At 64.5% G+C, this 55,089-nt stretch carries 58 protein-coding genes and 1 riboswitch (2 of these 59 only partly in view); of the genes, 28 read left to right on the forward strand and 30 right to left on the reverse strand.

Going from position 1 to position 55,089, the window contains the following annotated elements; all coding sequences use genetic code 11:
- A protein-coding gene (gene cobT / locus LB515_RS15675; protein ID WP_224708254.1) for a cobaltochelatase subunit CobT crosses the window boundary here: on the forward strand, positions 1-51 show its final stretch. 1,848 nt of this gene lie to the left of the window's left edge; 51 of the gene's 1,899 nt are visible here — the last part of the coding sequence; its start codon lies off the left edge, out of view; the stop codon is at positions 49-51.
- Positions 48-1,064 carry an esterase-like activity of phytase family protein gene (locus LB515_RS15680; protein WP_224708255.1) on the forward strand — a complete coding sequence of 339 codons (1,017 nt, stop codon included), beginning with the start codon at positions 48-50 and terminating at the stop codon, positions 1,062-1,064. The genes cobT and LB515_RS15680 overlap by 4 nt, the downstream gene beginning before the upstream one ends.
- Positions 1,065-1,115: 51 nt before the next feature.
- Here the strand turns inward: LB515_RS15680 and LB515_RS15685 are convergent, their stop codons facing one another.
- From LB515_RS15685 to rpmB, 5 genes are all read right to left on the reverse strand, one after another.
- On the reverse strand, positions 1,116-1,925 hold the full coding sequence (locus tag LB515_RS15685) for a hypothetical protein (RefSeq protein WP_224708256.1): 810 nt from the start codon (positions 1,923-1,925) through the stop codon (positions 1,116-1,118).
- A gap of 221 nt (positions 1,926-2,146) precedes the next feature.
- Positions 2,147-3,922: a GtrA family protein gene (locus tag LB515_RS15690; RefSeq protein WP_224708257.1), complete on the reverse strand. Its 1,776-nt coding sequence runs from the start codon at positions 3,920-3,922 to the stop codon at positions 2,147-2,149.
- 190 nt (positions 3,923-4,112) lie between these two features.
- Positions 4,113-4,787, reverse strand: coding sequence for a hypothetical protein (locus LB515_RS15695; protein WP_224708258.1), 675 nt, complete (start codon positions 4,785-4,787; stop codon positions 4,113-4,115).
- A gap of 22 nt (positions 4,788-4,809) precedes the next feature.
- Complete coding sequence (locus tag LB515_RS15700; protein WP_224527360.1) at positions 4,810-5,496, reverse strand: queuosine precursor transporter; 687 nt, start codon at positions 5,494-5,496, stop codon at positions 4,810-4,812.
- Between the two features lie 114 nt (positions 5,497-5,610).
- Complete coding sequence (gene rpmB / locus LB515_RS15705) at positions 5,611-5,907, reverse strand: 50S ribosomal protein L28 (RefSeq protein ID WP_095767449.1); 297 nt, start codon at positions 5,905-5,907, stop codon at positions 5,611-5,613.
- A 256-nt stretch (positions 5,908-6,163) separates the two neighbouring features.
- Here rpmB and LB515_RS15710 point away from each other — a divergent pair, with 256 nt between their 5' ends.
- Genes LB515_RS15710 through LB515_RS15720 form a run of 3 tightly spaced genes read left to right on the forward strand, consistent with a single transcriptional unit; the run spans position 6,164 to position 8,540 of the window.
- A complete protein-coding gene (locus tag LB515_RS15710; protein WP_095767450.1) occupies positions 6,164-6,955 on the forward strand; it encodes a DUF3108 domain-containing protein in 792 nt (263 codons plus the stop codon).
- Between the two features lie 32 nt (positions 6,956-6,987).
- Positions 6,988-7,875, forward strand: a complete 888-nt coding sequence (locus LB515_RS15715) for a DMT family transporter (protein ID WP_095767451.1) — start codon at positions 6,988-6,990, stop codon at positions 7,873-7,875.
- Positions 7,872-8,540 (forward strand): lysoplasmalogenase, encoded by a 669-nt coding sequence (locus tag LB515_RS15720; RefSeq protein WP_224708259.1) that lies wholly within the window; start codon positions 7,872-7,874, stop codon positions 8,538-8,540. Before LB515_RS15715 ends, LB515_RS15720 begins: the two co-directional genes overlap by 4 nt.
- A gap of 76 nt (positions 8,541-8,616) precedes the next feature.
- Here LB515_RS15720 and LB515_RS15725 read toward each other — a convergent pair whose 3' ends face one another.
- Together LB515_RS15725 and gloB are read right to left on the reverse strand one after the other, a co-directional pair.
- Positions 8,617-9,063: a cupin domain-containing protein gene (locus tag LB515_RS15725; RefSeq protein ID WP_224708315.1), complete on the reverse strand. Its 447-nt coding sequence runs from the start codon at positions 9,061-9,063 to the stop codon at positions 8,617-8,619.
- A 51-nt stretch (positions 9,064-9,114) separates the two neighbouring features.
- Positions 9,115-9,882 (reverse strand): hydroxyacylglutathione hydrolase, encoded by a 768-nt coding sequence (gene gloB, locus LB515_RS15730; RefSeq protein ID WP_224708260.1) that lies wholly within the window; start codon positions 9,880-9,882, stop codon positions 9,115-9,117.
- A 134-nt stretch (positions 9,883-10,016) separates the two neighbouring features.
- On the opposite strand from gloB, the gene LB515_RS15735 reads away from it, so the two are divergent.
- The 3 genes from LB515_RS15735 to LB515_RS15745 all read left to right on the forward strand — a co-directional run bounded on the left by LB515_RS15735 (position 10,017) and on the right by LB515_RS15745 (position 13,591).
- Positions 10,017-10,793, forward strand: coding sequence for a class I SAM-dependent methyltransferase (locus LB515_RS15735; RefSeq protein ID WP_095767455.1), 777 nt, complete (start codon positions 10,017-10,019; stop codon positions 10,791-10,793).
- A gap of 114 nt (positions 10,794-10,907) precedes the next feature.
- Complete coding sequence (locus LB515_RS15740; protein ID WP_224708261.1) at positions 10,908-12,737, forward strand: ABC transporter ATP-binding protein/permease; 1,830 nt, start codon at positions 10,908-10,910, stop codon at positions 12,735-12,737.
- Between the two features lie 53 nt (positions 12,738-12,790).
- Positions 12,791-13,591 (forward strand): DUF1194 domain-containing protein, encoded by an 801-nt coding sequence (locus LB515_RS15745; protein WP_224708262.1) that lies wholly within the window; start codon positions 12,791-12,793, stop codon positions 13,589-13,591.
- A gap of 14 nt (positions 13,592-13,605) precedes the next feature.
- Here LB515_RS15745 and LB515_RS15750 read toward each other — a convergent pair whose 3' ends face one another.
- Complete coding sequence (locus tag LB515_RS15750) at positions 13,606-14,535, reverse strand: glycosyltransferase family 2 protein (RefSeq protein WP_224527381.1); 930 nt, start codon at positions 14,533-14,535, stop codon at positions 13,606-13,608.
- 334 nt (positions 14,536-14,869) lie between these two features.
- Here LB515_RS15750 and LB515_RS15755 point away from each other — a divergent pair, with 334 nt between their 5' ends.
- A complete protein-coding gene (locus LB515_RS15755) occupies positions 14,870-15,190 on the forward strand; it encodes a DUF1330 domain-containing protein (protein ID WP_224607956.1) in 321 nt (106 codons plus the stop codon).
- Positions 15,191-15,206: 16 nt separating this feature from the next.
- Here LB515_RS15755 and LB515_RS15760 read toward each other — a convergent pair whose 3' ends face one another.
- The 3 genes from LB515_RS15760 to metX form a co-directional block, all read right to left on the reverse strand.
- Positions 15,207-16,199: a glycosyltransferase gene (locus LB515_RS15760; RefSeq protein ID WP_224708263.1), complete on the reverse strand. Its 993-nt coding sequence runs from the start codon at positions 16,197-16,199 to the stop codon at positions 15,207-15,209.
- Between the two features lie 355 nt (positions 16,200-16,554).
- The gene (gene metW, locus LB515_RS15765; protein WP_095767561.1) at positions 16,555-17,169 is read right to left on the reverse strand and encodes a methionine biosynthesis protein MetW; all 615 of its coding nucleotides are present in this window, start codon (positions 17,167-17,169) and stop codon (positions 16,555-16,557) included.
- A gap of 79 nt (positions 17,170-17,248) precedes the next feature.
- Positions 17,249-18,418 carry a homoserine O-acetyltransferase MetX gene (metX, locus tag LB515_RS15770; RefSeq protein ID WP_224527392.1) on the reverse strand — a complete coding sequence of 390 codons (1,170 nt, stop codon included), beginning with the start codon at positions 18,416-18,418 and terminating at the stop codon, positions 17,249-17,251.
- Between the two features lie 96 nt (positions 18,419-18,514).
- Positions 18,515-18,592: riboswitch (SAM riboswitch) on the reverse strand.
- A gap of 146 nt (positions 18,593-18,738) precedes the next feature.
- Between metX and hisC the strand changes: the two genes are divergently transcribed.
- Positions 18,739-19,842 carry a histidinol-phosphate transaminase gene (hisC, locus tag LB515_RS15775; RefSeq protein WP_224708264.1) on the forward strand — a complete coding sequence of 368 codons (1,104 nt, stop codon included), beginning with the start codon at positions 18,739-18,741 and terminating at the stop codon, positions 19,840-19,842.
- Positions 19,843-19,848: 6 nt separating this feature from the next.
- Complete coding sequence (locus tag LB515_RS15780; RefSeq protein ID WP_224708265.1) at positions 19,849-20,784, forward strand: prephenate/arogenate dehydrogenase family protein; 936 nt, start codon at positions 19,849-19,851, stop codon at positions 20,782-20,784.
- Positions 20,785-21,121: 337 nt separating this feature from the next.
- On the opposite strand, the gene LB515_RS15785 is transcribed toward LB515_RS15780, so the two are convergent.
- Entirely contained in the window at positions 21,122-22,054 is a 933-nt protein-coding gene (locus LB515_RS15785; RefSeq protein ID WP_224708266.1) for a sugar kinase, read from the reverse strand.
- A 7-nt stretch (positions 22,055-22,061) separates the two neighbouring features.
- Positions 22,062-23,060, reverse strand: a complete 999-nt coding sequence (locus LB515_RS15790; protein ID WP_224708267.1) for a DUF2125 domain-containing protein — start codon at positions 23,058-23,060, stop codon at positions 22,062-22,064.
- Positions 23,061-23,178: 118 nt separating this feature from the next.
- On the opposite strand from LB515_RS15790, the gene LB515_RS15795 reads away from it, so the two are divergent.
- The 3 genes from LB515_RS15795 (at position 23,179) to LB515_RS15805 (ending at position 25,567) form a co-directional block, all read left to right on the forward strand.
- The gene (locus tag LB515_RS15795; protein WP_095767462.1) at positions 23,179-23,700 is read left to right on the forward strand and encodes a gamma-glutamylcyclotransferase; all 522 of its coding nucleotides are present in this window, start codon (positions 23,179-23,181) and stop codon (positions 23,698-23,700) included.
- 212 nt (positions 23,701-23,912) lie between these two features.
- Positions 23,913-24,860, forward strand: a complete 948-nt coding sequence (locus LB515_RS15800) for an aldo/keto reductase (RefSeq protein ID WP_224708268.1) — start codon at positions 23,913-23,915, stop codon at positions 24,858-24,860.
- A gap of 86 nt (positions 24,861-24,946) precedes the next feature.
- Positions 24,947-25,567, forward strand: coding sequence for a LysE family translocator (locus tag LB515_RS15805; RefSeq protein ID WP_224708269.1), 621 nt, complete (start codon positions 24,947-24,949; stop codon positions 25,565-25,567).
- Positions 25,568-25,571: 4 nt separating this feature from the next.
- On the opposite strand, the gene LB515_RS15810 is transcribed toward LB515_RS15805, so the two are convergent.
- Both LB515_RS15810 and LB515_RS15815 read right to left on the reverse strand, forming a co-directional pair.
- Complete coding sequence (locus LB515_RS15810; RefSeq protein ID WP_224708270.1) at positions 25,572-26,366, reverse strand: lysophospholipid acyltransferase family protein; 795 nt, start codon at positions 26,364-26,366, stop codon at positions 25,572-25,574.
- An 81-nt stretch (positions 26,367-26,447) separates the two neighbouring features.
- Positions 26,448-27,350 carry a LysR family transcriptional regulator gene (locus LB515_RS15815; RefSeq protein WP_224708271.1) on the reverse strand — a complete coding sequence of 301 codons (903 nt, stop codon included), beginning with the start codon at positions 27,348-27,350 and terminating at the stop codon, positions 26,448-26,450.
- Positions 27,351-27,451: 101 nt separating this feature from the next.
- Here LB515_RS15815 and LB515_RS15820 point away from each other — a divergent pair, with 101 nt between their 5' ends.
- A complete protein-coding gene (locus LB515_RS15820) occupies positions 27,452-28,072 on the forward strand; it encodes a pyridoxamine 5'-phosphate oxidase family protein (protein WP_224708272.1) in 621 nt (206 codons plus the stop codon).
- On the opposite strand, the gene LB515_RS15825 is transcribed toward LB515_RS15820, so the two are convergent.
- The 3 genes from LB515_RS15825 to ftsE all read right to left on the reverse strand — a co-directional run bounded on the left by LB515_RS15825 (position 28,069) and on the right by ftsE (position 30,593).
- The gene (locus LB515_RS15825) at positions 28,069-28,797 is read right to left on the reverse strand and encodes a YdcF family protein (RefSeq protein WP_224708273.1); all 729 of its coding nucleotides are present in this window, start codon (positions 28,795-28,797) and stop codon (positions 28,069-28,071) included. The genes LB515_RS15820 and LB515_RS15825 overlap by 4 nt on opposite strands.
- A gap of 157 nt (positions 28,798-28,954) precedes the next feature.
- Complete coding sequence (locus tag LB515_RS15830; protein ID WP_224708274.1) at positions 28,955-29,941, reverse strand: cell division protein FtsX; 987 nt, start codon at positions 29,939-29,941, stop codon at positions 28,955-28,957.
- A complete protein-coding gene (ftsE, locus tag LB515_RS15835) occupies positions 29,934-30,593 on the reverse strand; it encodes a cell division ATP-binding protein FtsE (protein ID WP_224708275.1) in 660 nt (219 codons plus the stop codon). Before ftsE ends, LB515_RS15830 begins: the two co-directional genes overlap by 8 nt.
- A 181-nt stretch (positions 30,594-30,774) precedes the next feature.
- Here ftsE and LB515_RS15840 point away from each other — a divergent pair, with 181 nt between their 5' ends.
- The 3 genes from LB515_RS15840 (at position 30,775) to LB515_RS15850 (ending at position 32,647) form a co-directional block, all read left to right on the forward strand.
- Entirely contained in the window at positions 30,775-31,407 is a 633-nt protein-coding gene (locus LB515_RS15840) for a hypothetical protein (protein ID WP_224708276.1), read from the forward strand.
- 245 nt (positions 31,408-31,652) lie between these two features.
- Complete coding sequence (gene hpt, locus LB515_RS15845; protein WP_095767471.1) at positions 31,653-32,195, forward strand: hypoxanthine phosphoribosyltransferase; 543 nt, start codon at positions 31,653-31,655, stop codon at positions 32,193-32,195.
- An 80-nt stretch (positions 32,196-32,275) separates the two neighbouring features.
- Positions 32,276-32,647 (forward strand): response regulator, encoded by a 372-nt coding sequence (locus LB515_RS15850; RefSeq protein ID WP_224708277.1) that lies wholly within the window; start codon positions 32,276-32,278, stop codon positions 32,645-32,647.
- Here LB515_RS15850 and LB515_RS15855 read toward each other — a convergent pair.
- Complete coding sequence (locus LB515_RS15855; RefSeq protein WP_224708278.1) at positions 32,630-33,595, reverse strand: DMT family transporter; 966 nt, start codon at positions 33,593-33,595, stop codon at positions 32,630-32,632. The genes LB515_RS15850 and LB515_RS15855 overlap by 18 nt on opposite strands.
- A gap of 187 nt (positions 33,596-33,782) precedes the next feature.
- On the opposite strand from LB515_RS15855, the gene LB515_RS15860 reads away from it, so the two are divergent.
- Positions 33,783-34,667 carry a LysR family transcriptional regulator gene (locus LB515_RS15860; RefSeq protein ID WP_224609469.1) on the forward strand — a complete coding sequence of 295 codons (885 nt, stop codon included), beginning with the start codon at positions 33,783-33,785 and terminating at the stop codon, positions 34,665-34,667.
- On the opposite strand, the gene LB515_RS28155 is transcribed toward LB515_RS15860, so the two are convergent.
- The 7 genes from LB515_RS28155 to argH form a co-directional block, all read right to left on the reverse strand.
- Positions 34,664-34,918 carry a DsbA family protein gene (locus LB515_RS28155; protein ID WP_318012565.1) on the reverse strand — a complete coding sequence of 85 codons (255 nt, stop codon included), beginning with the start codon at positions 34,916-34,918 and terminating at the stop codon, positions 34,664-34,666. The two genes, LB515_RS15860 and LB515_RS28155, sit on opposite strands and share 4 nt — an antisense overlap.
- A complete protein-coding gene (locus LB515_RS15865; RefSeq protein ID WP_263490300.1) occupies positions 34,830-35,267 on the reverse strand; it encodes a DsbA family protein in 438 nt (145 codons plus the stop codon). Before LB515_RS15865 ends, LB515_RS28155 begins: the two co-directional genes overlap by 89 nt.
- A gap of 71 nt (positions 35,268-35,338) precedes the next feature.
- Complete coding sequence (locus LB515_RS15870) at positions 35,339-37,954, reverse strand: TIGR02302 family protein (RefSeq protein WP_224708279.1); 2,616 nt, start codon at positions 37,952-37,954, stop codon at positions 35,339-35,341.
- A gap of 115 nt (positions 37,955-38,069) precedes the next feature.
- A complete protein-coding gene (locus LB515_RS15875) occupies positions 38,070-39,011 on the reverse strand; it encodes a threonine/serine dehydratase (RefSeq protein WP_224708280.1) in 942 nt (313 codons plus the stop codon).
- A gap of 29 nt (positions 39,012-39,040) precedes the next feature.
- On the reverse strand, positions 39,041-40,309 hold the full coding sequence (gene lysA, locus LB515_RS15880; protein WP_224708281.1) for a diaminopimelate decarboxylase: 1,269 nt from the start codon (positions 40,307-40,309) through the stop codon (positions 39,041-39,043).
- A gap of 54 nt (positions 40,310-40,363) precedes the next feature.
- Complete coding sequence (locus LB515_RS15885) at positions 40,364-40,570, reverse strand: lipoprotein (protein ID WP_095767477.1); 207 nt, start codon at positions 40,568-40,570, stop codon at positions 40,364-40,366.
- 153 nt (positions 40,571-40,723) lie between these two features.
- A complete protein-coding gene (argH, locus tag LB515_RS15890; protein ID WP_224708282.1) occupies positions 40,724-42,124 on the reverse strand; it encodes an argininosuccinate lyase in 1,401 nt (466 codons plus the stop codon).
- 33 nt (positions 42,125-42,157) lie between these two features.
- Here argH and tlpA point away from each other — a divergent pair, with 33 nt between their 5' ends.
- On the forward strand, positions 42,158-42,841 hold the full coding sequence (tlpA, locus tag LB515_RS15895; protein ID WP_224708283.1) for a thiol:disulfide interchange protein TlpA: 684 nt from the start codon (positions 42,158-42,160) through the stop codon (positions 42,839-42,841).
- A gap of 9 nt (positions 42,842-42,850) precedes the next feature.
- Here the strand turns inward: tlpA and LB515_RS15900 are convergent, their stop codons facing one another.
- Positions 42,851-43,891: an endonuclease/exonuclease/phosphatase family protein gene (locus LB515_RS15900; protein ID WP_224545998.1), complete on the reverse strand. Its 1,041-nt coding sequence runs from the start codon at positions 43,889-43,891 to the stop codon at positions 42,851-42,853.
- A gap of 240 nt (positions 43,892-44,131) precedes the next feature.
- On the opposite strand from LB515_RS15900, the gene LB515_RS15905 reads away from it, so the two are divergent.
- The 5 genes from LB515_RS15905 to LB515_RS15925 all read left to right on the forward strand — a co-directional run bounded on the left by LB515_RS15905 (position 44,132) and on the right by LB515_RS15925 (position 49,418).
- Positions 44,132-45,484 (forward strand): extracellular solute-binding protein, encoded by a 1,353-nt coding sequence (locus tag LB515_RS15905; protein WP_224708284.1) that lies wholly within the window; start codon positions 44,132-44,134, stop codon positions 45,482-45,484.
- Between the two features lie 168 nt (positions 45,485-45,652).
- A complete protein-coding gene (locus LB515_RS15910; RefSeq protein ID WP_224708285.1) occupies positions 45,653-46,537 on the forward strand; it encodes an ABC transporter permease subunit in 885 nt (294 codons plus the stop codon).
- 8 nt (positions 46,538-46,545) lie between these two features.
- Positions 46,546-47,460 (forward strand): ABC transporter permease subunit, encoded by a 915-nt coding sequence (locus tag LB515_RS15915; protein WP_224708286.1) that lies wholly within the window; start codon positions 46,546-46,548, stop codon positions 47,458-47,460.
- An 11-nt stretch (positions 47,461-47,471) separates the two neighbouring features.
- Positions 47,472-48,572, forward strand: coding sequence for a sn-glycerol-3-phosphate ABC transporter ATP-binding protein UgpC (gene ugpC, locus LB515_RS15920; protein ID WP_224708287.1), 1,101 nt, complete (start codon positions 47,472-47,474; stop codon positions 48,570-48,572).
- A 48-nt stretch (positions 48,573-48,620) separates the two neighbouring features.
- Complete coding sequence (locus LB515_RS15925; RefSeq protein WP_224708288.1) at positions 48,621-49,418, forward strand: phosphodiesterase; 798 nt, start codon at positions 48,621-48,623, stop codon at positions 49,416-49,418.
- Between the two features lie 178 nt (positions 49,419-49,596).
- Here LB515_RS15925 and LB515_RS15930 read toward each other — a convergent pair whose 3' ends face one another.
- The 3 genes from LB515_RS15930 to LB515_RS15940 all read right to left on the reverse strand — a co-directional run bounded on the left by LB515_RS15930 (position 49,597) and on the right by LB515_RS15940 (position 53,429).
- Positions 49,597-50,679 carry an ABC transporter ATP-binding protein gene (locus tag LB515_RS15930; RefSeq protein WP_095767486.1) on the reverse strand — a complete coding sequence of 361 codons (1,083 nt, stop codon included), beginning with the start codon at positions 50,677-50,679 and terminating at the stop codon, positions 49,597-49,599.
- Positions 50,676-52,250: an ABC transporter permease gene (locus tag LB515_RS15935; protein WP_224708289.1), complete on the reverse strand. Its 1,575-nt coding sequence runs from the start codon at positions 52,248-52,250 to the stop codon at positions 50,676-50,678. Before LB515_RS15935 ends, LB515_RS15930 begins: the two co-directional genes overlap by 4 nt.
- 174 nt (positions 52,251-52,424) lie before the next feature.
- Positions 52,425-53,429, reverse strand: coding sequence for an iron ABC transporter substrate-binding protein (locus LB515_RS15940; RefSeq protein ID WP_224708290.1), 1,005 nt, complete (start codon positions 53,427-53,429; stop codon positions 52,425-52,427).
- Positions 53,430-53,632: 203 nt separating this feature from the next.
- On the opposite strand from LB515_RS15940, the gene LB515_RS15945 reads away from it, so the two are divergent.
- The 3 genes from LB515_RS15945 to LB515_RS15955 form a co-directional block, all read left to right on the forward strand.
- Entirely contained in the window at positions 53,633-54,175 is a 543-nt protein-coding gene (locus LB515_RS15945) for a sigma-70 family RNA polymerase sigma factor (protein ID WP_095767489.1), read from the forward strand.
- Positions 54,172-54,810, forward strand: a complete 639-nt coding sequence (locus LB515_RS15950; RefSeq protein WP_224708291.1) for an NrsF family protein — start codon at positions 54,172-54,174, stop codon at positions 54,808-54,810. The genes LB515_RS15945 and LB515_RS15950 overlap by 4 nt, the downstream gene beginning before the upstream one ends.
- 241 nt (positions 54,811-55,051) lie before the next feature.
- Positions 55,052-55,089: the beginning of a PAS domain S-box protein gene (locus LB515_RS15955; protein ID WP_224708292.1), read on the forward strand. Its footprint extends 1,861 nt past the window's final position; the window shows 38 of its 1,899 coding nt (coding positions 1-38); its start codon is at positions 55,052-55,054; the stop codon falls past the right edge of the window.

Raw genomic sequence — 55,089 nt, forward strand, 5'->3', positions numbered from 1 at the left:
GAGGAGAGCGCACGCGACACGCGGCGCGGCGGATTGCGACGCGCCGGATGATCCTTTCGGGGCGGCGTGCGCGGCGGACGCTTTTCGCCTGCGTGCTGGCCTGCGCCTCACCGGTAATTGCCGCTCCGGGAACTCCCGTCGAAACAGTCGAGATTTCGGCGCGGCCGATCAGCCAGTTCCATATCGGCCGCGACGAGACGCGGTTCGGGCCGCTTGAATTCGTCGGCGGGCTGGAGATGACCTCGCCGGCGCGCGATTTCGGCGCGCTGTCGGCTTTTCGCTTTCTGAAGCCGGGCAGCGACTTCATCAGCGTCGCCGACACCGGCTTCTGGTTCTTCGGCACGATCACGCATGACGCCGACCGACGTCCGTCGGGCGTTTCGAACTTCCGCCTGCAGCAGATGGTCGACGCTTCGGGCCGGCCGATCGACCGGAAATGGAAGGTCGACGCTGAGGGGCTCGCGGTCAGGGACGGTATCGCCACCGTCGGCTTTGAGCGCAACCAGCGCGTCGCCCAGTTCAGGATCGATCCCGACAATATGAAAGCGCCGATCCGGCAGCTCGATTACCAGATCCCCGCCCGGGAGCTGCGCCAGAACCGCGGCTTCGAGACCGTCACCCATGCCAATCCTTATGGGCAGCACGCGGGCGGCTTGATCGTGGTCTCGGAGAGGAGCCTCGATGAAGCCGGCAACGTCTACGCCGCCATTATCGAGGGGCCGCATAAGGGCGTCTTCACCGTGAAGCGCGATGGCGATTTCGACATAACCGACGGTGCCTTCCTGCCGGATGGCGACCTATTGCTGCTGGAGCGCAGTTTTTCGATCGCGCGCGGGGTGAAAATGCGGCTGCGGCGCATCTTTGGCGAAAGCGTCGAGAAGGGCGCGATCGCCGACGGGCCGGTGCTGATGGAGGCCGATATGGGCTACCAAATCGACAATATGGAAGGGCTCGACGTCTGGACCCGCGACGACGGCGCGCTGATGGTGTCGCTGATATCCGACGACAACCATTCGATCCTGCAGCGCAACCTCTACCTGGAATTCATCCTGCACCAGAATTGACGACGGCTGGCTGGCATGGATTCAGCCGTGCCGACGGTGGGCGCCGAGAGATTACCGGCCGACGTGGCGGACTTCGTTCATCACGAAATTGGCCGCGCGCTTGCTCCGGTTACGGATCTTGAGCGTCGCGGTGTTGTCCACGAAATAGGTGTGAAGGATGCTGTCGCGGGTGCGGACTTCCGGTCCGACGGTGTCGACCGCGTGCCAGGTGTCGGTGCCGACCGCAAAGGCGTAGCCGGTGTTCGGCGAAAACGACATCCGGTGCGAATTCTCGAAACGCCCGTCCGGCATGCGCTCGGCGAAGCGGGTGCCGATATGGTTGATCGAGTCGTCCTCCGGCAGGTAGAACTGGACCGTGATGCCCTTCCATTTCGTGTCGGTATGGAAGCCGATCTTGTAGCCCGCCACGTCGCGCGTCAGCATCGGCACCGGATACATGCCGACCTTCATGAAGTCCGAGCCGAACCGGCGCTCCAAGCCCGGGGCAAGGCGGCGCATGAATGCGTCCTTCAGCTGCGGCGCATGCAATGCCTTGCCAACCAGGGACCAAATCGCCCGTTTCTCTTCCGGCAGATGGCGGATGTATTCGGGGTAGAGGTCGATCTTGATCCGCGTTGCGGTGCCGTCAGCCTTGATATTCACATTGTTGCGTCCCTTGAGCGCACGATATTCGCGCGCCTCCGGCATGGCGGCGCGCATGCGCCGATAAAGGTCCGCCGGGAAAACATCGGTCATTTCCAGATGCCAGAAAGGCTTTTCCACAAACGCGGCGCGGTTCACGGCGTCCACCATGTGAGAGACAATATGCTGCAGCGTTTGTGTGGCTGATGCTGGCGCCGCCGCGCCCTCTATGGCCGACATGGATGTCTTCTCCCCAAGCTAAAACCCCGAATCCAAATTTCTTGAATACATATATCGCCGCCTAAACGAGATGCTAACCAAAGCACAGGCTGGATTGCAACGATCCATGGAACTGATTTCGATAGCGGTTTTCTAAATCACGCAGTGAAATTGCATCAGCGCAGAGCAGGCGTATTGCGAAGGGCGCTGTCGACGATGCTGATATGGCCGCGGGCCGATATTCAACGAACCTTGTAGATCTCGATCGGCTTTCCCGCGGTAGACTGGTCCAGTTCGAGCCACTCAGGCAGGTCGCCCCGCAGCAACGCCGCGACAAGGCCCTTCGGCGCGTCCAGAGCCAGCGATATCTCTTCCGTGTTGCCGCGGCAGATCGCGACCAGCCCGACATGCTCGCGTTCGATGACGGCGCGGGCGGCCTCCGGCGTTCCCATGAAAGCGTCGAGCATGGCGAGATTGCCGCCGACATTGCGGTGGTAAGGGCCGGCCAGCGCCCGATGGCCGGTGAACGTCAATATTCCCGAGCCGAGATTGGACGAGGCAAGCACCGTCGTCGCGGGCATCGCGGCAAGATCGTGGAAGTCGCCCGGCTTGCCGCAGGTCACGGCATGGTCGGGGTCGGAATTAACCCGCTGTGGCGCCTGCCGAACCACGGACTGCGCCGCCACCGCGACCCCGGCCCAGGTCGCGTTGAGCGAGACCAGCCACGCCATGACGATGCCGGTGGAAAGGCGCCACGAGGGCGCGGCGTCCGCCCGCAGGCGGATTCTCGCGATCCAGGCCGAAAGCGGCAGCACGGCGATGGCGACGGAGAAGGTCGAGCCGCGCACCTGCCATAGGCTGACGCCGAAGGCGACGACGAGCAGGATGGCGGCGAGCATCTCGGCGCGGCGCAGCCGACGGGTTCGGAGCTGAAAGCCGACCAGCAGGATCGCGATGAAGGGCGTCACATAGCGCGCCGCCATCAGCTTCGGCTGGTGGATGGCGACGCTCCAGAAGGGCTGTGCTTCGACCACGTCGGCCAGCCAATAGGTGCGGATACGTTCGTCCATGCCCGCATAGGGCGATGCCAGGCATTGCGGGAAGAACACGATCACAACGACGGCGACCACCGCCATCAGCACCAGCATCGAAACCAGCCGCGCCCGGCGGCTGGATGCGGCAAAGGTACTGGCGATCACGAGGCCGAAGCCGGACAATGCGGCAACGGCGAACTGGAAAGAGGAGAAGGCGTCGCATTGGGCCACGCCCCAGTCGGCCGGCCGGATGGTCGCCACGAGGACCAGTGAGGCGATGCCGGCAAATCCGAGGCCGAAGCCTCGCGCCGTGACGCGCTCCTTGTCGTCGAGAACGAACAGGACAGCGGCGCAGATGCCGAGCTCCGCCACATAGGGAGCCGTCTCCATGCCAACCGCGAGCGTCAGGCCGGCGCAAATGCCCGACAGAAGGGCAGCGGGCCGCCAGAAGGGCGCTTCCATCAGAAGCCAGAGGCCGGCCGCCGTCAGCAGCAGCTGGACATTGTGGTGATCGATCACGCCCGGGCTGTAGATCACCAGGTAGAAAAGCGCCGCCGTCGACAGAATGACTGCCGGCATCGCGACATTCGCAGCGGCGAAGCGCTGCGAGGCGCGCATGAGCACGAATATGGTCAGTCCGTAGAGGAGGGTCGGCCAGATGATCTGCGCGGCACGCTCGGCCGTGGCCGTGCTGGCGCCCAGCGCATCGAAGGCCATGATGATCAGCGCGAGCGGCGTATCGACAAGCCGGGACCAATGCATGACGAAGCCGCCCGAGGTGCCCATTCTGTATTGGTGGAGATCGAACCAGCTTTGGCCGCCGAGCAGGTCGCGAACCTCCACCAGCCGCAGCATGCTGTCATTATCGGCGCCATAGTCGCCAAGGGTCGGAAAACCGGAAACGGCGTTGATCGTCAGCACCACCAGCGTCGCGCACAGCGCAAGCAGAAGGTCGTTTTTCCAACCGGTGCCTTGCACGGTCATGCTGGTCGCAATGCCCTAGAGCAATTCCAGGAAAAGTGTGCCACGGTTTTCCGTCAGGAATTGCGTCAAAACAAAGAGATAAAGTGGTCCGCCGTTTCCGTGAAACGGCGCACCACTCTGGAGAATTTTCGCGATCCTGCACGATCGGGCGTAACAAAGCGTAAAGCCGCCGCGGCTGTGGCTGAAAGCGTCAGCCCTGGTTGGTTGCGATCCAGATGACGTGGCGGGCGCCGCGCTTGCCGTTGGCCCGCGTGTTGATTTCCTCGACCGCGAAGCCGGCCTGTTTCAGCCGCCGGGTGAAGCCGCTGTCCGGCCCCTGCGACCAGACCGCCAGCACGCCGCCAGGCTTCAACGCGGCGCGCGCGGCCGTAAGGCCGGCAGCGCCATAGAGCGTGTCATTGCCCTTGTGGACGATGCCTTCGGGACCATTATCGACATCGAGCAGGATCGCGTCCCAGGCGGCTTTCTCCGCCCCTATCACCTGGCCGACATCGGCCTCGCGAATGGTGACGCGGGGATCGTCGAGGCAGCCGCCGAAGATCCCCGACATGGGGCCGCGTGCCCAGTCGACGACCGCGGGGACGAGCTCGGCCACGGTGACGGCAGCATCGCCATTGAGCGCGGCGAGAGCGGCGCGCAAGGTGAAGCCCATGCCGAGCCCGCCGATAAGGATGCTTGGCCGCCCGCGTCCGGCGATACGCTGACAGGAAAGCCTGGCCAGCGCTTCCTCGGAACCGCTGAGGCGGCTGTTCATCAGCTCGTTGGTGCCGAGCATGATCGAGAATTCAGCGCCGCGCCGCTTCAGGCGCAGCTCCTGGCCGCCATCGGGCGTGCGGGCGGAGTCAAGCTGAACCCAGGGGATCACGGCCCGATTCCACTTGCTGGGATCATGCTCCGACCGCGACCGCCGGCTGGCTCCAGCGCGCGGCGAGCAGCCGGTAGGGGATCAGCGCCACCACGGCGATGATCAGCTTGACCGAAAGGTCGCCGAGCGCCCAGGAGACCCAGCGCATCGTCTCGACCGGCAGCACACCCATCAGCGGCGCGGTCTCCAGCGCGAAGCTGTCGTTGGGACCGGCAAAGGCGAAGGCGGCGGAGAAGGCGACGCCGAAGAAGACGACGGTATCGAAGATGGAGCCGACCAGCGTGCCGACGATCGGCGCGCGCCACCAGCTCTGCCGGCGCAGCCGGTTGAAGACGGTAACGTCCAGCAATTGCGCGGCGAGGAAGGCAGCTCCCGAGGCGGCTGCGATGCGCACCAGCCGGTCGGCGGCGGTCTCGAACTCGATCAGTCCATGACGGAACAGGAAGGGCGGAATCAGGATCGAACAGGTCACTGCGGTCATGAAGCCGACGAACACCACCTTGCGCGCCACGGCCGGGCCATAGCGGCGGTTGGCGAGGTCGGTGACCAGGAAGGAGAAAGGATAGGTGAAGGCGCCCCAGGTCAGCAGGTCCGCCAACGACAGGCCACCGACTTGGCCCTGCATCGGGAACTGCACGAGGATGTTCGACGCCACGACGACAAACGCCATGGCGGCCACGAAGGGCAAATATCGCGTCAGGAAATACATTTTTTTATCCTGGGTAATGGAACCAGCCGAGCGTCATGCCGACGCTCGCTCCTGTTTCGAGCACCGGTCTGGCCGGGGCTCGAGGCGGTCGTCCCCCGCCTGAAAGCTGCTGCTTTAAGCGGCCGACTGCTCGGCCAGCTTCTTGGCGATCTGCTTCTTGAGCAGACGGGCGCGCTGCGACAATTCCTTGACGTCGGCCTTGGCCAGGAAAGCGTCGAGGCCGCCGCGGTGCTCGACCGAACGCAGCGCGTTGGCCGAAATGCGCAGGCGAACATTCTGGTTCAGCGCTTCGGAAATCAGCGTCACATTAACCAGATTCGGCAGGAAGCGACGCTTGGTCTTGTTGTTGGCGTGGCTCACATTGTTGCCAGTCTGGACTGCCTTGGCAGTGAGTTCGCAGGTGCGGGACATCTTGTCTAACCTCAGTTCTAAGCCTGCCAAACCATTCTGCCCGCGCCGGGCGGCGCGCGGTCTCGGTCAGGCGGCCTTTGGAAAAGTTGGCGTTCCATAGTGGCATTTCACCACTGCGTCAAGCTCCGGCACGCGCCCCGCTGTCAGGCACGCTCCATATAAAGGCCGGATTTCACAGTATAAGCCCATCGCGAAGGGATCTGACAGGCTGGAGCCGCTGCGTTCCGGCCGAACCGCCAGGGATCAGCCAGCCGCCATGCTCCGTCCTTCTTATGCACTTGCCGCCCTGCTTGCCGTTGCCGTGCCGGCAACGAGCTTCGCCGCCGCGCCGCCGCAGTCGTTCAAGGGCGAGTATACGGTGTCGTTTCTCGGCCTTTCGATCGCCAGGGCGACTTTCTCCAGCCGATACCAAGGCGACAACTATGCCATTGACGGCACCGTCTCGGCCGCCGGCCTCGGCAAGTTGTTCGACGACACGAAAGGCACGATTTCCTCGAAAGGCACCATTTCCGGTAAGCAGATGCAACCGCACGCATTCCGGGCCGACTATACGTCGGGCAAGAAGGCCTCGATGGTCGATATCCGCTTCAACAACGGCGCCGTCACCTCCACGCAAGTCGTTCCCGCGCCAAAGAAGCGCGATCCGAAGAGCTGGGTGCCGCTGGGCGATAGCGACCTGAAATCGGTGCTCGATCCGATGGCCGCGACCGTCATCCATGCCGACAGCCTGGACAAGGTCTGCGGACGCACGGTCAAGTTCTATGATGGCGAGATGCGCGCCGACCTGACCTTGACCTATGCCTCCAAGGGATCGATCTCGGTGCCGGGCTACAAGGGCGACACGGTGACCTGCAAAATGGGCTTCGAGCCGGTGGCGGGCTATCGCAAGGGCCGCAAGGCATTGAATTTCCTGAAGAACAAGAGCCGCATGCTGGTGACGTTTGCACCGCTCGGCCAATCCGGCATATATGCGCCGATCCGCGCCACGGTCGGGACCCAGATTGGTCCGCTGACCATCAGCGCGAGACGGTTCGAGGCGGTAAATTAGGACAGGCGCCACCGCGCGCCGGCGGGGGAAATATGGGGCGCGCAACACTGATCGGGTTTTCGGCGGTCGCCATGTGGGCGCTGCTGGCGCTGCTCACCAACGCTTCCGGACAGGTGCCACCCTTCCTGTTGTCGGCCATCACCTTCGCCATCGGCACCTGCGTCGGGCTCGTGGCGCGGCTGGTGATGCCGGCTTCCGACCGGGGCCGGAAGATCCCTCGCCAAGTCTGGGTGATCGGCATTGCCGGGCTGTTCGGTTATCATTTCTTCTACTTCACGGCGCTGCGCAATGCGCCGGCGGTCGAGGCGAGCCTGATCGCCTATTTGTGGCCGCTGCTGATCGTGCTCGGCTCGGCGCTGATGCCGGGCGAGCGGCTTGCCTGGAACCATGTCGTCGGGGCGCTGCTCGGCCTTGCCGGCACCTTCCTGATCGTCACCAAGGGCGGCGGGCTGGCCTTCGACGCGCGCTACGCCTTCGGCTATGCGATGGCGGCCGTCTGCGCGCTGTTGTGGTCGTCCTATTCGCTCTTGTCGCGGCGCTTTCCGTCGGTGCCGACCTCGATCGTCACCTGGTTCTGCGCGGCGACGTCGGCACTGTCGCTTGCCTGCCATCTGCTGCTTGAGAAGACGGTGCTGCCGGACAGCCTCGGACAATGGCTGGCCGTCATCGGGCTCGGCCTGATGCCGGTGGGCGCGGCCTTCTATGCCTGGGATATCGGCGTCAAGCGCGGCAACATCCAGGTGCTGGGCGCCGCGAGCTACGCCGCGCCGCTTCTGTCGACGCTGGTGCTGATCGCCGCTGGCGTCGCCGAGCCGTCGCTGCGCATCCTCGCGGCCTGCGTGCTCATCACCGGTGGCGCTGCGCTCGCGGCGAAGTCGCTGCTGATGCGCAAGCCGGCGGCGAAAGAGGTCAACGCATGATGCCGTTTCCAGGCGGCGTCGAGGCCAACGCCAACGCGACGCTTTTGTTCTCGTTCGTCGCGGCCGTGATCTACGCCTTTGCGCTCGACATGCCGCCGAAGTGGACGCGCACGGCGGCAAAGACGCTTGCCGTGGCTTTGCTGGCCGTGCTTGCCGCCATGCAGGGCGGTCCGCTGCTGGTCGCGGCGCTGGCACTCAGCGCCGTCGGCGACGCCTTCCTGTCGCGCGACGGCGAAAAGGCCTTTCTCGGCGGGCTGGCGAGCTTTCTCGCCGGTCATATCGCCTATGTTGCGCTGTTTTCGCAGGCAGGCGGCGGGCTCGGCCTGTTGAGCGCCGAACCCTGGCGCGGCGCGATCGCCCTGGCCATGGCCGCATTCAGCATCGTCATGCTTGCCGCGCTCTGGCGCCGCGTCGGCCCGCAACTGCGCGCGCCGGTCGCCGTCTATGTCGCGGCGATCCTCGCCATGGGCATTTCGGCGCTCACCACGGACCATCCCTGGGTGATTGCCGGCGCGGTGCTGTTCATCGCCTCGGACGGGCTGCTGGCGGCCGAGCGCTTCCTGCTCGCGGCGATCTCGCCGCATCGCGTCTGGATGCGCTATGCGGTCTGGGTGCTTTACTATGCCGCCCAGTTGGCGATCACGCTGGGACTTCTACTCGCCTAGTGCGTTTCACCGTTTCACGGAAACGACGAAACGCCCTATCTCTTTGTTTTTTACACAATTCCGGACGGAAAACCGCTCACCGTTTTCCTGGAATTGCTCTAGCCGGCTGCCAGCCCGGCTCGGCCAGCTCGAAAGCGGCGAAATCGAAGCCCGGCGCCACGGTGCAGCCGACCAGCGTCCACTCGCCCAGGCTGCGCGCCGACTGCCACCAGCCGGCCGGCACGACGATCTGCGGGCGCTCGCCGGCGGTAAGGGCCGTGCCAAGCACCTGCTCGATGACGGCGCCTGCGCCTTCCTCATGCATCGACAGCGCCAGCGGCGCTCCGGCATAAAAATGCCAGACCTCGGCCGCGTCCTTCACCCGGTGCCAGGCCGAAAGCTGGCCGTGCTCGAGCAGGAAATAGATCGCGGTCGAATGACCGCGCGGGCCGCCCGCGGCGTCGCGAAAGGTCTCAGCGTACCAGCCGCCCTCGGGATGCGGCTTGAGGCCTAGCGTTGCGATGATCTCGGCGGCGCTGGTCATGGCGGTCTTTGCTACGAAGAACGTCGAGCCTTTGGTCGACATGCGGTGGAACTAAAAATTGTCCTTGCGCTTGCGGATTTCGGCGAACACCTCGGCGTCCGAAGCTTTCTCCATGCCGAGATGCTTGCGGATCGCCGGGTCGTGCCAGCGCAGGAACGGGTTGGTCGACAGTTCCTCTCCGATGGTCGTCGGCAATGTCGGCTTGTCGTCGGCGCGCAGCGCTTCGATCCTCGCCGCGCGCTGCTTCAGCGCGGAGTTGGTCGGGTCGACCGTCACCGCGAAACGGGCATTGGCCAAGGTGTATTCGTGGCCGCAATAGATGGCGGTTTGCGCCGGCAGCGCCGCCAGCTTCTTCAAAGAGTCATACATGACCGGCGGCTTGCATTCGAACAGGCGGCCGCAACCCAGCGAAAACAGCGTGTCGGCGGTGAAGGCCACTTTCGAAGCCGGCAGATAGTAGGAGACGTGGCCGGCGGTATGGCCGGGCGTCTCGATGACCTCGATGCGTTCCTCGCCAAGGAGCACGACCGAGCCTTGGCTGACCGTCTCGTCGATGCCGGGGATCTTCGCCTTCTCCGCTTCCGGGCCGACGATGCGCAATTTGAAGCGTTCCTTCAGCGCCAGATTGGCTTCGACATGATCAGCATGATGGTGCGTGGTGAGGATCAATGTCGGCGTCCAGCCGGTGCGCTTGACCGCCGCCAGGATCGGCGCTTCTTCCGGCGCGTCGATGATCGCCGTCTGTCCGCTTTTCGGATCATGGACCAGCACGCCGAAATTGTCGGTGCGGCACATGAACTGCTCGATTTCGACCGGCATCGCATGTCTCCCTTTGTCGTCGCAGACATAGGGCGGCCGGCGGCCGATGTCATCCGGGTTTGTTGAACTCGGCACCTTTGTTGAACTTTCCGCCTTTGTTGAACTTGGGCCCCTTCGCGGCTACCGTCGCGCGCATGCATTCGGATATCGTCGACCTGCGTTCCTTCTATTCGACCACGCTCGGGCGCCTGGCCGAGCATTCGATCACCATGGCGCTGTCGTCCGTATGGGCGACCGTTCCCAATGAGCGGCTGGTCGGCCTCGGCTATGCGCTGCCATGGCTGGAACGCTTCGGCACCGATGCCGAGCGCGTCTTCGCCTTCATGCCGGCAACGCAAGGCGCGGTGGTGTGGCCGGTGTCGGGGCCGACCGCGACGGCGCTGGTCTTCGACGAGGAGCTGCCGCTGGTCGATTCCTGCATCGACCGCGTGCTTTTGGTGCATTCGCTCGAACATGCCGAAAACCCGCGCGAGACGCTGAACGAGATCTGGCGGGTGCTGTCGCCGGCCGGGCGTGTGGTTATTGTTGTGCCCAACCGGCGCGGCGTCTGGGCGCGGTTCGAGCACACGCCCTTCGGTAATGGCCGACCGTTCTCGCGCGGCCAGTTGACCGAGCTGCTGCGCGAGGCGAATTTCACCCCGGCGACGTGGAGCGATGCGCTGTTCTTCCCGCCGTCGCCGCGGCGTTTCATGATGCGCTTCCACAATGTGCTGGAGAAGGCCGGCCGGCGGTTCTGGCCGATCTTTTCCGGCGTCATCGTCGTCGAGGCGCAGAAGCGGCTCTACCAGGGCGTGCCGGTCGCGCAGCGTGCCTCTCGCCGCGTCTTCGTGCCGGTCTTCTCGCCGCAGGGGGCAACGCGGCTTGGCCGGCGTGCGGCTGATGCCGCGCCTGGCCAAGTGACGCGTTCGTGATCGCCGCGCCTTGCATCGCGCGGCAATCGTCACCCTATCTGAGGCATGCCCGAGCTAAGGCATGCTCGCTCGGCGCAGCGTTCATGACCGCAGCGGAAACCAGGAATATTCTTCATGGACGACCAGACCAATAAAAAGCCGGGGCCGCAGAAACCCGTTGTCTCGGTGGAGGCGAGCAGCCTCGCCGACCAGGTGGCGACGATCAAGCTGGGGCTGAAATCCTCGCCGGTGCGCAGGCAACTTGCCTGGGTCTCCATCGGTATCGTCGCGGTCATCGTCGCAACCTCGGTCGGACAGGTCCTGCTCAATCGCTGGAACCAGCCTTTCTACGATGCGCTGGCCCGACGCGACATGACAGCCTTCCTGCACCAGCTTCTGGTCTTTGCGATGATCGCCGGCGGGCTGCTGGTTCTCAATATCGGCCAGACCTGGCTCAACCAGATGATCCGTCTGAGGCTGCGCGAGGCGCTGACGCTCGACCTGATCGATCAATGGATGCGCCCGGCGCGGGCCTTCCGGCTTGCCAATGCCGGCGCCATCGGCGTCAATCCCGACCAGCGCATGCAGCAGGATGCCGCTCATTTGTCGGATCTGTCGACGGATCTGGGCGTCGGCCTGCTGCAGTCGTTCATTCTGCTTGTCTCCTTCATCGGCGTGCTGTGGGAGCTGTCTTCCGGCTTCGTGTTCCATGTCGGCGGCCATTCGCTGGAGATACCGGGCTACATGGTCTGGGCCGCGTTCCTCTATGCCGGCATCGCCTCGTGGCTGAGCTGGCTGGTCGGGCGTCCGCTGATCGGCCTCAACAGCGAGCGCTACACCCGCGAGGCGGAGCTGCGCTCCTCCATGGTGCGGGTCAACGAGAATGTCGATGCGATCGCGCTCTATCATGGCGAACCAGACGCCAGGCGCCGGCTCGAGCTCGATCTCGGCACGGTGCTGGGCGCCATGCGGCGCATCTTCGCCGCCCAGATCAACCTGGCCTGGGTGACCGACACCTATGGCTGGATAACGGTGGTGGCGCCTATCCTGGTGGCTTCGCCGGTCTATTTCTCGGGCGACATCTCATTCGGCGGGTTGATGATGGCGGTCGGCGCCTTCAACCAGGTTCATTCTTCCCTGCGCTGGTTCATCAACAACATCGGCAGCATAGCCGACTGGCGCGCGACGCTGATGCGCGTGGCCGATTTCCGCATCGCGCTCACCGAAACCGACGCGCTACATGACACGGAAAAACACATCCAGTTCGGCGAAAACGCCAATGGCAGCCTGACCTTCGACACGCTTCAGGTGGCTTCGCCGGAAGGCTGCACCAAGCTTGCCCAGACGGATGTCGAAATCCACGCCGGCGAGCGCGTCATGATCACCGGCGAGCCGGGCGCCGGCAAGACATTGTTCTTCCGAGCCCTTGCCGGCCTGTGGCCGTGGGGGAGCGGGCGGATCGGCCTGCCGGCCGGCGAGACCCCCATCTTCGTGCCGCGCGTGCCCTATTTCCCGACCGGCACGCTGCGCGAGGTGCTCGATCATCCGAACGGCGAGGCCCCGGCCAGCGATGCCGAGATCGCGGCGGTGCTTGGCGAGGTCGGCCTCGATCCACTGGCAACCACTCTTGATCATCCCAGGCGATGGGAACGCGAGCTCGGCGATGACGAACAACGGGCGCTGGCTTTCGCCAGGCTCGCCTTGCGCAAGCCGAAATGGGTGATCATCGACGAAGCCCTGGATGCGTTCGACGGGCCGACGTTGCGGCGGGTGCTGGCCATGCTGCAGAAGCGCCTGCCCGAAACCGCAATCATCAATATCGGGCGGGGCCAGCACAACACCCAGTTCTTCCCGCGCGCGCTGAATATCGTGAAGGATACCGGCGCACCGGCTTTGAAGCCGGCCCGTGTCCGCGCCGGCGCGATCGAGCCACCACCCATCGCTGCCCGCCAGGGGAAGAAATAGCTTTATTTTCGCCGCGATCGCCGGGAAAATCCGCCGGGTCGTTCGAGGCTGCCATGCTTGCGATGCTCGGCCTGCTTGTGTGCCTTGCCTGCGCCGAGGCGGCGCCATTGCCCATGCCGGGCAAAGGCGCGCCGGTGGACGTGGAACTTGTGCTTGCCGTCGATATCTCGCAGTCGATGGACCAGCGTGAACTCGCCCTGCAGCGCGCCGGCTATGTCGAAGCGCTGCGCCATCCCGACTTCATCAACGCCGTACGCGCGGGTCCAAATGGCCGCATAGCGCTCGCCTATTTCGAATGGGCGGGCGTCGTGCGCGAGGACGGGGCCATTGCCTGGCAGATCATCGACGGCGAGGACAGCGCCAACGCCTTCGCCGACAAGATCGCCACGCGGCCGTTCCGCAGCTTCCGCGGCACCTCCATCTCGGGCGCCCTCGGCTTCGGCGCCGGGCTCCTGGAGAGAACCGGCTTTTCGGCGCCACGCCGCGTCATCGACATATCGGGAGACGGGCCTAACAATACCGGGCTGCCCGTCACGGCAGTCCGCGATGCCGCCGTTGCCAGCGGTGTCGTCATCAACGGCCTGCCTATACTGATCAGTCCGTCGCCGAGTGTCGGCCGTCTCGACCGCTACTACGCCGACTGCGTGACCGGAGGAGCCGGTTCGTTCGTGCTGCCGATCTATGCGGCGTCCGAATTCTCGACCGCCGTCCGCCGCAAGCTGGTCCAGGAAGTCAGCGGCCTGACAGGCGCCAGATCCTTCCACGTCGAGGATGCGATGCCGGTCGATTGCCTGCTGGGCGAGCGCCTGCGGCAGCGGTTTTCCGATCCTTATTTCCCGGAACTCGACAGATAGCCGTCTTGCGGTTCTCAGACCGCCCGGGCGCCGTATTTGGCGCGGAACTCGTCGTAGCAATCGCGCCGCCAGCGGCGGCCGACGACATAGCCGCGCAAGAGTTCGGCGGGCGAGTAGCCGAGCGACTTGGACGAACGGTTGGCATGATAGCCCGAAAACGCCTGCGGCAACCTGCCCTTGAGGATATCGGCGATGATCTGGCGCGCTATCATGTAAGGCGGAACGTCGGGATAGCGGTCGGCGATATAAGGATGCTTGTCGATCAGACTGGCATAGGCCTCGACATAGCCATCGCGGCGGCCTGAGATCGAATTCTCCGAATTGTACTTCTTCCAGTCGATGTCCTCGGACAGCAAGGCGCCGCCGCGTTGGGCAAAGCGCAGCAGCAATTCGCGATCCTGCATGCGCGTGATGTCGCTGTCATAGCCGCCGATCGCGAGCAGCGACTCGCGCCTTGCGGTGATCGCCGAGCCGGCAATGAAGATGGTCTGCGAGACCAGGGCGCGCTGCAGCGTGCTCTTGTCGAGGAAGGCGTCGCGATTGATGCATTTGGTGCTGCGGCCGCCCTTCAGCGATACGAACGAGCTGATGAGGACTTCGAGCGAGGGGTTCTGGTCGAAGCGCGCCAGTGTTCGTTCCAGCCGGTCCGGCAGATAGACGTCGTCCGAATCGAGAAACGTCACGACCGGCGCCCGTGCGCGTTCGATGCCCGCATTGCGCGCGGCATTGGCGCCGCGCCATTTGGCGCCGACATAAATCAGCCTCGGGTCGCGGATTTCGGCGAGCGCAGCGGCCGTCCCGTCGGTCGAACCGTCGTCGACCACAATGTGCTCGAAGCGGGTAAGTGTCTGCGCCAGAACGCTTTCCACCGCGCGCACGACCTGGCTGCGGCGATTGTGGGTTGGCGTGATCACTGAGATCAGCGGAACGTCCTGGCTCGACATCGGGCTGCCACCACCGGTCGGATCTAGCGTTTGTCGGATGGGTCCGATGGCTATCTTCGTGTCCCACCTCTGATTTGCGGCCGACGCTACAAAAAACCCCCCTTTGTGTCACGCCAGGCCGGCCGAGAAATGCCGAAATTAGCGGTTTTTCCGCAACATTGCGGTCTGATGGCAACACAACTGGCCTTCCTGTTGATTAGGCGGCCCGCCAACAGGAACCAACGGACGGTTTTGTCCCGATTATTTCTGAGGTAATCGACCGAACTACCTAGCTGCCGCATGGTGATCTCCAAGAAGCCGACCGATCGGCTTTGTTTCATCAAGGAGCAGGATCATGACCGCTTACGCCGTTGCCCATATGCGCCAAGTCACTCCGGGTCCCTGGATACTCGAATATCTCGAGAGGATAGACGCCACGCTGGCGCCGTTCGGCGGGCGCTTCGTCGTCCACGGCGGCGACGTCGAGGTCGTCGAGAACAGCTGGCCCGGGCACCTGATCGTCATCGAATTCCCCGGCAGGCAGCACATGCGGGACTGGTACAATTCACCGGCCTATCAGGCGATCCTTTCGCTGCGCACCGAGAACTCGCAGTCCGACGTGATCTTCGTCGACGGCGTCGAGCATCCGCACAAGGCTACGGATGTGCTTGGCTAGCGGGAAAAGATTGACGTTAGCTGTGCCCGATATAGTCCGGCACCATTTCGACCTCGTCGCGGACAAGGCCGGCCGCCAGGCTGAAATGGCCGAAAAACGCCAGAGTATAGAACGCCAGTCCGACAATGACAGCAAACGGGATTTGCCAGAACGGCATCCCGGTCTGCCGCGCATGGCCTGTCACTCGCCGGATCGTGCGCCAAGACATAGTCCCCCAGCGCGTGAAGGATTTGACGATACGCCGAGCCCTGCCAGGTGCATGAAGCTCGACGAATTTTCGATCGGCGTCCCTGCCGGTTACCAGCGCGCGCCAAAAGAAGAACCCCCAGCCCCGCGGCGAGTAGTGGTGAACGCGTGCGTCCACGTTGACTATCTTGTGGCCTTCGCTCCAAAGCTGGTGCATCAGCAACGTGCACGAGACCTTGAAGCCGTTGTGGGCTGGAAATGGGTGACTGGATATCCAGTCGTGCCGAAAGGCGATGTTGTTGGCGTTGAGAGCACGCTTCGAGGCGAATCTCTCGTCTCCATCAGCCATCGGGAAAAACCAGATCAACGCGAAGGTTCGCGAGAAGAAGTCATCGTATGAAAGATAGGTGTGTCCATTCACACAGATGGTTTCGGGCCGGTCGACGAAGGGTTTCAGTAGAGTTGAGAGCCAGTTCCGTTCCGGAACTGTATCGGAATCGAGAAAAACAAGGACGCTCCCTTCGCACGAGGGAATGCCGTTGTTCTTGAGGTCGTAATATCTGCCGCCAGGGAACGCCGCGAAGGCCAGATAGGCAACCTGCTCCAGTTGTGGCGCTTCAGCTCCGATGCTGCTTCGCAGTGAGACTGCGTCAGTTTCGAGGCCGCCGTGCGAGATTATGACCTTCGGCTTCGGATATCCGGTAGCGGAAGCCTGGGCGATCTCGCGCGCCAAGGCCTTCAGCCCAAGGCCAATCTCGTCCCAGTCGATGGATTTGGCATTCTCCATCTCCAAGACGATAGAATAGGTGGGATGTTCAGCCATCGCGGCACAACCGGTTGATCAACCCTGTGGCTATAGTCCTAACAGCATGCTGTCAAACGATCGGGATGCAATTATGCGCTGCGAATTTGTCAGATGAGCTATCTTATCGGCAAGTTGTGCGAACTCACTCGCAAAGAGCTTGATTGCATAGACGCCGGTAGAGGACCGCCCCTGTGTCAGCGCACGCAGTAGCTGGGCGCGGGAATCTCGCGAATAATCCGGCAGCTCCAGCAGACGTCGCCCGCCGAACCATTCCAGCGGATGGCCTAGCCCGGCGGAAACCATCAAACCTGCAAGATGATTGCTACCGCTGCGCGACGATGTGCCGGCGATCGACGAAAGAAACGCATTTCCGTCATCGCCTCAGCAAAAACACCGCCTGCTGACCAAAAAAATTCCAGAACCACCAGGGCATCGACAGGCCGATCTTCTGGCCGTTGGCGTCGAGCGCGGTTGCCTTCTCGACGGTCGCGCCGAGCTCCTCGCACAGGTTGACGAAGTCGCGGATGGTGCAGAAATGGATGTTGGGCGTGTCGTACCAGGAGTAGGGCAGGTCCTTGGTGACCGGCATCCTGCCCTTGACCAACAGCGAGAAGCGCACGCGCCAGTGGCCGAAATTGGGGAAGGAGACAATGGCGCGGTTGCCGATACGAAGCAGCTCGTCGAGCACCAGCTTCGGGTTCCGGGTCGCCTGCAGGGTCTGTGAGAGCACGACGAAGTCGAAGCCCTTGTCGGGATAGAATTCGAGGTCCTTGTCGGCATCGCCCTGGACGACGGAAAGGCCGCGCGCCACGCATTCGTTGACGCCGCGCTGCGACAGTTCCAGCCCGCGGCCGTCGACCTGCTTGGTCTCCTGCAGGAGTTCCAGAAGCAGTCCGTCGCCCGAGCCGACATCGAGGACGCGCGAATTGGCCGGGATGAGATCAGTGACGACCTCGAGGTCGACACGCTGGGCGCGATTGACGCTCATGGCTTCGCCTCCTGCATAGCGCATGATCCCGGTCCGAAAAGTCGGCGACTTTTTGCGTTCGCTGACCTTCGGTTCGGGGTCATAGGCTTAGCCCCCTGGCGCGGGCGGCGGAGGCGATGAAGCCGTTGATGGCCGCGAACAGTTCCGGCTCGTCGAGCAGGAAGGCGTCGTGGCCGCGATCGGTTTCGATCTCGACGAAGGAGACGGAAGCGCCCGCCGCGTTCAAGGCATGCACGATCGATCGGCTCTCCTCGGTCGGGAACAGCCAGTCGCTGGTGAAGGAAACCAGGCAAAAACGCGTCTTGGTACCGGCGAAGGCGTCGGCGAGGCGCCCGCCGTGATCGGCGGCAAGATCGAAATAGTCCATCGCGCGGGTCAGATAGAGGTAGGAATTGGCGTCGAAGCGGTCGACGAAGGTCATGCCCTGATGGCGCAGATAGCTCTCGATCTGGAAATCGGCGTCGAAGCCGAAGGTCAGCGCCTCGCGGTCCTGCAAATTGCGGCCGAACTTGCGGTGGAGCGCGGCTTCCGAAAGGTAGGTGATATGAGCGGCCATGCGCGCGACGGCGAGCCCTTTTTCCGGCCGCTTGCCGAAATCGAGATATTTGCCGCCATGCCAGTCGGGATCGGCCATGACGGCCTGTCGGCCGACTTCATGGAAGGCGATGTTCTGCGAGGAATGGCGGGCGCCGGTGGCGATGGGCAGGACGCAGAACACGCGCTCCGAATGGCTCGCCGCCCATTCCAGAACCTGCATGCCGCCCATCGAGCCGCCAAGGACGCAAAACAGCTTCTCGATGCCGAAATGATCGACCAGCATCGTCTGCGCGCGCACCATGTCGCGGATGGTGATGATCGGCAGGTCGAGCCCGTAGGGCTTGCCGGTCGCCGGGTTGGTCGAGGCCGGGCCGGTCGAGCCGAGGCAGCCGCCGACGACGTTGGAGCAGATGACGAAGAAACGGTTGGTGTCGATGATCCTGCCGGGGCCGATCAGAACCTCCCACCAGCCCGGCTTGCCGGTCACCGGATTGGTGTTGGCGACGTGCTGGTCGCCGGTCAGCGCATGGCAGACGAGGATGGCATTGGAACGCGCGTCGTTGAGCGTGCCATAGGTCTGGTAGGCAATCTGGAAGGGCGAGAGCAGCGTTCCGGCGTCGAGCTTCAGCGGCTTGTCCGGGCCGAACCGCAGCACCGGGCTCGACGGATGGTCGGCCTCGTCGTTGGTTCTTGCAGCACGCTGAGCGGCCATGTCCGTCCTCATCCTGTCCCGCATCGGTCTCGTCCCGACGCGGTGTCCGGCCGGCAGCGGACAATAAAAAACCGGCATTGCCGTCGCAAAGCCGGTTACAGGTTGCAAACGGCCCTTTAGCGAGTTGTTTAACGTGGCTGCAAGCCGACCGGCCAAATCACCACGGGAGTCTGGCAATCCTTCTAGGACCAGCGCCGCGCTTCGTCAACGGGTGGCCTCCTCGCGACCGGATGCGGGTGCCAGCCGGCGGCACTCGACATTCCAGCCCGTGGCCTGTATTTCCGCTGCGGCCTTGAAGGCCTTCTCGACGGATTTGTGACATGAAGCAGGATCAGCCCCGTCCGACGCCCCGCGCGGGCATCATGGACATCGAGGCCTATGTGCCGGGAAAAAGCACCGCGCCGGCCGGCGTGACGAAGGTCTATAAGCTGTCGGCGAACGAAAACCCGCTCGGGCCCTCGCCGAAGGCGATCGAGGCCGCGCGCGAAGTGGCGGCGAAGCTCGATGTCTATCCCGATGGCACCGCCCGCCGGCTGCGCGAGGCGATCGCCGAGGTGCATGGGCTGAATCCGGCCAACATCATCTGCTCCAACGGCTCCGACGAGATCCTGGGGCTGCTGGCGCAGACCTATCTCGCGCCGGGCGACGAGGCCGTGTTCACCGAGCACGCCTTCATGGTCTACAAAATCTATATCCAGGCGGCGGGCGCCAAGCCGGTGGCGGTGAAGGAGACCGAGGAGCGCGCCGACATCGACGCGATTTTGGCCGCGGTGACGCCGGCGACGCGGATCGTGTTCCTCGCCAATCCCAACAATCCGACGGGCACCTATGTGCCGTTCCAGGAAGTGCGCCGGCTGCACGCTGCATTGCCGAAGAACGTGCTCCTGGTGCTCGACGCGGCCTATGCCGAATATGTGCGGCGCAACGACTACGAGGCCGGCATCGAGCTCGCCGGCAGTTCCGAGAACGTGGTGATGACCCGCACCTTCTCCAAGCTCGGGCTCGGCGGCGCGCGTATCGGCTGGATGTACGGGCCGGCGCATATCGTCGATGCGATCAACCGCATTCGCGGCCCCTTCAACGTCAACGCTACAGCGATTGAGGCCGGCATCGCCGCGATCCGCGACCGCGCCCATATCGAGCGCAGCGTGGCGCATAACGAGAAATGGCTGGCCTGGCTCAGCGCCGAGCTGACCGGGCTCGGCCTGCGTGTCACGCCGAGCGTCGGCAATTTCGTGCTGATCCATTTCCCCGACGGCGAGAAACATTCGGCCGCGGCCGCGGACGATTATCTGAGCGCGCGCGGCTACATCCTTCGCCGCGTCACCGGCTACGGCTTCCCCAACGCGCTGCGCATGAGCGTCGGCACCGAGGAAGCCAATCGCGGCGTCATCGATGCGCTCACGACCTTCCTGAAAAGCTAGAACACCATGGCGTCACCGATGTTCGAGAAAATAGCGCTGGTCGGCATCGGCCTGATCGGCTCGTCGCTCGCCCGCGTCATCCGCCGCGAGGGCCTGGCGCGCCATATCGCCATAGCGACGCGCAGCGCTTCGACGCTCAAACGCGCCGAGGAGCTTGGCCTTGGCGATTCTTACAGCACCGACGCCAGCCAAGCGGTGCGTGACGCCGATCTCGTCATCGTCTCGGTTCCGGTCGGCTCGTCCGGCGAGGTTGCGGCCGAGATCGCGCCTGCGCTGAAGAAGGGCGCCATTCTCACCGATGTCGGCTCGACCAAAGCCTCCGTCATCGCGCAAATGCAGCCGCGTGTGCCCGAAGGCGTGCACTTCATCCCCGGACATCCGCTGGCCGGCACGGAAAAGTCCGGACCCGATGCCGGCTTTGCCGATCTATTCGAGAATCGCTGGTGCATCTTCACGCCGCTGCCGGGCACCGATCCCGCGGCGCTCGAGACGCTTTCAGAATTCTGGCGGCGCTGCGGCTCCAACATCGACACGATGGACCCGCAGCACCACGACATGACCTTGGCGATCGTGTCGCACCTGCCGCATATCATCGCCTACAACATCGTCGGCACGGCGGACGATCTGGAAGCGGTGACCAAGAGCGAAGTCATCAAATATTCCGCTTCCGGCTTCCGCGACTTCACCCGCCTTGCCGCCTCCGACCCGACCATGTGGCGCGACGTGTGCCTGCACAACAAGGACGCGATCCTGGAGATGCTGGCGCGTTTCTCGGAGGATCTGGCCTCGCTGCAGCGGGCGATCCGTTGGGGCGACGGCGAGAAGCTGTTCGACCTCTTCACCCGCACCCGCGCAATCCGCCGCTCGATCATCGAGGCCGGCCAGGATATCGATGTGCCGGATTTTGGTCGCCAGGCGGTCGAGCACCCGGCGAAGCCTTAGGCTTTTTCCTCGTTCTCTGGCGTGGATTGACCTGTCAGCGTGGGCAGGCGCATGCGCTGGAGATTGGCCGAAACGCCCATCGCGATCGTCATCCACGGGCGGAGCAAGGAGCGAAGCGACGCGCGCAGACCCGAGGATCATTCCGTGACTTCCGAGCGCTGTCGCGGTGCAGAATTCTGCTCCGCCGCATTCCATGGCTCAGGTCACGGGATGGATTCCAGGGTCTCCGCGACGCCGCTTCGCGGCTGCTCCGCCCTGGAATGACGAGGTTGAGCGGCTTACGCCAACCCCAGCGTTTGTGCCGATTTCGCAGAAATAGCCGAGATACTCTTGCGTTCTAGCCCTGGGCTGGCGGCCAGTGCGCCGCCATCATCGCCAGCGTTTCGGCCCGATCCGGCGCGCCGAGGCGGCCGCCGAAGCGCAGGCATTTGAGCGCCGCGGCGGCGCTGGCAAAGCGCAGGGCTTCCTCCATGGGCATGGCCTCGGCGAGGCCGACGGCGAAGGCGCCGTGGAAGACGTCGCCGGCGGCGAGCGTGTCGATCGCCTTGACCTTCGGCGCCTCGACATGGCGCACGCGCCGAGTCGCGCGGTCGTGCCACCAGGTGCCGGCCGCGCCGCCGGTCACCGCGACAAAGGCATCGGTGCGCGAGGCGAGGTCGGCGCAGGCGCTTTCTGGGTCGAGCGCGTGGCCGCAGACGATGCGCGCCGCCGGTTCGGAAGCGACGATGTGCGAGGCCAAGGGCAACAGCCGCTCCAGCACCTCGACTGGCGCCGTGTCGGCGTCGAGGATCGCCGGACGGCCGATCGATCTGGCCGCGTTTAAGGCAAGGGCAGCGGCGCCTGGCCAGCGGACATCCACCAGCACGGCGTCGAAGGCGGAGAGGTCGGCGAGCGGCAGCGCCTCGGGGTCGGCTTGCGCCTTTTTGTCATAGAAGGGGACGATGATGCGCTCGCCATGCGCATCCACCAGGATCGCGGCCAGCGCCGATCGCGCGCCGGCGACCCGGCGGATGAGGGTGCAGTCGACGCCTTCGGCCTCGATGTCGGCGATCAGCTGGTCGCCGACCGGATCGTCACCGGCGCTCGCCCACAGCGAGACTTCGGCGCCGAGGCGCCGCGCGGCGCAGGCCGCACTGGTCGCCATGCCGGAAGCGATCTGGACGCCGTCGCTGGCGATGAACTTGCCTTGATGCGCGGGCAGCGTTTCGACGCGAAGGATCGTGTCGAGAGTGAAGGCGCCGACGCTGAGCAGTCTGACCGGCTTCGCCATTGTCCCGTTATTCAAGCGGCTTGATCTTGCCGAGCGGGATGAAGCCCAGCGAGGCCTTGCCCTTGACGATCTTGAGTGGCAAGGACGGTTCCTTGCCAAGCATGGCAATGGCAGCAAAGCCCTGCTCGATTTCGCTTTTATGCTCGGGAACCGCGCCGGCAAGGATAGATGCCACCGCTTTCGGGTCCTTGAGCTTGATCGTCAGGTCCCCGTTGACCAGCCCTTCCGCATCCACGGAGACCGGTCCGGACACGATGATGCACGCCGTGCCCGACGACAGGTCGAGCTTAGCGATCTCGATCGACTGGCCGCGCAGGCTCTTCGGGGGCGCTGCCATCAGCGCCACGCCGTTCTTCAGCGTCACGTCGCCACTGCCGTCCAGCGCCGGCAGTGCGCGCCCGTCGATAGCATCCGCGTTGATCTCCAGGTCGCCGAAGCTGCCGACATAATTGATGTCCTGGCCGGCCGGCTGCAATTGGCCGGCCGCCTTGCCGGCGCTGAACAATTGCATCGGATCCGTGTCGTCCTGCGGGTCGGTCTGACCGTTCAGGCCTTCAGCCTGCACGGAAACGCTCCTTGGCAACGGCCACCACACTTTGACATTGGCCTGCAACCGGTCCCAGTCGATCCAGAGCGGCGGCATGCCGGGCGCCATCGTCCTCAACGGCCCGCGCAGGTCGGCGACCGGCGACAAGGGTTCGGCGATCCCGGCGACGGCGTTGAAGCTGCCGGTGGAGGCGGCGACCTTCCGGGCGTCGTCTTCATAGGCGATGTTGTCGCAGGAAACCGTGAAGCTCATCGGGTAGCCGCTGACGGCGAGGTTGGCGCAGCCGGCGGCGATGCCTTTGCTGCCCAGTCTCGCCACCGCCTGATCTGCCTCGGTCTTGAGCCTGTCGGCGAGATAGAACCAGCCGCCGCTATAGGCGGCGAACAGCACGACAAGGAGCGCGGCAAGCCAGAACAGCCGGCGGCGAAGTTTGGGCGATCGCTCGTCACTTGACGTCATGCTGCGGCTCTCGTTAACCCGGCGAGCGGGCATTTACCAATACGCAAACAAGCGGGGGCCAGAAGAAGCACCTCGGCGGTGCGGTGTCGTTCACTCGAATGCGATCAGGCTTGGCGATATGGGCGATTTTTGGGTTTTTGGCTATGGGTCGCTGATCTGGCGGCCCGGATTTGCCCATGTCGAGACGCGCCGCGCCCGGCTTTACGGCTATCGCCGCTCGCTTTGCGTCTATTCCTTCGTGCATCGCGGCACGCGCGCGCGGCCGGGCCTGGTGCTCGGCCTCGACCGGGGCGGCTCCTGCGTCGGCCTCGCCTACCGTGTTCCCGGCAATTTGCGCGACGAGGTGCTTTCCTATCTGCGCGAGCGCGAGCTGGTCACCAGCATCTATCTCGAACGCATTCTCGATGTCCGGCTGGATGGTGGAGGCGCGGTCGAGGCGGTCGCCTACACCGTCGACCGCCAGCATGAGCAGTATGCCGGCGCGCTCGACGCCGATCATGCGGCCAGGATCGTTCGCGGCGCGGTCGGCCAATCCGGGCGAAACGAGGACTATGTCTTGAGCACACTCGAGCACCTCGAGGCGCTCGGCATCCGCGATCACTGGCTGGAGGAAGTGGGCCGTCGGGTCGCGTCTTCGTGACGCGCATTTTCGGCGAAATAATTTCGCCTCCAATGCTCTATCTCTTTGTTTTTACGCAATTCCAGACGCAAAACCGCGACGCACTTTTGCTGGAATTGCTCTGGTCCGATCAAAAAACAAAACCATGCCTTTGACCTCGCCCGGCCGCGACCTAGCTTAGCGGCATCCCATCCTTGGGCGTCAGGCCCGTTCCAGCATCACGGAGATCAGTCTTGCAGAAACGTCGTCTCGGTCGCACCGACCTTTCCATCGCGCCGCTGGTCCTGGGCGGCAACGTCTTCGGCTGGACCGCCGACGAGAAGACCTCCTTCGACCTGCTCGACCGGTTCGTCGCTGCCGGCTTCAACGCCGTCGATACGGCCGATGCCTATTCGCGCTGGGTTCCGGGCAACAAGGGCGGCGAATCGGAAACCATCATCGGCAACTGGATGAAGAGCCGCGGCAATCGGGACAAGGTCATCGTCATCACCAAGGTCGGCTCCGACATGGGCCAGGGCAAGCGCGACCTCTCCGCTGCCTATATCGAAAAGGCGATCGACGCTTCACTGAAGCGGCTGCAAACCGATGTCATCGACCTCTATCTGTCGCACTGGCCGGATCCGGCCACGCCTTACGAAGAAACGCTCGGCGCCTATCAGCGCCTGCTCGAAAAGGGCAAGATCCGCTATCCCGGCTGCTCCAATCTCGATGCCGGCCAGCTGCGCGCCGCGCTCGACGTCGCCAGCCTGCGCAGCCTGCCACGTTACGAGGTGCTGCAGCCAGAATACAATTTGTACGACCGCTCGTCGCTCGACGGACCGCTGCTCGACCTCTGCAAAGCCGAGGATATCGGCGTCATCACCTATTTCAGCCTCGCAAAGGGATTCCTGAGCGGCAAATACCGCAGCAAGGCCGATCTCGGCCAGAGCGCGCGCGGCGAAGACGTCGCCGAATATCTCAACGAGCGCGGCATGCGCATCCTTTCCGCGCTCGATGCCGTGGCCGAGCGCCATTCGGCCAAGCAGGCGGAGGTGGCGCTGGCCTGGATCATCGCGCGGCCGGGCGTCACCGCGCCGATCGCCAGCGCCACGACCCCGGCCCAGATGGACAGCCTGATCCGCGCCGCGTCGCTCAAGCTTTCGGCCGACGATATCGCGGCATTGGACCGGGCCAGCGCCTGAGACGGGCGCTGCGCACGAACGTCCAAGACGGCCATGACAAAACCCGCTTCAGTCCTGTCGCATAGCGGCGGCAGGAGGGGTTCGGTATGGCCGATGGCATCTTGAGCGAAGGGCAGCTCTGGCAGCAAGTGCTGGCGCTTATCCTGGCGGCGATGGTCGTCATGGGCAGTCCGGGACCCGCGACGATCAGCGTGACCGCCGTCGGCGCGGCTTTCGGTCTGCGTCCTTCCCTGGGTTACACGTCCGGCGTGGTGCTCGGCACGATCGCGGTGCTTCTGGCGGTGGCGGGCGGGATTTTCGGCATGCTGACCTCGGTGCCGGGAGTGGCGCCGGTGCTGGCGGTCGCCTCGGCAGGCTACATCCTTTATCTCGCCTTCAAAATAGCGACAGCGCCGCCATTGGCCGAGCGCGGAAGCACGGCGACGAAGCCTGATTTTCTAGGCGGCTTCATGCTCGCCGTCGCCAATCCGAAAGCCTATGTGGCGATCGCAGCGGTTTTCGCCGGCGCCGCGTCGCAGGCCGATGCGCTCGGCGTCTCCATCAGGCTGTTGGTGCTTGCCGCGATGATCGTCGCCATCCACGTTGTGTGGCTGCTTGCCGGAACGGCGTTCGCGCGCGTCCTGCGCCATCCGCTGGCCTCCCGGATCATCAACCTGGTGTTTGCCGGCACGCTGGTGCTGATGACCCTGCTGGTGGTGCTGCGGTAGCCGATCAGGTCTTCGCGGTTACGCCGAGTTCCGCCAGCCGCTTCACCGCCGTCGGCGGCATCGGCGGCGGGTTCGGCGCCTGCGCCGCCTCGATAAGCATCTGGTCGCAGGCGGCCTCGGTCTCGCCGATCAGCCGCTGCATGAATTCCTCCTTGCCGAGCCCTGGCGGGATCGGCGGCAGGAAGCGGGCCTTGATGGTGCCGGGATAGCGCAGGAACTTGCGGCGCGGCCAGTAGAGGCCGGCGACATGAGCCACCGGGACCACAGGAACGCCGAGCTGCGTGTAGAGTTCGACGATGCCGTATTTGTAGGACGGCTCGGCGCCCGGCGGGCGGCGCGTGCCTTCGGGATAGATGATGAGCTGGCGCGGATTGCGGTTCATCTCCTGCCTGGTCGCGACGACGACAGCCTTCAGCGCTTTCGAACGGTTGCCGCGATCGACCGGGATCATGCGCATCTTCAAAATGTACCAGCCGAAAAAGGGGATCCAGGTCAGTTCGCGCTTCAAGATGTAGAGCGCGTCGTCGAGATAGGGGAAGAAGGCGATTGCGTCCCAGAAGGACTGATGCTTCGGCGCCAGGATGAAGGAGCCTTCGGGCAGGTTCTCGACACCCGTGATCTCGCTCTTCGTCGCAGCGATCTTGTCATAGAGCCACATCGAGGTGCGCGACCAGAATTTCGGCACGAACCAGGCGCGGTGACGCGGCGACAGGAAATAGAAAGGCGTCCAGAAGATCATCTGGACGATCAGGCTGAGATAGAAGACGAAGTTGAACGCCAGCGAGCGGATGATGAGCATGCAAGGGGCCCGTGAGGAAGTGTGCGTTGGTTACACTAAGCGGCGGCAAAAAGGAAACGCCGCCATTGTCGAGTGGTGCCGCTAGAGTGACCGAGCTAGCCGTTCCTTGAGACGCGGCGCGGCGAAATCGAGGAAGGCGCGCAGCTTGACCGGCAGCCGGCCCTGGCCGGCATGGACGAGGCTTACCGGCCAGGGCGGCGGTTCGAAGGGCTGCAGCACCAGCCGCAGCGCGCCGGCGCGCACGGCGGCATCCGCCTGGTAGGAGAGCACTTTCGTCAGCCCGAGCCCGGCAATCGCGGCATCGATGGCCGCTTCGGCGGTGTTGACCTGCAGGCGCGAGCGAACAGGGATTGTCGTTTCCGTCTTGCCGGTTCCGAAGCTCCATGCCGCGGGAGCGGCGAGACCTTCGAAGGTGACACAGTCGTGGCCGGCAAGGTCCTGCGGGGTCGTCGGCGTGCCATGCAAGGCGAGATAGGCGGGGCTTGCGCAGACGATACGGCGGATCGAGCCGACGCGGATCGCAACCATGGCGGAATCCGGCAGCTCGCCGATGCGCAGGGCGAGATCAATATGCTCCTCGACCAGTTGGGTGATCCGGTCCGACAGGGTCAGGCGGACATCCACTTGCGGGTAGACGGCGAGAAAGTCGGCGATCACAGGCAGCACATGCAGACGGCCGAACACGACCGGCGCCGTGATGACCAGCTCGCCGGTCGGGCTCGAATATTCGCCGGCAGCATCGCGCTCGGCCTCGCTCACCTCGTCGAGGATGCGACGGCAGGCAGCCAGGTATGACTGGCCGGCATCGGTCAGCGTCAGGCGCCGCGTCGAGCGGTTGAGCAGGCGCGTCCCCAAATGCTTCTCCAGTTCGGAGAGCTTGCGGCTCACCGTCGGCAGCGGTACGCCGGCGCGCTTGGCTGTAGCGGAAAGGCTGCCGGCCTCCACCGTGGCGACGAACAGGGACATAGCGTCGAGGCGATCCATTATTCTTCCGAAATATGGAAAGATAGATTGCGAACATGCTCTCTACATCCGGTTTTCGGAAGAGCCTAATTGATGTGCGATCCTGTTCGCGGAGCGCCAGCATGAATGAATTCACCAGCGACGTCGCCTTCACGCCTACCGTCAAGGCCATCCAGTCCCGCAAGGGGTCGCGCAATTCCTATGCGCGCGTAGAGCAGCACGGCGGCTGGCGGGCAACGATCGCTCCGGATCTTGCTGCCTTCATCGAAGCACAGACCAGCGTGTTCCTGGCGACGGCCAACGCCGAAGGCCAGCCCTACGTCCAGCATCGCGGTGGGCCGGCCGGTTTCCTCAAGGTGCTGGACGAGCACATGATCGGCTTTGCGGACTTTTCCGGCAATCGGCAGTTCATCACCCAGGGCAATCTCGAGGACAATGACCAGGCCTTCCTGTTCCTGATCGACTATATGCTCCGGCAGCGCATCAAGATCTGGGGCAGGGCGCGCGTCGTCGAGAATGACCCGGAGCTGACGGCGAAGCTGATGCCCGCGGACTACAAGGCGCGGCCGGAGCAGGCGATCCTGTTCACGGTCTCCGCCTGGGATGCCAATTGCCCGCAGCACATACCGCAGCGCTTCGAGGCGGCGGATGTCGCGGCCGCACTTGCCGAGCGCGACCGGCGCATCGCCGGCCTGGAGCAGGAGATTGCGCGCCTGCGCAACAGCGCGCCAGGCGAAGTCTAGTTCTTGACCACCGTCGAGGCTTCGGCGAGCGTGACGCCTTCGGGCGTCGCGCGCAGCGGAAGGAAGCCGCGCGCCAGAGACAGCACATATTTGCTGTATTCGGTGAGCAGCACACGCAGGGCCTCCGGCTTGGTCAGCCAGCCGCCGTTGCCGAGATTGGTGTTGACCACCGGATAGGGCTCCAGGCGCGCGCCATGCAGCAGCCGGCCCATCTCGAGCAAGCTGCGCGGCATGTGGTAATTGTTGGTGACGATGATGATGCTGCCATAGGCGTGGTTTTCCACCCATTTGGCGCTTTCCTCGGCATTGCCGATGGTGTCGAGCGCGGCGCGGTCGATATCGACGCAACAGGAAAAAAGCTGTTTGTCGCCGCCCATCGCCGCCTGCAGCTGGCGCTTGGTTGCCGACGGATGGACGCCGCTGATCAGCAGCCGTTCGCCCTTGCCGGAGGCCAACAGGTCCATCGCCGCGTCGAGCCGCGACTGCCCGCCGGTGAGCACGATGATGGCGTCGGCCCTGGCCGGATTGGCCGGAGTCGTCATATGGCTGACCTTGTCGGCAAACCAGCCGAAGCCGCCGGCAAAAAGCACCAGCGCGGCGAGAACCACGAAACCGCAGACGCGCAGGGCGAGCCTCAAACGACCGAACCCGGCGAAGGCAGCGCTGCGCACACGCATCGCCGGCATTCGTCCAGCTGTCTCGATCGAATCCCGCGCTTCCATCATCCCCAGGTTAATCCTGAAAGCCTCTAATGGTTAACTCCGAAATGCGGCCGTTGATAGGTGAGACGGCGCACATTGCGTTACGGCAGGTATCCCGCGTGTGATCATTGTCTTGTTTGTTTATAGCGCTTTGCGCCGGTTTCCGGATTGATCTCATGGGTCAGCCCGCATCCGGCTGGCGAACGTCGATGTCGCTGAGATAGGCGACGACGGTCGCATGCGAAGTGGCCGCGGTCAGCGCGCCGATCACCAGCACCATCAGGCCGACGCCGAGATAACCGGCCGAGCCGATGGCGAAATTGCCGAACAAAGCAGTCGCCTGGTCGGCCTGGGGCGTGGCCATGTTGCGCGACGACCACCAGGAAAAGACGATGAAGACGGCGATCGCCAGGGCGCCGCCGGCGGCAGCGCCCTTCATGCCGGTGACCAGGAAATGCCAACGGAATTCGCGCGCGATGAAGCGCGCCTCGGCGCCGACGAAATGCAGCACCTCGATGATGTGGCCGTTGCCGGCCATCGCGCCGCGCGTGGCGAACACCACCGTCAGCACGGTTGCCGACAGCATCAGCACCAGAACGGCAATGCCGATCGTCACGGTCGTGCGCGCCATGGCGACCAGCCGGTCGACCCAGGTGCGGTGATCGTCGAGTGCCGCGGTCGGTATTTTCGGCGTGATGGCGGCGCGCATGGCGGCAAAATCGGGCGGGCTGGCCTCGTCGATGGTGACGATGATGAGGCGCGGCACCGGCAGCTCGTCAATGTTGAGGCCGCTGCCCAGCCACGGTTCCAGAAGACGCGCGGTCGCGTCGCGGTCGATGATCTTGGTGCCCTTCACGCCGGGGAACTCGCTGGCGATCTGCGAGGCCTGCGCAAGGGCCGCCTCCATGTCCAGACCGTCGGCCGGCTTGATCTGGATCGTCGCCTCGCGCGATATCTGGTTCTCCCAGACGGAGGCGGTATCGCGCACCAGCGTCACGGCGCCGAAGGTGAGGCAGGACAGGAAGGTCATGATGGCGATGACCAGCACCAGCGCCCGTCCAGCGATGTTCTGCGCGGGCACGATCGGCGCCGTCTTGCGCTGGACACGCCGGACCGTCGTCTTCTCGAGCGTTTCGTGCTGGAGGTGATCGGCCGGAAGGTCAGTCATAAACGTCCAACCTTCCACCGGCCAGGATCATGCGACGCGCATCGACCTGTTCCATCAGGCCGAGGTCGTGGGTGGCGATCACCACGGCGGTGCCCAGCCGGTTGAGCTCGATGAACAGCCGGAGCAGCCTGCGCGCCAGCGGCGGATCGACATTGCCGGTCGGCTCGTCGGCAAGCAGGATCTCCGGCTGTTCGATCAAGGCCCGGGCGATCGCGGCGCGCTGCTTCTCGCCGCCCGACAGCACCGGCGGCAGCACATGCATGCGGTCGCCGAGCCCGACCCATTTCAGCAGCTCGGTGACGTCGGTGCGGTAGCTCGCTTCCTGGCGCCCGCGCACGCGCAGCGGCAGCGCGACATTCTCGTAGGTCGTCATATGGTCGAGCAGGCGGAAGTCCTGGAACACCACGCCGATGCGGCGGCGCAGCAGCGGCAGCTCGCCGCGCGAAATGCGCGAGCGGTCCTTGCCGAAGATGGTGATCAGGCCGCGCGTCGGCTTCAGCGACATGAACAAAAGGCGCAGCAGGGTCGTCTTGCCGGCGCCCGAAGGGCCGCTCAGGAACTGGAAGGAGCGCTCCGGAATGTGCAGGGAGATGTCCCGGAGGATCTCCGGACCCATGCCATAGCGGAGGCCGACATTTTCGAAGCGGATCACGTTCGGCGACCTGGAAACTCTCGGCGGCGACGCGCCACAATCTACTCTAACAGACCATCGGCCGGCATGGTTAACCGGCGGTTAATTTTGCAACGTCCAGCATGCATCAAAGCCATTCCGGTGGGGAAGCGTTAACCAATTGCGTTTACGCAAAAGAAACGAAGACTGCACTGGTGCCGTAATGGCTGACGAGAGAACCGCGCGCCCTGTTTCCGGCGAAATCATGACCGGCACGGCAACAAATGCCGCGCCGGAACGCGTCATGTTCGAAGCGGCCGACATCGTCGATGCCGATTATGTGGTGCTGCCGCGTTTTGCCGCTTATCCAGAATCGGCACCGCCGCCGCAGATGCCGTCGACGCCATCGATCGGCGGCATGGGCATGCTACGCAGACCAGAGGCGGCGCCGTCGCGATCCTCGCGTGGCGGTCCGTTGTTCTGGATAGCCGGCGTCGGCATAGCGCTCGCATCCTTCTGGGTGTCGGGTGGTCATGCGCTGGTCCGGCAAAGCCCCTTTTGGACGACCGCCGCGCCCGCGAGCGCGCTCACCATCTCCGGCGTGACGTCGCGCATCGATGCGTCGGGATTGAAGCCGGTGCTGTTCGTGGATGGCGAGGCGGCGAATGACGGGATGAAGTCGGAAACGCTGCCGCCGCTCGAAATCCGCGTCACCGATAACAACGCCAACATCATCCGCTACAGGCTGGGGACATCCAACCGTTCGCTGGGCCCGGGCGAAAGATTCGGCTTTTCGAGCCGCCTCGATGTGCCTAAAGACGGCGTCAGGACAGTCTCCGTAATCTTCGCCGGCTAGGTGTGTCGATATTCAGGTGAGGCCGGCCTGCGAACGACGGCTTCCTTCGCTTCGGCCTTCGCCGGCCAAAGCACTTAGGAGTGGCGTGGCAGTCAAATTGAGGCTATGGCCGGCGTAGGCCGGTGCTCACGTACGTCAAGTACGCTCCGCTCCGGTTCTCGGAAGCCATCGTTCTCGACTCGGCCTGACCCGAATCTCGACACACCTAGCGACTGGCGTCCTAGGTGGTTTTGAAGGACAAAAGAATGCCAGTTGTACGCGGCAAGGACATCGAGGTCCTGTTTTCGGCGTCGGCGATCGCGCGCCGCAATCTCGAGCTCGCCAAGGAAATCGCCGGGCGCGATTACCACGACCTGCTGGTGATCTCGATCCTCAAGGGCTCGTTCGTCTTCGCCGCCGATCTCATCCGCGCCATGCATGATGTCGGCCTGTCGCCGGAAGTCGAGTTCATCTTCATCTCCAGCTACGGCGCCGGCACGACCAGCGGCGAGGTCAGGGTGCTGCGCGACATCGACAACGAGGTCGCCGGCCGCGACGTGCTGTTGATCGACGACATACTCGAATCCGGCAAGACGCTTTCCTACACCCGCGACCTGATGCTTTCGCGCGGCGCCAAGAGCTGCGCCATCGCGGTGCTGCTCGACAAGCGCATGCGCCGCCAGACCTCGCTCAACGCCGATTATGTGGGCTTCGACTGCCCGGACTATTTCGTCGTCGGCTACGGCATGGATGTGGCCCATGCGTTCCGCGAGCTGCCATTTGTCGGGGTGGTGAAAGGCGACGCCTGAGAAGGCGGCGCCATTCCGAAAAACCGCCGATCGTTAGAATTTTCAGAAAACATCAACGTTTCGGCGGCATCTATCTCGGCATGGCAAAGCTTCTGATCGTCGAGGACGATGAGTCCGTCCGCACCCTCGCTGCCCGCGCGCTCGAGCGCGATGGCCATAATGTCACCATCGCCACCGACGGCGCGCAGGGGCTGGACATGATCCGGCAGGCGCGCGGCGGTTTCGATCTGGTGGTGTCCGACATCCGCATGCCGGAGATGGACGGCATCGAGATGGCGACATCGGTTGCAAGAGAGTTCCCGACGATGCGGATCATGCTGATGACCGGCTATGCCGACCAGCGTGAGCGCGCCGAGGAACTCGACGGCATCATCCTCGATGTCGTGCAGAAGCCGTTCACGCTTGCCGAGATCCGCGGCCGCGTCGGCAAGGCATTAAGCTGCTTCGCTTGAGACCGCATCGGCCGTGCCAGGGGCGGCCGGCGCCGCACTTCGCCGACGCCCGCCGCTGAGCGCAAGCAGGCCGGCGCCGATGATCAGCGCCGCGCCCAGCACCGTGGTTTCACGCGGCACTTCGGCGAAGAACAGGAAACCCCACAGCGGCGACCACAGGATGCCGGTATATTCGAACGTGGCGACGCGATTGGCCGGCGCCATCCGATAGGCTTGAGAGAGCAGGATCATGCCGGCGGACGCGACCAGGCCGCAGGCGGCCATCTTGAGGAAGTCCGGCATTGTCGGCCATACCCATGGCCGCACCAGGAATTCGACGCTCGGATGCGCGGCATGGGTGATGCCGGCAAGGTGGAAGACGGTTGCGACGGCGATGGCGCCGCTGAGATAGGCGCCGTTCTGATAGAAGGCCATCACGGTCGATGATTCGGTGTCGCCGACACGGCGCGCCATCAGTTGCGAGAAGCCGTAGAGGAAGGCCGAGCCCAGCGACAGCAGCGCCGCCCAGTCGAACACGCCGGCGCCGGGGCGCACCATCACCAGCACTCCAACCAGGCCGATCAGCACCGTCGACAGCATCTTCCATGAGACGCGCTCGCCGAGATAGGGACCGGCCATCGCCATGATGAACAGCGGCGCCATGAAATAGAGCGCCACCGCATCGGCCAGCGGCAAGGCGGCGATCGCCAGATAATAGACCGTGTAGGACGAGAACTGGATGAAGGCGCGCAGCGTCAGCATGCCTGCCCGCTTCGACAGCACCGCCTTCAGGCCGACATCGGCCTGAACGAGCACGATCAGGATTGGCAGCGCGACGATGGCGCGGATCGCCATCACCTCGGTCACCGGATAGCCGCCCGAAACCGCCTTCACCAGCGGATCCTGCAACGAAAAAACCAGCACGCCGAGGCAGAGGCTCAGAATGCCAAGCACCGTCCGGTTCTGCATGATCGATCCAGCGAAAAAGAACCCGCCACCATTTTCAGGCAGCGGGTACGAGTGAGGACTCTTCGATTGGTCCGCGACCGATTTCGCGGCCGCATGTCCAATGGGTGTCATGACTATCCTGCGGCGTTTGACATCTGGCAAACGAATTGGAATGATGCCAGCAATTAACTTTGCTTATGGCGACTCGATGCGACCAGTCCTCGACAGCGATCTCTTGCGCACCTTCGTGGCGGTGGCCGAAACCGGCAATTTCACCCGCGCGGCGGAGAAAGCCGGGCGCACGCAATCGGCCGTATCCATGCAGATGAAGAAGCTGGAGGACATGGTCGGCGACAATCTGTTCGAGCGCGGCTCGCGCGGCGTGGCGCTGACGCGCCGCGGCGGCGAGCTCATCGCCAACGCGCGCCGCATCGTCTCGCTGCTGGACGAGACCGCTGCCTCGCTGGTGGCGCCGCCGCTGGGCGGGCTGGTGCGCATCGGCATTCCGGCCGAGTATGGACGTTCGATCCTGTCGCGGGCGCTGGGCGAATTCGCCAAGCGCCATCCGCGCGTCGAGGTCACAGTGCGCTACGCGCATTCGGATTCGCAGGTGCGGGCGCTCGCGGCCGGCGAGCTCGACCTCGCGGTGGTGTTCGAATGGGAGGGCTCTTCCGGCGGCGAGGTGCTGATGCACGACCCGACGGTCTGGGTGACCTCGACGCTGCACCACATGCATGAGGAACGGCCGGTGCCGATCGCGCTCTACAGCCGCAACGGCTGGTGCCGCGACTTCGCCATCAAGTCGCTGCAGCAGCGCGGCCTCGACTACCGCGTCGCCTACACCAGCGATACCAATGGCGGCCTGACGCTCGCCGTCACGTCCGGCCTGGCAATCGCGCCGATCTCGCGCAGCAACATCCCGCCTGATTGCCGCGAACTGACGGCCGCCGACGGTTTCGGCGACATCGATTCCTCCAACGTCGTCCTGCACCGCAACCCGCTGGCGACCGGCGAAGCGATCGACGGCATGGAGAACGCAATCCGCGAGGCGTTCATGCTGACCAGGCAGGCGGGCTCGGCGGCCGGGCTTTAGTCCGGCGGGCCACTTTCAATCTGCCTGAGCCAGCGCATGGCATCATCGAGGCGATCGTCGCCCCAGAACAGCTCGCCATCGACGAGGAAACTCGGCGAGCCGAAAATGCCGAGCGTCTTGGCTTGCTCGGTCGCGGCGGCGAGGTCAGCCTTGGCGGCATCGCTATCGGCCTCCCGCAGGATCGGTTCCGGTTCCTGCCCCCGCTTTCTTGATGCTTGCCGAGATGTTCGGCTCGCTGCCGGCCGGCTCACCCATCTCGAACCAGCGCCGGTAGCTCTCCCTGGCATAGGCCTCGCACCAGCCCTCCCGCGCGGCAATGACGGCGACGCGATTGGCGCGCTCAAGTTCGGCAAGCGGGTAAGGCGCGGGCAGTTTAGGCACCATCCTGTACATCGCCGCGCGACGCTCTATGTCGCGCCACATATAGGCGGCTTTCACCGGCTTCTTGGCGAAGGGGATATTGTCCATCTCGATCATGATCGAGCGCACGTTGAACGGCCGCCAGCGGAACTCGATGCCGGTCTCAGCCTGGATCTTCGCCAGTCGCATCACCGAAAGGTAGGTGTAGGTGCTGCCGATGGAAAACCAGAAATCGATCATCGCCCCATGCTCTCGGCCATGACGCTACCGGTTCTGAATGTGCAGGGCAATCTCGCAACGCCGATGACGGGCTATTTCAGCTCCAGCAGCCGCTCGAGATAGCTGCGCTCGATATCGGGGCTGAGCGCGTTGCCGAGCCGTTTGCGGATCGCGTCGAGGATCTGGCGGGCACGCTGGACGTCGATCTCGTCGGGCACCTTGACCGAGGTGCCGTCATCGGGACCGTTGGTGGCGCGGGGTCGTCCCAGCGGGTCGCGATCGGCGTCCTGCTGGCGGCCGCCCTGCTCGCTGCCGCCCTGGTCGCCCTGCATGGCCTGCATCTGCTTCATCATTTCCTTGGCGCCGCGGCGCAGCGCTTCCAGTGCGCGGCCCTGGTGGCCGACGGCTTGGTCACCGTCGCCCTGGCCGAGCGATTGTTCGGCATTGCCCATCGATTTGCCGGCCTCGCCAAAGCCCTCATTGGGCTCCATGCCCAGGCCTTCGAGGCCTTTCTTCAACTGATCGAGCTCGCTCTGCAATTGGCCCTGGCCTTCCTGCAGCTGCTTCAGCGCATCGGCCAAATCCTTCGGCGACATTTTCGGCCGGCCCAGCGGATCGCGGTCCTGGCCGGGACCGGGCCGCTGCTGCTGGTCGTCGGACTGGCCCTGTTCGCCATCCTCGCCAAGCTGCTGCTGCTCGCCGCCTTCACCACGCTGCCCGCGCTGCATCTGGTCCAGCCGGAAGGTGTCGTTCATCATTTCCTGCTGGCGGCGCATGATGTCGCCGAGCTTGTCCATCTGCTGGCGCATCTCGCTGTCCTGCTCGCCGCCCGGCTGCTGGCGGCCGGCCTGCAGGTTGTTCATCATGTCCTGCAGCTCGGAGAGAAGCTGCTGGGCCTTGTCGCGATCGCCCGATTTGGCCAGATTCTCGATCTGGTCCATCATGCGGTCGATATCGCTCTGGCGCAGCTCGCGGCCGTTCTGCTGCATCTGCGGCGCATTCGGGTTCTGCTGCGCTCGCTGGGCGAATTCCTGCAGGAACTGGTTCATCGCCTCGCGCAGTTCCTTCATCGCCTTTTCGATCTCCTGATCGCTGGCGCCGTTCTTGATGGCGTCCTGCAACGCCTGCTGCGCCTGGCGCAGTCGCCGCTCGGCGGCCGACAGGTTGCCTTCCTCGATGCCGAGCGCGATCTCCCACAGATAGGACACGACGTTGCGCAACTGATCGTCGCTCTCGGAGAGCTTCAGCCGGCTCCTCGCGCTCATGATGGCGAGATAGTTCGACATGTTGTCGAACGTGTCCTCGGGCCGCAGCGTGACCGCCTCCATCAGGTCGAGAACGCGCGGCTTGGCATTGGTGTCGAGCGCCACCAGCCGGCGCTGTTCGATCACCGCTCTGGCCAGCGGATTGGCGAAGGGCCGCTCCGGCATGACAAGCGTTTTGGTTTCGCTGGTCGCGGTGTGGCCGGCGTCGTCCGTTGCAGTGAGCGTCAGCTTGATGTTGCTGCCGGCCCAGACATGCTCGGTCAGGTCCTTGGTCGTCTTGGCTGCGCTCGGCTTGCCGCCGCGGCGCGGCAGCGTCAATGGCATGTCGGGCGCGCCGTAGAGCGGATGCGCGTTGGCGGCGGGCGGATCCGACAGCTCGAAAACGGCCTTGGCGGAGGCTGCACCATAGTCGTCGGCGATCTCGTAATTGAGCTCGATGGCGCCGTTGACGGCGCGCTTCGGCTCGCCGACGAAGCGGATCGTCGGCGGCTTGTCGGGAATGACGGCAAAGGCCCAGTGGCCGAGATCGCCTTCGCCGGATTTCAGCGTCAACGTGCCGTTGGTGTTCAGCTTGCTGGAGAACTGGCGCACTTTTGGTGCGGTCTGGCCGGCGGCAGGCGGGGGACCTTTCGGCGCGGCGGGCTCGATGGCGCGGTCATTGCCGCCTTGATCGGCATAGCTCAGCGTCTCCTCGCCCGAACCGCCAGTGACGCGCAGCGAGATGTCGCTGCCTTGCGGAACGGAAAAGGTCTGGACGGCCTGGTTGGCATCGGCCGTCAGGAACACCGGCGCCTTGCCGGTATAGGCAGGTGGCGTCACCCAGGCGTCGATGCGCGGGGGCACGGCATCATGCGAGGCGCGCGCGACGAAACCGTCGCTGACCCTGCCGCCAAAGGGTCCGAAGGAGAAGGCAAGCGCCGTGACGAACAGCAGCCCCGCCACGGCGCGCAAGCCCCAGCGGTCGTAGTCCGGCACGCCGGTGCGCGGCCGGTCGGCGCCGAGGCTGGAAAGCCGTTCGGCCATGCGCTTCTGGTGCTCGCGCCACAGCGCCTGCGAGAAGATGCTCTCGGCGCCGCTCGGTCGGTCGGTCTGCACCTGCACCGGGCTGTGCAGCAATTCGTTCGCCGCCTCGATGCGCCGGTCGATCTCGGCTGCCGAGGGCATGCGGAAGAAGCGCAGCGGATAGAGCGCTGCGATCGCGGCCAGCGCGAACAGGATCAGAAGGCCGACGCGCGCCGCATCCGGCAGGCGCGGGAACAGGCCGAACCACGAAAAGCTGAAGAACAGGCTGGTGACGACCAGCAGCGGCAGCACGAGCGGCCAGGCGCGCTCGAAGGTCATGGAGGCCCGCGTCGCCAACCGGCTGAGCGCCAAGCGCCCTGCAAAGCCGCGTCCATCGCTGGCCCGGCTGCGTTCGCCGCTGGAAATGGGTCGTTCGGTCATCGGCCCTTCCTGCCCGGGCACGACAGCCCGGACGTCATCGCCAGAAGGATACCAGCAAACACGGCAAAGGCGAGGCGGGTTCCAAAAAACGTGAAGCGGTTTGGCCGGGTTATGATCAGAAATTGGCGAGATTCGTGTTCGAGCCGCAGACGAGGACCGCCACGCGCTCGCCGTCTCCGGGCACATAGCGTCCGGAAAGCATGGCGGCGAAGGCGGCGGCGCCGCCCGGCTCGGCGATGATTCGCACGCGGTCCCACAGCGCCTTCTGCGCCGCGACGATGTCGTCGTCGCTGACTAGGATCGAGCGCTCGACGAAGGCTTCGGCGATCGGAAACATCATTTCGCCGACGCGCTTCGGCGCCAGCGAATCGGCGGCGATGCCTTCGGCGGGCGCATCGACCGGCTCTCCTGCTTCCAGGGCGCGGTAAAGCGTCGGGGCTCCTTCCGGCTCGATGGCGATGATACGGATGCGCCCCGAGAACCAGGCCGCGATGCCGCCGATCAGGCCGCCGCCGCCGACCGCGACCAGCAGCGTGTCGATCCCAGGCAGATCGGCCTCGATCTCCATGCCGAGCGTGCCCTGGCCGAGCAGCGTTTCTTCCTGGTTGAAGGCGTGGATCTGCAGGGCGCCGGTTCTGGCCGCGAAGTCTTCGCTGGCGGCCAGCGCTTCGGCATAGCGCGCGCCGCCGACGATCAGCTCGGCGCCGTAGCCGCGAATGCGCGCGAGCTTCGCCGGCGGGCTGACTTCGGGCACGAAGATGGTCGCCTTGTGCCCGAGCTTCATGGCGGCGTAAGCGACGGCGGCGCCATGATTGCCGCCGGAAGCGGCGACCACGCCGGCTTCGGGCACCTGGCGTTCGACCAGGTTGGTGAAGGCGCCGCGCGCCTTGAACGAGCCGGAATGCTGGAGGCATTCGAGCTTCAGGTCGGCCGGAAAGGCGGGCCGGTCGAAATCCGACATGTCGACGCGCATGATCGGCGTGTGGCGTACATAGGGCCGGATGCGCGGCTCCACGGCGGCGATGCGTTCGCGCGTGATCGTCTTTTTTTCCAGCATGGCCAGCTCCTTAAGGCGTGCCGCTTGGGTTACTTCGGCCAGTCGGGGACCGAATCCAATCCAATCAGGTCCTCATAGGTCTGGCGCGGCCGCACGACGTGAAAACGGTCGCCGTCGACCAGCACCTCGGGCACCAGGAGCCTGGTGTTGTAGGTGCCGGCTTGCACCGCGCCATAGGCGCCGGCGGTGGAAACCGCGATCAGGTCGCCCGACTTCAATCTCGGAAGGTCGCGGTCGAGGCCGATGAAATCGCCGGTCTCGCAGACCGGCCCGACGACGTCGACCTTCATACGCGGCGCCGAAGCAGGCGGCTGCACCACCGGCCTGATGTCGTGGAAGGCGTCATAGAGCGTCGGCCGGATCAGGTCGTTCATGGCGGCGTCAACGACGAGGAAGTTCTTGGCGTCGCCTTCCTTCACGTAGATGACCTCAGACACGAGGATGCCGGCATTGCCGACGATCAGGCGGCCGGGCTCGAACATCACCTTCAGGCCGAGCTTGGTGACGTGCTTCCTGACGATTTCGGCGTACGCGTCGGGCAAAGGGGGCGGGCTGTTGTCGACGCGGTAAGGAATGCCGAGGCCGCCGCCGAGATCGACATGCTCGATCTCATGCCCGTCGGCGCGCAGCGCTCCGACCAGCTCGACCAGCAATGCGAAGGCATCGTCGAAAGGCTGCAATTCGGTGATCTGGCTGCCGATATGGGTGTCGATGCCGGTCACCTTGATGCCCGGCAGTTGCGCGGCACGGGCATAGACCTGCCGCGCGCGCTGCCAGGGAATGCCGAACTTGTTCTCGGCCTTGCCGGTCGAGATCTTCTTGTGGGTTCTCGCATCGACATCCGGATTGATGCGCAGCGAGACCGGCGCCACCTTGCCGAGCGCGGTCGCTCGCGCCGACAAAAGCTCCAGCTCAGGCTCGGATTCGACGTTGAAGCAGAGAATGCCGGCCGAAAGCGCAAAGTCCATCTCGCGCGCCGTCTTGCCAACGCCGGAAAACAGGATCTTGCCGGCCGGGATGCCGGCGGCCAAAGCGCGGCGCAATTCGCCTTCGGAGACCACGTCGGCGCCGGCGCCCTGCCTAGCCAGCGTCCTCAGCACGGCCTGGTTGGAATTCGCCTTCATGGCGTAGCAGACCAGCGCGTCGAGGCCGGAAAAAGCCTCCTTGAAGACGCGGAAATGCCGGGTCAGCGTCGCGGTCGAATAGCAATAGAAGGGCGTGCCGACCTCGGCTGCGATGTCGGGAATGGCGACGTCCTCGGCATGAAGCACGCCGTCGCGGTAATCGAAGTGGTTCACGGTGTTGGTTCCGGAAAGTTGAAGCTCGATGAGACCGAGTCGATCTCACCGGCTCTACAGCAGGGGATCGAGGATGAACTTCCTGTCCTTGACGGGTTTTTCCGGCTCGGGCGGCACCGGCTGCTTGGCGCGTTCGGCATCCTTGCGCGCCTGCTCCGCCGCCTCATAAGGCGTGTCGAGGCCGGTCTTCCTGCCGCAGGCCGTGACGGTGACTACCGCAGCCAGCAGCGCCAGCGTCACCAAAATCCTGCTACGGGTCATCGATCCATCCGTTCGAAACTGATTGCGTGCTGCGCTTTTAGCCGAGTTCTCAGCGCTTTGCATCCCGGCAATTTAAAGGGCGGCGCGCTTTAAATCTTTGTTTTGATGCATGTCGTTCTCCCAGAACCGCTGCACACTTCTGGGCGACATGCATTAAGCCTTGGCGAGCCGCCTTTTCCAGTAGCGGACCTGCTTTCGCACTTCCGATGGCGCGGTGCCGCCGAAGCTTGTGCGGCTCTTCACCGAATTCTGCACGGCAAGCACCGAGAAGATGTCGTCGGTGATGCCCGGATGGATGGAGCGCAGGTCGTCCAGCGAGAGCTTCTCCAGCCCGACCTTCTTCTCCTCGGCCAGCGCCACGGCGCGGCCGGTGACGTGATGCGCCTCGCGGAAGGGCAGGCCGAGATTGCGCACCAGCCAGTCGGCAAGGTCGGTCGCGGTGGCGTGACCGGCGCCTGCGGCCTTTTTCATGGCGGCGGCGTTGACGGTCATGTCGCGCACCATGCCGGCGGTCGCCGCCAGCATCAGGTCGAGCGTCTCGGCGGCGTCGAAGACCGCTTCCTTGTCCTCCTGCATGTCCTTGCCATAGGTCAGTGGCATGCCCTTCATCACGGTCAGCAGGCCGACGAGATGGCCGTTGACGCGGCCGGTCTTGCCGCGCACCAGCTCGGCGGCGTCCGGGTTCTTCTTCTGCGGCATGATCGAGGAGCCGGTGGAGAAGGAATCCGACAGGCGGATGAAGCCGAATTGCGGCGTCGACCAGATGATGATCTCCTCGGCGAGCCTGGAGAGGTGCGTCGCGCAGATCGCTGCGAGGCTCAGGAACTCGAGCGCGAAATCGCGGTCCGAGACGCTGTCGAGGGAATTGCGCGTCGGCTCGCGGAAGCCCAGCGCCTTCGCCGTCATGTGGCGGTCGATGCCGAAGCTCGTGCCGGCAAGGGCCGCGGCGCCTAGCGGGCTTTCATCCATGCGCTCGATGGCGTCGCGGACGCGCGAGAGGTCGCGGCCGAACATCTCGACATAGGCCATCAAGTGGTGGCCGAAGGTCACCGGCTGCGCCGCCTGCATATGGGTGAAGCCGGGCATGACGGTCGCCGCATGCTCCTCGGCGCGTTCCAGGAACGCGGCGAGGAGGTCCTTCAGCGCCAGGGCGACGCGCTGGCATTCCTGCTTGACCCAAAGCCGGAGATCGACCGCCACCTGGTCGTTGCGCGAGCGGGCGGTGTGCAGGCGTCCCGCCGCCGCGCCGATCAGGTCGGCAAGGCGGGCCTCGACATTCATGTGGATGTCTTCCAGCTTGGTCGAGAATTCGAACGTGCCGGCCTCGATCTCTTTCAAGATCGTGTTCAGCCCGTGAGCGATTTTTTCTTGATCGGCGGCCGAAATAATGCCCGTTTGAGCCAACATCTCGCTATGGGCGATCGATCCGCTTATGTCCTGCGCATAGAGCTTGCGGTCGAAGCCGATCGACGCATTGATCGCTTCCATGATCGCGGCCGGACCCGAGGCAAAACGTCCGCCCCACATCTGGTTGCTGGCCTTCTTGTCGCTCATCGCTATAACCCGTGCTCCGGAGCAGTTTTGAAAATGGCAGACGGCAAGAGATTGTTTTTTCCGACTACGCGCCTCATCCTCGCCGCTTTGGTGGCGGGCGTGCTGGCCGGCGCGGTCGCGGTATATGTCAGCGAGAGCGGTTCTGGCAACAACGCTCCCGAGAAGGCCGTCGCGGTCGCCGGCAAGGACGATGCCGCCTGCGCGCCAAAGGCCGCCCGCGCCAAGCAGGTCGCCGCCAAGGCCGTCGGCCAGGTCGCGGCTCTGCAGCCGGCCGATCCGCCGCAATCGCTGAAGAGCTTGGCCTTCAACGGCCCCGACGGCAAGCCAATGACAATTGCCGACTATGCCGGCAAGACGGTGCTGCTCAATCTCTGGGCGACATGGTGCGCTCCATGCCGCGCCGAGATGCCGGCGCTCGACGCCCTGCAGAAGGAGAAGGGCGGCAAGGACTTCGAGGTGATCGCGGTCAATGTCGACACCGGCGACGATACCAAGCCGAAGAAGTTCCTCAAGGAAATCGGCGTCGAGACGCTCGGCTTCTACCGGGACCCGACGATCGCCCTGTTCAATGAGGCGAAGAAGCGCGGGCTGGCGCTCGGGCTTCCCGTGACCATGCTGATCGACGGCGAAGGCTGCCTGATAGCGCATATGAACGGTCCGGCCGAATGGTCGAGCCCCGACGCCAGGCGGCTGGTGGAAGCGGCGCTCGAGCCCTGATCGTGGCCGCTATCTTACCCGCACCGTAACCACCAGCGCCTCGTGGTCGGCGCTCGGGCTGCCGTCCGGCAACACCGCCGGCAGTGTCTCCGGTGCGCTTGCCGCAAGGCCGCGGGTGAAGAACCAGTCGATATGGCCGGTGGGCGTGCTGTCGCCCGCCGGGCGCCGCTGCGTCGGCTTGTCGAACGCATTGGCGTCGCGCCAATCGTAGCCGCGCCCGGCCATGACGGCGAAGAGGGGCTCGTGGCGGTCGGGGCACATCAGCCGGTTCGGCTCGGCATCGATGCAAGCCTGCCATGCTGCCGGGTCGGTGTGACGCTCTTCATAGGTTGCGGTCAGCGTGTTGAAATCGCCGCCGATCAGGACCGGCGCTTCGGCGTCATACCTGTCGATGGCGTCGAGGAGGTGGCGCGTCTGGTCGGCACGGCCGGCAGGCGTCGTACGGTTCTCGAGATGCACCGAGACGACGGTGACGCGGCGGTCGCCGACCATCACCTGGCCGCCAAGCGCCATGCGGCCTCCGACGCGCGGCTGGCCGTGCTCCGGCAGGAACCAGGCGCCGGCCGCATCCAGCCGAACGAGGAAAGGCCGCAGCAGCGGGACGGCGCTGGTTATGGCGTTGCCATGGAAGCCCTCAACGTTCTCGGCGCCGCCATTTGCCGCTTGCTCCGCCTCATTGCCGGTGCCGAGTTCGAGGAACTCGACGCCATAGGCATAGGAATGGCCTAGACGATCGGCAAGCCGGCTCAGAAGATGGCCGTTGCCGGAGCGCGCCATGCCCTTGTCGACTTCGGACAGCAGCACGACGTGCGGCGCCCGGCCGGCGATCGTAGTAGCGATGGCATCGACATGACGCAGCCGCTCGACGTTCCAGGCCATGACGGTCAGGCTTTCGCCGGCGCTCTCGCGCGACGCCTTGCCGCCGATCTCGATCTCGCCGAGGGCGGGAACGGCGGCGGCGTGGCGCAGATGGGCGGCGCTGTCGCGCGGTCCGTCCCGCATGGCGTTGCGGGCGGCGACGGGCACGTGCGTGAGCTGCGGGACCAGCATGTCTCTTCTCATCCAGTTAGCCGGTTAATCACGGAGGCCTTTTCGCCGCCTGGCGGCGCCCTAGCTCTCTAAAGCGCCGATGTGACGTTTTCATGCCGGCGCGACCGCTGCCAGGGGAGGAGAGACTGGCTGTCCACGAGGGCTTCGAGCCCACAACAGAACTGTCACATACCTTCTCTATGAGAGCGGGCAAGGACTTGCGCAAAACCTTGTCACACTGCCACTCAAGAGGGAAAAACCATGACGATCATCAAGCGGGGCTTTGCCGCCCTTGCCGCCGGCGCGCTCAGCACCGCGCTTGCGATTCCTGCTTTTGCCGAACCGGTCAAATTCGACTTCTGGTTCGGTCTTTCGGGCGATCTCGCCCGTGTCGTCGATACGCTGTGCAAGAACTTCAACGAATCCCAGAAGGACTATCAGGTCGTCTGCACCAGCCAGGGCAATTACGACGCCACGCTGCAGAACACGATCGCCGCCTTCCGCGCCGGCAAGCAGCCCACCGTCGTCCAGGTCTATGACGTCGGCACCGCCACCATGATGCTGTCGGGCGCCTACAAGCCCGCCGACAAGCTGATGGAAGAGAACGGCTACAAGATCGACTACAGCGACTATTTCCCGGGCATCGCCCGCTACTACGCGACGTCGAAGGGCGAGATGCTGTCCTTCCCGTTCAACTCGTCGACGGCGCTGATGTACTGGAACAAGGACGCCTTCGCCAAGATCGGCAAGACCGAGGCGCCGAAGACCTGGGAAGACGTCGCCGCCGACCTCAAGGCGCTGAAGGACGCCGGCTATGATTGCCCGATGGCGATCAACATCTCGGCCAATGAAAGCTGGCAATTGATGGAGCAGTTCTCGGCGCTGCACAACCAGCCGATCGCCACGAAGAACAATGGCTATGACGGTCTTGACGCGCGTCTGGAAGTCAACAAGACCAAGTTCGTCCAGTACGTCACCGATCTCAAGAAGTGGTATGACGCAGGCCTTATCAAGATCAAGTCGAAGGATCTTGGCCAGGATATGGTGCAGGCCTTCGCCACCGGCACCTGCCAGCTCATCCTGACCTCGGTCGGCGACCACGGCACGGTCGGCCGCACCCAGAAGGAAGGCATGAAGTGGGACGTCGCCGAGCTGCCGGTCTATGCCGGCACCGAGCGCAAGAACTCGCTGGTCGGCGGCGCTTCGCTGTGGGTGCTGTCGGGCAAGTCGGACGCGGAATACAAGGGCGCGGCAGCGTTCCTCAACTTCATCCACGACCCCAAGACCGCTTTGTTCTGGTCGACCAACACCGGCTATATCCCGGTGACGAAGTCGGGTTTCGATTTCATGAAGTCCAACGGCTTCTACGACAAGGCGCCCTATAAGGGACGTGAAGTGGCGATCGCCAGCCTGACCGCGTCGGAGCCGACCGAGATCACCCGCGGCATCCGCCTCGGCAACTTCACCCAGATCCGCGCCGAGTTCGGCACGCAGATGCAGGCGATCTTCGCCAACAAGGTCAGCGTACAGGAAGGCCTCGACGCGCTGGTCAAGAATGGCGACGCGATCCTCGAGCGCTTCCAGCAGACCTATCCGGGTAAGACCCTGCCCTGATCCCGGATACTGGAACGGCCGCCCGCCGAGTATCGACGGGCGGCCATTTCATATGGTTTTTGATTTGGGCATGTCTTTGTCTCCCGAAACCGGTTCCCACTTTCGGGAGACATGCCTTAGTCTTGTGCCGCGCGAGCGGGTTGGCGGTTCAACGACATCGGCGGATCGATGGAAAAACGCGTCACTTTCAGCAAATGGACGATCGGCATCCTGTTCGCGGTGCCGCAGCTAATTCTGATCTTCACCTTCTTCTACTGGCCGGCCGGGCAGGCCGTGTACTGGTCGCTGACGCTGCAGCAACCCTGGGGCGGCGGCAACATCTGGGTCGGGCTCGACAATTTCCGCTCGATTCTGTCCAACGCCAGCTACTGGGACTCGATCACCGCCAGCATGATCTTCGCCGGCATCAGCACGGGACTTGCGATGACAATCGCGCTGGTGCTCGCCGCCTTGACCGACCGCCAGCTTGCCGGCTCATGGCTTTATCGCGTGGTGCTGATCTGGCCCTACGGCATCGCCGCACCGGCGCTGGCGCTGGCGTTTCGCTTCATCCTGGCACCGGAAGCCGGCTTCATGGCCGTGGTCAACAAGGTCTGGCCCGGCTTCTGGGACCCCGGCCTTGACGGCACCGACGCCATGGCCTCGATCATCATCGCCTTCTCGTGGAAATATGTCGGCTATAATTTCATCTTCTTCCTCGCCGCCTTCCAGGCGATTCCGCGCTCGCTGATCGAGGCGGCGGCGATGGACGGCTCCGGCGTCATCCGGCGCTTCTGGGATATCCAGTTTCCGCTGATCACGCCGACCATCTTCTTCCTGCTGGTCATCAACATCACCGAGAGCTTCCAGGATTCCTTCGGCATCGTCGACATCATGACCGCAGGCGGACCGGCCAACGCCACCAATCTGATGGTCTACAAGATCTATTCCGACGGCTTCAAAGGCCTCGATTATTCGGGCGCCGCCGCGCAGAGCATCATCCTGATGCTGCTCATCATCGCGCTCACCATCGTCCAGTTCCGCTTCATCGAGCGGCGCGTGCATTATCGTTGAGGCGGGCCATGGTCGAGCGCACCCCGATCCTCAATTTCTTCACGCATCTGATCCTGTTCGTCGGCTTCGTATTCTGCGTGGCGCCGTTCGTCATCGTAGCGATCGCCGCCTCGCATAATCTGAAGGACGTCAACGACGTGCCGATGTCGCTGCTGCCGGGTAGCGATTTCTGGGTCAACATCAGGACGGCCTGGACGACCGCCGATCTCGGTCCGAAGCTGCTCAACTCCTTCATCATGGCGTTTGGCGTGGCCGCCGGGAAAGTCATCATCTCGGCGCTGACCGCCTTCTCGATCGTCTATTTCCGTTATCCCGGCCGCATGCTGATGTTCTGGCTGATCTTCATCACGCTGATGCTGCCGCTCGAGGTGCGCATCGTGCCGACCTACGCGGTGGTCGCCAACGTGCTCGAGCCCTATCAGGCGATCATGGACCTGACCGGCCTCTCCTGGCTGATCGAAAAGGTCTCTGGCGTGCAGGTTTTGCTCAGCCTGGGACTGCTCAATTCCTATAGCGGCCTGATCCTGCCGCTGGTCGCGACCGCCACCGGCACCTTCCTCTACCGCCAGTTCTTCCTGACCGTGCCGGATGAGTTGACCGAAGCGGCGCGCATGGACGGCGCCGGTGCGCTCCGTTTCTTCGTCGATATCCTGCTGCCGCTGTCGCGCAACAACATGGCGGCGCTCGGCACCATCATGTTCCTGTGGGCTTGGAACCAGTATCTGTGGCCGTTGCTTATCACCACCGACCAGTCGCATGCGATGGCGGTGACAGAGCTGAAGCAGCTCATCCCCAATGTCGGCGGCGCGCCGGAATGGCATATCGCCATGGCCGGCACGCTGATCGTCATGCTGCCGCCGCTGATCGTCGTGGTGCTGATGCAGCGCTGGTTCGTGCGCGGCCTGATCGCCACCGAAAAATAAGGAGACGGAAAATGGCCTCCATCACCATTCGCGGCGTCAAGAAGAACTACGCCAGGACGCAGGTCGTGCATGGCGTCGACCTCGACTTCGCTTCGGGCGAATTCGTCGTCATCCTCGGGCCGTCCGGTTGCGGCAAGTCCACGCTGCTCAGAATGATCGCCGGGCTGGAAGAGATTTCCGACGGCACGATCGCGATCGACGGCACGGTGGTCAACAAGCTCGAGCCGCGCGAGCGCGGCTGCGCCATGGTGTTCCAGAACTACGCGCTCTACCCGCATATGAGCGTGGCCCAGAACATCGGCTATTCGCTGAAGGTGGCCGGCGTTCCGTCGGCCGAACGCGCCCAGCGCGTCCAGGCGGTGGCGCGCGTCCTGGAACTGGAGCACCTGCTCGACCGCAAGCCGATGGCGCTGTCCGGCGGCCAGCGCCAGCGCGTCGCCATGGGCCGCGCCATGATCCGCGAGCCGAAGGTGTTCCTCTTCGACGAGCCGCTCTCAAACCTCGATGCCAAGCTGCGCGTGCAGATGCGCTCCGAGATCCGCAAGCTGCACCGGCGCCTCAGCGCCACCTCCGTCTTCGTCACGCACGACCAGGTCGAGGCGATGACGCTGGCCGACCGGCTGGTGGTGATGAATGGCGGCCGTGTCGAGCAGGTGGGCACACCGGCGGAAGTCTATAGCCGGCCGGCCAGCCGCTTCGTCGCCACCTTCGTCGGCGCGCCGGCGATGAACATGCTCGAAGGCACCGTCACGCTCGACGGGCTGTCATTGCTCGGCGGCAGCCGCAAGCTCAACGTGTCGCGCACGGGCGTTCCCGTGGGCTCGGAAGTCGCGGTCGGCATCCGGCCGGAGGCGGTGCGCATGGTGGCGCCGGGCACGCCGGGAGCGCTTGCGGCGACCGTCGACCTCATCGAGGAATTGGGCGCCGGCCGCGTCATCTATGTCGATCTCGACGGCGCGCCGTTCTCTGTCGTGACGTCGGAGATCGTCCACTCCGAACCGGGCAGCACGATCGGCCTGCAGTTCGCCGAAGCGGACCTGCACTTCTTCTCCTCGGAGACGGGAGGCAGGCTCGACGTGTTCAAGGCCTCGGTGCCGGAACCGGTGCTGTAAGGCGGGCCTTGCAAGGCTGACTTTGCAAATTATCTGAGGGTTCACGGAATGAAGATCATCCAGGTCACCGACGTCCATCTCGATCGTCGGCGCCAGATACGCTATGGCGCGGATCTGAACGAGCGGCTCGATCGCTGCATAGACCATATCAATGCTCGGCATGGAGATGCGGCGCTCTGCATCTTCACCGGCGACCTGGCCGACGACGGCGAGGCCGAGAGCTATGCCGATTTGAAATCGGCGCTGAGCCGGCTCACTGTGCCTTACCAGCTGCTGCCTGGAAACCATGACCGGCGCGCCAATCTGATCGCCGCCTTTCCGGATAACGGGACGGACGGTAACGGCTTCGTGCAGTCGGTGCTCGACACGCCGGAAGGGCGCCTCGTTTTTCTCGACAGCATGGCGGAGGGCCGCGTCACCGGCGAGTTGTGCGACAACCGGCTTGCATGGCTCGACGCACGGCTTGGCGAGGCGGCAGGCAAGGCGGCTTATATCTTCCTGCATCATCCACCCGTCGAGCTTGGTCTCACTCTGCTCGACCCGCTCGGCCTCGAACAGCCGCAGCGGCTCATCGACGTGCTGACCCGCCACGGCAATGTCCGCTACATCTTCTTCGGCCATGTCCATCGCGACATCGCCGGCACCGTCGCCGGCATTCCGTTCTCGGTGCAGCGCGGCCTGCATGCCCGGTTCATGCTCGACCTGGTCGGCGACGAAGTGGTCGAGCAGGCGCCGCCCGCCTATTCGATTATCCTGATCGATGGGCAGCGCGTGGTCATCCACAGCGTCGATTTCCTGGAGCAATGGCCGCTTTGGTCGCCTGCAACTGGGCAGCGCGTGCGCTGAGGCATGCCGATATTCAGGTGAGGCCGGCCTGCAAACGGCGGTTTCCTGCGCTTCCGGTGCTCACGTACTTCAAGTACGCTCCGCTCCGGTTCTCGGAACCCGCCCAGTTTGGTCGCTTCGCGCCCGTCTTCGACTCCGGCTCGGCCTGACCTGAATATCGACACGCCTCAACCCCGACCTAAGCAAAGACATGCGCCTTGCCGGTGACGGTCAAGCGCACGATCTCGCCGATCTCCGGCGCGTCCATGCCTGTCCTGCGCAGGATCAGCGGCGTGTTGCCGATGGCGGCCGCATCGGGCGGGTCCGGGCTGTTGAGCAGCCGCACCGCAACGGTGCAGACCGAGCCCGCGAACTCGCAGTCCGTCACTTCGCCGAACAGCATGTCGGGTGTGCCCGACATGCCTTCGCGCGAGGTCCGTTTGAGCAGGATCTGCTCGGGCCGCAGCATGATGCGGGCGACATCGCGCCGTCCCTTCGTGTCGACGGCGATGCGGCCGAGCCGCGATACGGCGAAGCCGTCCGCGATTCTGGCCGGCACGATGATGGCGTCGCCGAGGAACTCGGCGACCATCCTGTCCCTGGGTTGGAAATAGAGCTCGCGCGGCGTGCCGACCTGCGAGAACAACCCTTCGCGCATCACCGCCACCTGGCTGGCGAAGGACAGCGCCTCGGCCTGGTCGTGCGTGACCAGGATGGTGGTGATGCCCGCCTCCTCCAGAAGCTCGGCCACCGCCTTGCGCATCGAAGCGCGAAGCCCGGTGTCGAGCGCCGAGAACGGCTCGTCAAGCAGCATCAGCCGGGGCTTCATCGCCATGGCGCGGGCAAGCGCCACGCGCTGCTGCTGGCCGCCGGAAAGCTCGTGCGGCCGGCGCTTCAGGATCGCCTTGTCCAGCCCCACGATATAGGCGAGCTCGACGATATGCTCGGCTCGCTTGTCGGCATTCCGCGGGATGCCGAAGCCGATATTGTCGGCGATGGTGAGATGCGGGAACAGGGCACCGTCCTGGGCCACCACGCCGATGCCGCGGCGATGCGCGGGCACGGCCGCGCCGCCGTTGGCGAGCACCTTGCCGTCGAGCGCGATGCGGCCGCGGTCCGGCGCCTCGAAACCGGCGATCAGCCTGAGCAAGGTGGTCTTGCCGCAGCCGGACGGCCCGACGATCGCGGTGCGGCTGCCGCTTTCCACCGCAAGGTCGACGCCGGCGAGCGCCGTCACCGGGCCGTAGCTTTTCGCGACTCCGCTGAGTTCGAGAAAGCTCATCGTCCGGCCATCCGCTTCGACTGGATGTAGAGCCACCAGGTCATCGGCAATGACATCGCCACCATGATCAGCGCGTAAGGGGCGGCGGAGGCGTAGTCGATCTCGCCGCTATAGGACCAGAATGCCATCGCCAGCGTGTGGGTGCCGTTGGGCGCCAGCATCTGGGTGGCGGTGAGCTCGTTGGTGATGCCGAGCGCCACCATGGCCATGCCGGCCGCGGCGCCCGGCGCCGAAAGGCGGATGGTCGTCGACCACAGCGCCTTGACCGGCGGACGGCCGAGGCTGGAGGCGGCGCGCTCCAGCTCCACCGGCGCCTGCGCGATCGAGGCGCGCAGGCTTATCAGCGCGCGCGGCAGGAACATCAGCGCGTAACCGAACAGGATGGTGAACAGCGTCTGGTAGAGCGGCAGCGCGACGCGCACTGTGATGGTCACCAGCGCCAGCGCGATGACCACGCCCGGCAACGCGCCGACGATATAGTTGCAGCTCTCGAGCAGGCGCTGCAGCGGCCCCGGCGCGCGGATCGAAATCCAGGCCATCGGCATGGCGGCAATTGTCGCGAGCACCGCGCCGGCAATGGCGAGGAACAGCGTCTGGCCGAGTGCCAGGCCGATCTCGTCCCAGCGCCAGACTTCCGTGCCCCCGGCGATCAGCCAGCGGCTGACCGTGACGAAGGGCACGCCGAGCGACAGCAGCGCGACGCCGGCCGGCAAAAGCAGGCATGGCAGGGTGGCGCGGCCGAGGCGAGCGCGCTGCTGTTTGCGCGCGGCGCCGGAACCGACGCGGGCATAGCGCTCCTCGCCGCGTATCATCACCTCGAGGGCGAGCAGGAAGAGGCAGCAGACCACCAGAACGGCGGCCAGCATGTTGGCCGCCGGACCGTTGAAGGTCGACTGGAACTGGTCGACGATCGCGGTGGTGAAGGTGTCGAAACGGATGAAGACATAGAGGCCGTATTCGGCCAAGAGATGCAGGCCGACCAGCAGCGAGCCGCCGCAGATGGCGAGCCTGAGCTGCGGCAGCACGACGCGCGCGAAGACCCGCCACGGGTCAAGACCGAGCGCCGCGGCCGCATCCTCCAGCGCCGGATCGAGGCGGCGCAGCGCGGCGGCGATCGGCAGGTAAAGGAATGGGAAATAGGCGATTACGGAGACCAGCACGCCGGCCCACAGCCCATGCAGGCCCGGAACGAAGCTGATCCAGGCATAGGAGTGCACGAACGCGGGGATAGCGAGCGGCGCGACCGAAAGCCAGGACCACCAGCGATTGCCGGGCAGGTCGCTGCGCTCTGTAAGCCAGGCCAGCGCCACCGACAGCACGATGGCGATCGGCACCGTGACGACCACCAGGAGCACGGTGTTGACCAGCAATTCGCCGACGCGCGGGCGGAAGATCAGCGCTACCACGGTGTCCCAGCCGGTCTGGATCGCGACCCAGATGATGAAGGCGAGCGGCAGCAGCGCGATGAGCGAGATAAGAGCCGCGGCGAGCGTGATCCATGATGTGGGCCGGCGCTCCTTCATCCGGGCCGCAGGCAGTCTTGCCGGCGTCATGTCGATCGCCGATTGCATCAGGCAGGCCGCTGGGTCGCCTCCGCCTGCCGGCGGAAGCGGTCCGATGTGCCACTCAGGCGGGTCGAAGCGCAGTCGACTGTCATCGACGAAGCGATCTCCAAACAAAAACGCTCCCGCGGAAGGCAAATTCCCGCGGGAGCACGGTCGTTGCCCTTTTAGGACGAACGCGAACTAAAGCAAGCCGGCTTGCGTCATCAACTCGATGACCTTCTTGGAATTCAATCTGGCCGGATCCACTTTCGGCGCCTGCAGATCGGCCAGCGGCACCAGCTTCGGGTTGGACTGGGCATCCTTGCCGACCGCATATTCATAGGACGTTCCGGTCTTCAGCACGTCCTGGCCGCCCTTGCCGGTCACCCACTTCAGGAACGCCTGGGCTTCCTTCGGGTGCTTGCTCGACGCCAGCACGCCGCCGCCGGAGATCGACACGAAGGCGCCCGGATCCTGGTTCTTGAAATAATGCAGGGCGACATTCCGGCTGTTTTCGCCGGTCTTGGCCTGATCGCCGAAATAGTAATAGTGATAGATCACGCCGCCATCGATCTCGCCGGCATTGACCGCCTTCATCACCGTTGAATTGCCCTTGTAGGCGGTGAAATTCTCCTTCATCGCCTTCAGCCAGTCGGCGGTAGCGGCCTCGCCCTTGAGCTCAAGCAGGGCGCTGACAATGGCCTGGAAGTCGGGGCCGGACGGCGAGGCGGCCCAGCGGCCCTTCCAGCTCGGATCGGCAAGATCGAGCAGCGACTTCGGCAACTGGTCTTCCTTCAGCTTGTCCTTGTTATAGGCAAAGACGGTGCTGCGGGCGGCGACGCCGACCCATTTGCCAGTCGACGGCTGGTATTCCTGCGGAACCTGCGCCAGCGTATCGGCGTCGACCGGCGCGAACAGTCCGGCGGCCTCGACCAGCGCCATTGCCGGCGAATTCTCGGTCAGGAACACGTCGGCCGGCGAGGCCGCTCCCTCGGCGACGATCTGGTTGGAGAAGTCGCTGTCGCCGCCGTTGCGCAGCGTGACCTTGATGCCGGTTTCCTTGGTGAAGCCCGCTGCCCATTCCTTGGCGAGGCTCTCATGCTGGGCATTGTAGACGACGATGCCTTGATCCTTGGCCATGGCGGAGCCTGCGGTCAGGCCGAGCGCCAGCGCGGCGCCGGCGAGCGTGGATAGGGCAATTTTCATGGGCATCGTCCTCAATTCGAGACAGGGGTTTGGGCACGGCTGCACCTATCAATACATGATTGTTATAGTCAACATTGTGATCCTGCTTCAATCGGTCGCCGTTCCGCAAACTTTCGTGATTTTGCGGCAGTTTGGCTTGGACATTATTTCGCCGGCCACGTAACAAACCAGGGCCGAGACGCGAACATTGGGGGTAAACTCTTGTGACCGGCAAGGACGAGGCCGAGCTTTCCCGGCTGCTCAGGGCTGCGATCGCGGGAGACGAAAGGGCTTATGCCGACTTTCTGCACGGGATCGCCGCCCTCGTTCGCGGCTTTGTCCGGCGCAAGATCGTTCAAGGCGGGGTCGATCCCGAGGATGTCGTGCAGGAAACCTTGCTGGCCATTCATGTCAAACGCCACACCTGGCGGCCTGATGCGCCGGTGCTGCCCTGGGTCTATGCGATCGCCCGCTTCAAGCTGATCGATGCGTTCCGCCGGCGCGGGCGGCGCATCGAGGTCGAGATCGACGAGATCGCCGAAACCTTCGCCGAGCCGGAGGCGGAAACGGTGAGCGAGCGCGACATCAATCGGGCGCTCGACGGGCTGCCGCCCGCGCAACGCTCGGTGGTGGCATCGATCTCGGTCGATGGCCATTCGATCGGCGAGACGGCGAGCAAGCTCGGCATCAGCGAGACGGCGGTGCGCGTGTCGCTGCATCGCGGCCTGGCCGCGATCGCCAAAAGATTTGGACGAACAGCGACATGAGGACAGAGGATCTCATCAAGGCGCTCGACGCCGATGCCCGCGACGAGGCGATGCCGATGGGCAGTGCCTGGTGGCTGGCGGTCGGCGTGGCCATGGTGATCGCGGCGATGGTCTTCTTTGCGACCATCGGGCCGCGTCCCGACATCATGTCGGCCATGCACACGATGCGCTTCATGTCCAAATTCGTGTTCACGCTGACGCTCGCCGCCAGTGCCTTCGCGCTGATCCGCGCGCTGTCGATGCCGGGCGCCTCGACCAGGCGGGCGACGGCCTGGATGATCGCCGCGCCGCTTCTGGTGGTGCTGGCGGTGGTTCTCGAGCTTTTCGTCGTACCCGAGGCCGATTGGGGCAAGCGGCTTATCGGCTCGAACATGATGATCTGCATGAGCTTCATCCCGCTGATCGGCATCGGCCCGCTGGCTATCTTCCTCGGCATGCTGCGCTATGGCGCGCCGACGCGGCCGGTGTTGGCGGGCGCGGTGGCCGGCCTGCTCGCCGGCGGGCTCGCGGCGACCTTTTACGCCGCGCATTGCTTCGACGATTCGCCGCTCTTCGTTGCCACCTGGTATACGGTCGCGATCGCCTTCCTCACCGCGCTCGGCGCGCTTGGCGGACGGTTTTTCGTCCGCTGGTAGGATTACACCGATCCTTCGGTACAGTTTTGAAACAGTACCTTAATCATACCGGCAATTGTTTGCCGGTTATCGGAGCGGCCGCTGCCGCTCATGCAACCATTCCTTAAAATCGATCCGCCAGAGTTGTGGCAACGCGCAGTCGCGCATTGGGTGGGATCGCATTGTGGCGTGGTTGAGTTGGAAAGGTCCGCGGGCCGGCAAGCGCGCCGTGCCCGTCTTGATGGCAGCCGGACTCGTTGCCTTGACTGCATCGGTCCTGTTGCCGGCGCTGGAACTCGG

It is taken from the genome of Mesorhizobium sp. CA15, from assembly GCF_020165215.1.
GTDB lineage: Bacteria > Pseudomonadota > Alphaproteobacteria > Rhizobiales > Rhizobiaceae > Mesorhizobium.

Bases quoted from the DNA above. Each gene is read 5' to 3' on its own strand.
- LB515_RS15680 (WP_224708255.1), top strand. From the start codon at position 48: ATGATCCTTTCGGGGCGGCGTGCGCGGCGGACGCTTTTCGCCTGCGTG.
- LB515_RS15685 (WP_224708256.1), bottom strand. From the start codon at position 1,925: ATGTCGGCCATAGAGGGCGCGGCGGCGCCAGCATCAGCCACACAAACG.
- LB515_RS15690 (WP_224708257.1), bottom strand. From the start codon at position 3,922: ATGACCGTGCAAGGCACCGGTTGGAAAAACGACCTTCTGCTTGCGCTG.
- LB515_RS15700 (WP_224527360.1), bottom strand. From the start codon at position 5,496: ATGTATTTCCTGACGCGATATTTGCCCTTCGTGGCCGCCATGGCGTTT.
- rpmB (WP_095767449.1), bottom strand. From the start codon at position 5,907: ATGTCCCGCACCTGCGAACTCACTGCCAAGGCAGTCCAGACTGGCAAC.
- LB515_RS15710 (WP_095767450.1), top strand. From the start codon at position 6,164: ATGCTCCGTCCTTCTTATGCACTTGCCGCCCTGCTTGCCGTTGCCGTG.
- LB515_RS15715 (WP_095767451.1), top strand. From the start codon at position 6,988: ATGGGGCGCGCAACACTGATCGGGTTTTCGGCGGTCGCCATGTGGGCG.
- LB515_RS15720 (WP_224708259.1), top strand. From the start codon at position 7,872: ATGATGCCGTTTCCAGGCGGCGTCGAGGCCAACGCCAACGCGACGCTT.
- LB515_RS15725 (WP_224708315.1), bottom strand. From the start codon at position 9,063: ATGACCAGCGCCGCCGAGATCATCGCAACGCTAGGCCTCAAGCCGCAT.
- gloB (WP_224708260.1), bottom strand. From the start codon at position 9,882: ATGCCGGTCGAAATCGAGCAGTTCATGTGCCGCACCGACAATTTCGGC.
- LB515_RS15735 (WP_095767455.1), top strand. From the start codon at position 10,017: ATGCATTCGGATATCGTCGACCTGCGTTCCTTCTATTCGACCACGCTC.
- LB515_RS15740 (WP_224708261.1), top strand. From the start codon at position 10,908: ATGGACGACCAGACCAATAAAAAGCCGGGGCCGCAGAAACCCGTTGTC.
- LB515_RS15745 (WP_224708262.1), top strand. From the start codon at position 12,791: ATGCTTGCGATGCTCGGCCTGCTTGTGTGCCTTGCCTGCGCCGAGGCG.
- LB515_RS15750 (WP_224527381.1), bottom strand. From the start codon at position 14,535: ATGTCGAGCCAGGACGTTCCGCTGATCTCAGTGATCACGCCAACCCAC.
- LB515_RS15755 (WP_224607956.1), top strand. From the start codon at position 14,870: ATGACCGCTTACGCCGTTGCCCATATGCGCCAAGTCACTCCGGGTCCC.
- LB515_RS15760 (WP_224708263.1), bottom strand. From the start codon at position 16,199: ATGGCTGAACATCCCACCTATTCTATCGTCTTGGAGATGGAGAATGCC.
- metW (WP_095767561.1), bottom strand. From the start codon at position 17,169: ATGAGCGTCAATCGCGCCCAGCGTGTCGACCTCGAGGTCGTCACTGAT.
- metX (WP_224527392.1), bottom strand. From the start codon at position 18,418: ATGGCCGCTCAGCGTGCTGCAAGAACCAACGACGAGGCCGACCATCCG.
- hisC (WP_224708264.1), top strand. From the start codon at position 18,739: ATGAAGCAGGATCAGCCCCGTCCGACGCCCCGCGCGGGCATCATGGAC.
- LB515_RS15780 (WP_224708265.1), top strand. From the start codon at position 19,849: ATGGCGTCACCGATGTTCGAGAAAATAGCGCTGGTCGGCATCGGCCTG.
- LB515_RS15785 (WP_224708266.1), bottom strand. From the start codon at position 22,054: ATGGCGAAGCCGGTCAGACTGCTCAGCGTCGGCGCCTTCACTCTCGAC.
- LB515_RS15790 (WP_224708267.1), bottom strand. From the start codon at position 23,060: ATGACGTCAAGTGACGAGCGATCGCCCAAACTTCGCCGCCGGCTGTTC.
- LB515_RS15795 (WP_095767462.1), top strand. From the start codon at position 23,179: ATGGGCGATTTTTGGGTTTTTGGCTATGGGTCGCTGATCTGGCGGCCC.
- LB515_RS15805 (WP_224708269.1), top strand. From the start codon at position 24,947: ATGGCCGATGGCATCTTGAGCGAAGGGCAGCTCTGGCAGCAAGTGCTG.
- LB515_RS15810 (WP_224708270.1), bottom strand. From the start codon at position 26,366: ATGCTCATCATCCGCTCGCTGGCGTTCAACTTCGTCTTCTATCTCAGC.
- LB515_RS15815 (WP_224708271.1), bottom strand. From the start codon at position 27,350: ATGGATCGCCTCGACGCTATGTCCCTGTTCGTCGCCACGGTGGAGGCC.
- LB515_RS15820 (WP_224708272.1), top strand. From the start codon at position 27,452: ATGAATGAATTCACCAGCGACGTCGCCTTCACGCCTACCGTCAAGGCC.
- LB515_RS15825 (WP_224708273.1), bottom strand. From the start codon at position 28,797: ATGATGGAAGCGCGGGATTCGATCGAGACAGCTGGACGAATGCCGGCG.
- LB515_RS15830 (WP_224708274.1), bottom strand. From the start codon at position 29,941: ATGACTGACCTTCCGGCCGATCACCTCCAGCACGAAACGCTCGAGAAG.
- LB515_RS15840 (WP_224708276.1), top strand. From the start codon at position 30,775: ATGGCTGACGAGAGAACCGCGCGCCCTGTTTCCGGCGAAATCATGACC.
- hpt (WP_095767471.1), top strand. From the start codon at position 31,653: ATGCCAGTTGTACGCGGCAAGGACATCGAGGTCCTGTTTTCGGCGTCG.
- LB515_RS15850 (WP_224708277.1), top strand. From the start codon at position 32,276: ATGGCAAAGCTTCTGATCGTCGAGGACGATGAGTCCGTCCGCACCCTC.
- LB515_RS15855 (WP_224708278.1), bottom strand. From the start codon at position 33,595: ATGCAGAACCGGACGGTGCTTGGCATTCTGAGCCTCTGCCTCGGCGTG.
- LB515_RS15860 (WP_224609469.1), top strand. From the start codon at position 33,783: ATGCGACCAGTCCTCGACAGCGATCTCTTGCGCACCTTCGTGGCGGTG.
- LB515_RS15865 (WP_263490300.1), bottom strand. From the start codon at position 35,267: ATGATCGATTTCTGGTTTTCCATCGGCAGCACCTACACCTACCTTTCG.
- LB515_RS15870 (WP_224708279.1), bottom strand. From the start codon at position 37,954: ATGACCGAACGACCCATTTCCAGCGGCGAACGCAGCCGGGCCAGCGAT.
- LB515_RS15875 (WP_224708280.1), bottom strand. From the start codon at position 39,011: ATGCTGGAAAAAAAGACGATCACGCGCGAACGCATCGCCGCCGTGGAG.
- LB515_RS15885 (WP_095767477.1), bottom strand. From the start codon at position 40,570: ATGACCCGTAGCAGGATTTTGGTGACGCTGGCGCTGCTGGCTGCGGTA.
- argH (WP_224708282.1), bottom strand. From the start codon at position 42,124: ATGAGCGACAAGAAGGCCAGCAACCAGATGTGGGGCGGACGTTTTGCC.
- tlpA (WP_224708283.1), top strand. From the start codon at position 42,158: ATGGCAGACGGCAAGAGATTGTTTTTTCCGACTACGCGCCTCATCCTC.
- LB515_RS15900 (WP_224545998.1), bottom strand. From the start codon at position 43,891: ATGCTGGTCCCGCAGCTCACGCACGTGCCCGTCGCCGCCCGCAACGCC.
- LB515_RS15905 (WP_224708284.1), top strand. From the start codon at position 44,132: ATGACGATCATCAAGCGGGGCTTTGCCGCCCTTGCCGCCGGCGCGCTC.
- LB515_RS15910 (WP_224708285.1), top strand. From the start codon at position 45,653: ATGGAAAAACGCGTCACTTTCAGCAAATGGACGATCGGCATCCTGTTC.
- LB515_RS15915 (WP_224708286.1), top strand. From the start codon at position 46,546: ATGGTCGAGCGCACCCCGATCCTCAATTTCTTCACGCATCTGATCCTG.
- ugpC (WP_224708287.1), top strand. From the start codon at position 47,472: ATGGCCTCCATCACCATTCGCGGCGTCAAGAAGAACTACGCCAGGACG.
- LB515_RS15925 (WP_224708288.1), top strand. From the start codon at position 48,621: ATGAAGATCATCCAGGTCACCGACGTCCATCTCGATCGTCGGCGCCAG.
- LB515_RS15930 (WP_095767486.1), bottom strand. From the start codon at position 50,679: ATGAGCTTTCTCGAACTCAGCGGAGTCGCGAAAAGCTACGGCCCGGTG.
- LB515_RS15935 (WP_224708289.1), bottom strand. From the start codon at position 52,250: ATGCAATCGGCGATCGACATGACGCCGGCAAGACTGCCTGCGGCCCGG.
- LB515_RS15940 (WP_224708290.1), bottom strand. From the start codon at position 53,429: ATGAAAATTGCCCTATCCACGCTCGCCGGCGCCGCGCTGGCGCTCGGC.
- LB515_RS15950 (WP_224708291.1), top strand. From the start codon at position 54,172: ATGAGGACAGAGGATCTCATCAAGGCGCTCGACGCCGATGCCCGCGAC.